Source organism: Candidatus Baltobacteraceae bacterium (genome assembly GCA_036559195.1).
Taxonomy (GTDB): domain Bacteria; phylum Vulcanimicrobiota; class Vulcanimicrobiia; order Vulcanimicrobiales; family Vulcanimicrobiaceae; genus JALYTZ01.
Map to the genome: position 1 here is coordinate 1 of DATBTN010000043.1, position 51,278 is coordinate 51,278.

The window sequence follows — 51,278 nt, forward strand, 5'->3', positions numbered from 1 at the left end:
TCGGCTCGCTGCGGAAATCGCGCTCGAGCGAGAGAATCGCATCGAGTTGATTACCGGCGCTCATGTGCCGCAGTTGGATCAAGGCGGCCACGGCGCTCGCGGCGATCACCACGAACGTTCCCATGGTCGCGATCGTGTTGAAAAGCTCGATCGGCATTAGATCGCTAAACCTTCTTCGATCGCTTGATCTTCGGTCATCGTGGCGCCGTCGGCCATCAGCATCGTCAACTCGTCTTCCGGCACGTGCTCGCGCAGCAGCGCCAGCGTTTGATCGTACGTAATCTGTTCGGTAAGCTCGCGTTTCGCGTTGATCGAAACGTAAAAGGCGCCGACCCGTCCGAGTAAACGCGCACTTCGCTTGTAGTCTCCGTCGCGAGCCGCGACGCCGGCGAGGTGCTGCAGGCAGATGAAGGTTTGGGCCATTATTTGCATATCGCGGGCCATGCGCAAGGATGCGCGGGCGTGGACCCGGGCGTCGTCGGTTTTGCCGAGAAACAATTCGTACGCCGCAATATTCGTGATCAAGCCTGCAACCAAGTGGGACTTTTCGTTTCCGATCGTCCCGGCCTCGAACGCCCGCTTCAACGCTCCCTCTGCATCGCCGCTGGCAAACTCGCTTTCGGCCATATTCATCGCCGCTCGACGCAGTTCGCGATCGTCGCCGAAACTGCGCGCCGCCGAGAGCGCTTGCGCGTACATTTCGCGCGCCTGCGCGACCTCGCCGGTCAGCCATAGCGCGGTTGCGATGTCCGAGAGCGTGCGCCCCGTCCAGCGCTCGTCGCCGACCTCGCGAAAAACGGCCAACGCGTCTTGTAAATACGGAAGCGCCGCCGCGTTCTCGTCTTGACGAATCAAATAGAATCCCATCAGCCGCGTTGCGAGCGCCGATTCGCCGCGCCGGCCGAGGCCATCGTACAGTTCCCGCGCGCGAGAAGCCGATTCGAAGACCCGGGGATCGGCGGTGGTATCGACTTCTCCGAAGGCCCGAAAGAGCCGCGCTTGAACCTCGAGCGGCACGTCGGTCTGGGCGCTCTGGGTGGCGATTCTGATCCAGCGTTCCCCTTCACCGGCCGAGAGATCGCGCCAAAAATTCCCGAGCGAGCCGACGATCGTGCAGCCGAGCGCGATATCGTGACGCTCCACGATCGTCCACGCGAGCGCCGCGCGAATATTGTCGACCTCGGGTTCGATCGTGGTCAGAAACGTCTGAATGGGACGCTTCGCCGAGCCCGCGTCGGCTGCGGTCGCCATCTGCGCGACGAATGACGCGTGCCGAAACGCAAAACGGTCGAATTCGCCGGACGATTCGATCTTTTCGAGCGCGTATTGCCGGGTCGATTCGAGCAGCCGATAGCGTTCGTCGCGTCCGCTCAAATCGACGACGGCAAGCGACTTGTCGACCAGTGCCGAAAGCACGTCGAGAACCTCCCAGTCCTCAACCAGATCGTCGCTGCAAACCGCCGTCGCCGCTTCCAGCGTCCATCCGCCCGCAAAAACTGCAAGGCGTTCGAAGAGCGCCCGCTCTTTCTCCGAAAGGAGATCGTAACTCCAGTCGATGAGCGCGCGCATCGTCTGTTGGCGCGGCAGCGCCGTGCGGCTTCCGCCGGTGAGAATCCGAAATCGCTCGTTGAGCCGATCCGCGAGGCTCGCGACGTTCATTACTTTCACCCGCGAGGCGGCCAACTCGAGCGCCAGCGCGATTCCATCGAGCCGACGCGCGATCCGGACCACGTGCTCCACGTTCTCGTCGGTGAGCGAGAACGATTCGCTCGCCGCTTGCGCCCGATCGACGAACAAGGCGATCGAGCCGTATTCGAGTGCGGCTTCGGTCGTCAAGCGCTGGCCGGCTTCGGGAAGTGTGAGCGACGCCACGCGGTGCACGGTTTCGCCCGCAATATCCAATCCTTGGCGCGAACTCGCAATAACTCTGACGTGCGGGCATCCCCGAATGATCGCGTCGATCATGCGAGCCGCCGCCTCCACCAAATGCTCGCAGTTATCGAAGATCACGAGCGCCTTCTTGCGCTTGAGGTAGTTCACGGACGCCTCGGTGGCCGAGCGCCCCTCGCCGGCGTTGACGTTAAAGACCGAGGCGACGGCGTCGGGAAGCGATTGCGCGTCGCGAATCGGCGCGAGTTCGACGAACCACACGCCGTCTTCGTAGTCGTCGAGCACGTCGGCGCCGACTTGCAAAGAGAGCCGCGTCTTCCCGATTCCGCCCGCACCCACGAGCGTGAGCAGCCGCGCCTTTGCAAGGCGTTCCTTGAGTGCGGCGATCTCGGGCTCGCGGCCGACGAAGCTCGTTACTTGAAGCGGCAGATTGTTCGGCAATTCATCGAGCGAGCGCAGCGGTGGAAATTCAACCGGCAAGTCGGGCGCGCAAAGCTGATAAACTTGCTCGGGGTAGGTGAGATCGCGCAGCCGCTGGAGGCCCAGATCGCGCAGCGAACTCTGCGCCGGCATTTCGTCCTGCGCGAGTTCGGTGGTGACGCCGGAAACCAGCACCTGGCCGCCGTGACCGATCGAGAGCAGGCGCGCGACGCGATTGACCGCCGGCCCGAAGTAATCGCCGTTACGTTCTTCGGAATGGCCGGTATGCAGCGCCACGCGTACCCGCAGCCCGTCGATGTTGCTGAAGTCGCGCGCGGCCAAGCTGCGCTCGGCATCGAGTGCGGCGGCTACCGCATCGGGTGCGCGCGAGAAGACGGCGCAAAACGCGTCGCCGACCGTTTTAAAGACTTGGCCCGCATGGCGTTCGATCGCGGCCTGCACGATTGCGTCGTGCCACGAGAGCGCGTCGCGCATGGCTTCGCGATGCAGTTCCCAACGCTGGGTGCTGCCCTCGATGTCGCTAAAGAAGAACGTTACCGTCCCGGTGGGCAACGGGCGAGTCGGCGTAAGAACGTCGGACAAGCACACCTCCGATGCGCTAAATTACGCTATCCGAAAGGCGGCACCTCGGGCCGTTCGGCTCAGTCGTGGGTCCAATCCAGCATCTCGCGCCATTGGGGTTTGGGATAGCGCTGTTTGCCCTTGATCGTGTCCACGTACTTGCGCTTGCCGCTGCGATTGCCTTTGCCCATGAAGAGGCCGCCGACGAGGCGATCGTCCCAGAAGTAGAGGGCGCGGTACCAGCCCTTCTCGGCGTCGGTCGAGCAGACGGTCTCGATATCCGGCCGATACTCAGGCGAGAGGCCGAACTGCGTGATCGTTTGCCCTTTGAAGAGCATGCTCGAGTACTCGGGCACGTCGTGGTACCGCTCGTCGCCGCCGACCATGTTGATGGCGACCACTTTGCCGTGCGCGCCGGCGTTATTCCAGGTCCCCATGCGGTAGCGCATCTCGAGCGTCGGATCGTAAAAATCTGCAATGTCGCCGGCGGCGAAAATCCCGCCGATATTCGTCTCGAGGCGATCGTTGCACAGAATGCCGTTCTTACTGGTTTGCACGCCGGAGCCGTCGAGCAGTTCGGTGTTCATCGTGAGCCCGAAGCCGATGCCGTAGCACTGCGCTTCGATCTCCGCGCCGCTCTTGAGACGCAGCTTCGTGGCGACGCCGTTGCTGCGCACGAAATCGACGACCTCGTCTTCGTAGTGAAAGTGAACGCCGTCGGCCCGCGCCGCTTTGTCTACGAGGCCGCCGGCGACCTCGTCGAGCATGCGGTGCAGAAAGCGCGGGCCGCGCAGGACCCAGTGCGTTTCGACTTTGCGCGACACGAACGCCTCGGCCAGTTCGTACGCGATGAACGATCCGCCGATCGCAACGGCGGTCTTGGTGTGTTCGAGCTGCTCCGAAATCGCTTTGGTATCGTCGAGATACTGGTAGTTGTACACGTTCGCCGCGTCGGAGCCCGGCGCCGGGTGCGGGTTCGGGCGTCCGCCCGTCGCAACGAGCAGCGCATCGTAGGGATACGATTTACCGTCGGCGATGACCACGCGTTCCTCCGGAATGACGCGATCGACGTGCGTTCGCAGAAGCAGCGCGATCTGATGCTTGTCGTGCCAAGCCTGATCGCGGATGATCACTTTCGCTTCGGTGACTTGCTTGCGCAGCAGCGGCGGTAGCGCGATGCGATTGTAGAGCGTGTAGGGCTCGTCGGCGAACATCGTGATCGAGCACGAGGGGTCGTGCTTGCGCAGCGCTTCGGCGCAGGTCGTTCCGGCAAAGCCGTTCCCAACGATCACGTAACGGCGCGTGTCTCCGACCGAATGCAAGCTCGATCTCCCTATCTAGAGGCGACGAAGAGGCACGCATTCGCCGGGCCCGGAAAGCGCTCCCGTACGAATGGAAGTACGACTGGTCGCGTTGCTGGCCTCATTCATCGGCACGAGTGCCGATTACTCGCTCGCGCGCCTCGAGTTCGCCACTCGCCATCCGGCGCTCGCCGCACCGCCGACGATCGATCGCCTCCCCGACGCCTCCGAAGCGACCTTACGCACGCGCTGGCCGCAGATCGAGGCGCAACTTGAGGCCGCATTGGCGTTTACGAAACAGTTGGAGGCCGCCCCCGGTAGTGTGGGTGCAGACGACACGACTGCCGGCTGGCTGCGACGCACGCTCCAAGAACTCGATCAACACGCGCGCGCTATCCGGTGGGTACTAACGGTGGACGAACGATGAACAACGACTTCATAGAACGCGCGAAGCGCAAAGCCCAAGACCTCGGCAAACAACTCAACGAAACCGTTGAGAAGCAGCGCGAACAGCTCTCACCGCAAGTGCACGACGCGCTCAATCAAACCCAAGCCCAAGCCGAAGACGCCCTAACCGAACTCAAAGGCTTCGTAAAAAAAACCGCCCAATCCATCCGCGACGACATCAACAAACGCCCATAAGACAACCCCCACTTCCACAAGCTCACCATGACAAAGAACACCCCTTGTCATCCTGAGCTTGTCGAAGGACGGAGCCTGTCGAAGGACGTGGTTCGACAAGCTCACCATGACAAGAACGCTTCTTCTTTGTCATCCTGAGCCTGTCGAAGGACGAGCCTGTCGAAGGACGTGGTTCGACAAGCTCACCATGACAAGAACGCTCCGTCTTAGAGAGAGTGCAATCCTAGGGCTACCATCATTCTGAAGCCGACGTCGAGGGCGCCCTCGTCGATATCGTAGCGGGCGCTGTGTTGCGGCTGGGTGCCGAGTTCGGTGCCGCGCGCGCCGACGACGAAATAGGCACCGGGGCGCTCTTCCATCATGTAGGACATGTCCTCAGCCCACATCACGATATCGTGCGGATCGACGACGTTCGCCTCGCCGAGTTCCTCGCGGCCGACTGCGCGCACGATGTCGTTCATCGCCGGATCGTTGACCGTCGGCGGATATCCCATGCGATAGCGCATCTCGTATTCGACGCGCATCGCGATCGAGAGCCCTTTGAGGATGCGCTCCATGCGCTCGGGCATGGACGCGCGCACGTCTTTATCGAACGAGCGAACCGTGCCTTCCATCTCCGCTTCGGTGGGAATCACGTTGAACGTCGAACCGCTTGAGAACTTGCCGACGGTAAAGACCGCGGGATCCTTCGGCGCGATCTCGCGGCTCACGACGGTCTGCAGCATCGTGACGAACTGCGCTCCCGCCACGATCGGGTCGATCGCGCGTTCGGGCATCGCCCCGTGGCCGCCCTTGCCGCGCAGCGTCAGATGGAACTCGTCGGAGGAAGCAAAGAACGCACCGTCGCGCACGCCGATCTTCCCAACTTCCAACCCGCTAAAGACGTGCAATGCGAAGACCCGGTCCACGTGCGGATTCTCGAGCGCGCCGTCTTCGATCATGAGTTTGTTGCCGGCGTAACCTTCTTCGCCGGGTTGAAAACAGAATACGAGCGTGCCGGAGATCTCGTCGCGGCGGCGCGCGAGTTCCTTGGCGGCGCAAAGTAAAATCGCGATGTGTGCGTCGTGTCCGCACGCGTGCATCACGCCGTTTTTGGTCGACTTATATTCGACGTCGGCAACTTCGCTCACGGGCAGCGCATCGATGTCGGCACGCAGCAGCGTCACCGGCCCGGGCCGGCCCCCTTTGAGCGTGCCGAGGATGCCCGTCTTCCCGACCCCGGTACGCAGATCGTCCAAATCGAGCGCGCGCAACTCGCGTTCGATGTACGCGCCCGTTTCAAACTCGACCATCGAGAGTTCGGGATGCATGTGAAAGTGGCGACGTACGCGGACGAGTTCGTCGTGCGGTATCTCGAGCGAGGCGATCATGCAAATCGGGTTTGCCGCGCGCGCGGCGGGGACCTGGCCGCTGCTTAAATCGTGTACTCCATGCGATATCGCAGCTCCGAAACGACCGGAATGCAGCGAAAGATGCTGGGGTTGTATGGCACCGCCGCGAGCTGTTGGCGCGCGTATGCGTCGAACGAGGTACTGCCGCTGGGTTGCAAGAGGTCCACCGCCGCGGCTCGTCCGTCGCTATCGATCGAGATTCGAAACTCGGCCTTTGCGTGGCGTCCGGCCTTCATATCGTAGAAACTCGATTCGTGCGCGATCTGCCCGGCCATACTGGCGTCGCGGTAGGGCACCTTGCAATCCAGCGCCGGCAGATCCAGCTTAAAATCGGCGGCCGTACTCGCAAACGTGCGGTGCTCGCCGCGCTTTAGCGGCGCCGGCGACGCGGTCAACGTACGCCGCTCGTCGTCACCCAACGTCGGAACCTTGTAGGGAAACGTCGGGCAGGATTGCGCTTTGCCCGAAGCGTCCACCACGTCGTCGACCCACGCGTAGCGGATGCGATCGGCGCGAGGCAACGAGATCATCGCGCTGTCGGCTTGAAAATGCATCGGGTCGGTCTCCGACGGCACGAATCGGATATCGCTAAAAGCGACGGTATAGGCTTTGGTGTCGCTAACGACGATGAGGTGACCGCTCACGCGTTGTGCCGAGTCCGATGCGAGCGTGTAGAGGTAGTGCAGGTTCTCGTCTAACGCGTTCGCCGGTCCGTCGGTACCGTAATTCCACGGCGTTAGAAAATCGACGTCGGCGGCGCAGAAGACCGACGCTCGCGCGTTCGCGTGAAGCGCGCCGCAGGCCAGCATGGCGAGGACCAGCATCCATACACCCTTCCTCATACCGTTTTTTTTGCCGCGCCGCCTCGCGGTTACTGCTTCGAGGCGCAGGATTTCCACACAGATTCGGGCGAGTAGCCGGATTGTGGCCGCCAACACAAAAGCGACGCTGTCCTTCGAGCGACACGGGCTTACCGATCTACAACTCATCGAGATGCTGCGCATCATGACGATGCAGCGAACGCTCGAGAATCGCGGATTTCAGCTCAATCGGCAGGGCAAGATTCCGTTTGCGTCGGCAAGCGAAGGCCACGAAGCTGTGCAAGCGGGCGCGGCGCTCGCCTTCGAGCGCGGCAAAGATATCCTCGCTCCCTACTACCGCGATCTCGGCCTCGATATCGGCATCGGGCTAACGCCGTACGAGGTGCTACTCTCGCTCTTCGCGCGGGCCGCCGACCTTTCGGGCGGCCGCCAGTTTCCCCACCACTACGCCAGCCGCAAGCTCAACCTGTTCTCGATCAGTTCGATCATCGCCGCGCAGGTGTGCCACGCCGTCGGCGCGGCGTACGCGATCAAGCTCCGCAAAGAGGCCGGTCGTGCCGTACTCACCACCTTCGGCGACGGGGCGACGAGCGAGGGCGAGTGGCACGAATCGCTAAATTTCGCCGCCGTGCACAAGCTGCCGATCGTGTTCCTCTGTGAGAACAACGAGTGGGCGATCTCGACCCCGATCTCGCGCCAGAGCGGCCAAACCGATATCTATAAGAAAGCGGCGGGCTACGGCATGCCGGGCGCGGTGGTCGACGGGTTCGATCCGATCGCGTGCTACGCGGCCGTCAAAGAGGCGATGGACCGCGCCCGTTCGGGCGGCGGCCCCACCCTGGTCGAGGCTAAGTGCTACCGCTTTCTCTCGCACACGACCGACGACGACGATCGCACCTACCGCAGCCGCGAAGAGGTGGAGGCGCGGCGCAAGGACGATCCGGTACCCAAATTCGAGCGGTTTTTGATCGATCGCGGCGTCCTGACCGCCGAGAAGGTGGCCGCCTTGAAGTCATCCGTCCTGGCCGAGGCGAACGAAGCCACGGACAAGGCCGAAGCGATGCCCTACCCCGAGCCCGGCGACCTCTACACGAATCTCCACGCCGGCCCCTGGGAACCGTGGCAATAACGTAAGCCGAACGGGTCCGTCCGTACTTACCTTCTGAGGATCATCTCGAACATATGGCAAAAACCGATACTCAAGTGCGCAAGACACTCGAGCGGCGCGGGCTGTCCGACGAACAGCTCAAAGCGATCTTCCGCAACATGCTGCTCCAGCGCCAACTCGACAATCGCGGCTTTCAGCTCAACCGGCAAGGCAAGATTCCGTTCGCGCTCGGCAGCGAGGGGCACGAAGCCCTGCAGGCCGGCGCGGCGATGGCGTTCGAGCGCGGCAAGGATATCCTCGCGCCGTACTATCGCGATTTGGGACTTGCCGTCGGCATCGGCTTCTCGGCCTACGAAGTGCTCCTCTCGCTCTTTGCGCGTCAAGCCGACCACAACGGCGGTCGCCAATTCCCCAACCACTATTCGAGCAAAAAAGCCGGCATGATGTCGTTCTCATCGATCCTCGCGGCCCACATCCCGCACGCGGTCGGAGCGGCGTACGCGATGAAACTGCGCAAGGAGACCGGACGCGCGGTGCTCGTCACCTGCGGCGACGGCACGACCAGCGAAGGCGAGTGGCACGAATCGATGAACTTCGCCTCGATTCACAAGCTGCCGATCGTAATGCTCGTCGAAAACAATCAATGGGCGATCTCGACCCCGCTCGACCAGCAGATGGGCCAGCCCGATATCTACAAGCGCGCCGAAGGCTACGGCATGCCGGGCGAACAGTTCGACGGGTTCGATCCGATCGTCACGTACGACGTCGTCAAGCGTGCGATGGATCGTGCGCGCAACGGCGGCGGCCCCTCGCTCGTCGAGGGCGTTTGCTACCGCTTCCTCGCCCACTCAACCGACGACAACGATATGACCTATCGCAGCAAAGACGAGGTCGCCGAACATCGCAAGAACGATCCGGTCCCGCTCTTTGAAGGCGTTTTGCTCGCGGCCGGCGTCATGAACGCGGCCGATGTCGATGCGATGAAAAAAGACGTGCTTCGTGAAACGAACGAAGCCACCGACAAAGCCGAAGAGCAGCCCTATCCGGCCGCCTCGGAACTCTATACGAATCTCTTCGAAGGAGCCTGGGAACCGTGGCTGTGAGTTCGCCGTCGCAAGTAATGAACAACGTCGAAGCCGTGCGCGCGACGCTGTACGAAGCCATGAAGTCCGACGATCGCACCGTCATTCTCGGTGAAGACGTGGGCGCTCGCGGCAACGTCTTTCTCATCACCAAGGATTTCGTGCAAGAGTTCGGCACCGAGCGCGTCATCGATACGCCGATCGCCGAAGCTTCGATCGTCGGCATCGCCGTCGGCATGGCGATGGAAGGCCTGCGCCCGATCGCCGAGATTCAGTTTGCCGATTTCATCTATCCGGCGTTCAATCAGATCGTTGGCGAGGCCGCGAAGACGCGCTATCGCAGCAACGGCGAGTACACCTGTCCGCTCGTGATCCGCACGCCGTACGGCGGCGGCGTGCGCGGCGCGCTCTCACACTCCGTTTCGATCGAAGCGCTCTTCTATCACGTACCCGGTTTGAAGATCGTCGCGCCGTCGTTCCCGGCCGACGTCAAGGGGCTGCTCAACGCCGCGATCGACGATCCCGATCCGGTTCTGTTTCTCGAGCATAAGAAGACCTATCGCCTGATCAAAGGCGAGGTTCCCGAAGGGCATTACACGATTCCGATCGGTAAGGCCGACATCAAGAAGGCCGGCGAGAAACTCACCGTGGTTTCGTACGGACTGTACGTGCACTGGGCGCTCGACGCCGCCAACCAACTGGAGAAAGAGGGCATGTCGGTCGAGGTGATCGACCTGCGTTCGATTCGTCCGATGGACAAGCAGACGATCTTGGAAAGCGTGCGCAAAACGCGCAAACTTTTAATCGTACACGAAGACAACAAATTCGGCGGCATCGGCGCGGAAATCTCCGCGATGGTCGCCGAAGAAGCGCTCTTCGATCTGGATGCGCCGATCCGCCGCCACTGCGCGCCGGACGTTCCCGCGATGGGCTACGCGCTTCCGCTCGAGGAAGAGTACATGAGTTCGCCGGGCGAGATGGCCGAGGCGATGCGAGAGATGGTGCGTTTCTAATTATGGCTACCACGATTACGATGCCGCAGCTCGGCGAGACCGTTACCGAAGGCACGGTCGAACGCTGGTTGAAAAAGGCCGGCGACACCGTCGAGAAGTACGAGGCGTTTCTCGAAGTTTCGACCGACAAAGTGAACTCCGAGGTTCCCTCGCCCGTGACGGGAACGATTCGCGAACTGCTCGTCGCCGAAGGCACGACCGTGCCCACCGGAACCCCGATCGCGATTCTCGATGAAGTCGGCGCGGCAACGGGCGCGGCCGCTGCCGCTGCATCGCCCGATGCGATGGCCGAAAGCGCCAACGCCGAACCCGTTCCGGGATTCAACATTCCGCAAACCCCGGTGCCGAGCGCCGCCGAAGCGGTCGCCGCCAAACCGGCGCCCGCGCTTTCGAACGGCCATTCGACCAACGGACATTCGGCCGCCGCCCAAGGCACGCCCGAACATGCCTTGCGCGGCGCTTCGCCCGCAGTGCGAAAACTCGCGCGCGAACATCACGTGGACGTTCGCGCGCTCAACGGCTCGGGTGCGAAGGGCCGCGTTACCGCCGACGACGTGCTCGCGGCCGCGCGCACGGCACCGGCACCGAGCGCTCCGGCGAAACCGAACGCGCCGGCGACGGCTCCCGGACCCGGCGGTACGAGCAGCTACGGTCAACCGATTCCGGGCACGACGATCGCGCTCAATAGTTCGCGGCGCATCATCGCCGAACGCATGGTCGAGAGCAAGCACACGGCGCCGCACGCGTGGTCGATGGTGGAAGTCGACGTTACCAACGTCTGGAAGTGGCGCACCCGCGAAAAGGATCGCTTCGAACGCGACACGGGGTACAAGCTGACGCTGCTGCCCTTCTTCATCCGCGCCGTCGTCGAGTCGCTCGCAGCGTTTCCGCTGATGAACGCCAAGTTCGTGACCGCCGATGCCGCTCCGGCGTCGATCTACGTGCACGGCGACGTGAATATCGGGATTGCGATCGGTCTGCCGACGAATCTGGTCGTACCGGTAATCAAGAAGGCCGATTCACTCTCGATCAAGGGATTGGCGATCGCCTCCGGCGACTTGGTCGACCGCGCGCGCAAGAACAAACTCTCGGCCGACGATCTTCAAGGCGGCACGTTCACGGTCAACAACAACGGTGCGAATGGATCGTACGCTTCGGCGCCGATCATCAACGGCGGCCAAGCCGGCATCGTGACGATGGAGACGGTCGTAAAGAAACCGGTCGTCACCAAGGACGATGCAATCGCGATCCGCCAGATCATGAACGTCTGCCTCTCGCTCGATCACCGCGTCGTCGACGGCTACGTCGCAAGCGGCTTCCTCGCCGATCTCAAAAAACGCCTAGAAGCAATGGGCCCCGAAGGCGCTCTCTGATCCCCCTTTGCCACACGCACGGTTCGACAAGCTTGTCGAAGGACGAGCTTATCGAAGGACCAAACCGCTCAAAGCAATACCGCGTGTCATTCGTCGTGCTTCGACAAGCTCAGCATGACAAGCCATTGTCATCCTGAGCCTGTCGAAGAACGGAGCCTGTCGAAGGACGTCGTCCGTTTTGTCGCGATGACCGGTAGAGTGACGGCGATTCGCCCGTGCATTTCTTGAAGAATCGTGAAAAGTGCGCCAGATCTTTGAAGGCCACTTTCTCCGCGATTGAAGCTATCGAATCCTCAGTACGTTCGAGCAGCTCCCGGGCGCGCGCGAGCCGCAGCTCCAGAAGATAGCCGTACGGCGTTTTTCCGGTTGCGGATCGAAATTGGCGAAGCGCGGTAAATGGCGAGAGCCCGAGTTCGCGAGCCACGTCGGAAAGTCCGATCGACTCGAAGGCGTGCATTTCGATGAAGCGTTTCGCCCGCTGCATTCGCAGCTTCGGCGCGGCGATATTCGAGTCGCGCCTCGAAATAGCGGACGCCTCATCGAAGAGCGTAAACACCGCCGAATCGAAACTGTCGTCGTCCAACAAGTGCGGCAGGTTCCCGATGAGTCTCACCAGCAGTGCTTGCGCGGGTACGACCTGGGTCAAGAAGAGTCGTCGGCAATCCGGATCGATCGCATCGTCGCGTAGGCCGACGACCAGGTTGCCGTCTTCGCAGCCGCGGTAATGTCTGCAACTATAGCCGTCGCCCGCCGACCCAACCATCATGGAGCGCGCGTCGATGTCGGCCCTACCCGCGGCTCCGTGAAACTCCCAGTGCTCTTTCGTGGTCAGGACGATGCAATTAAACGCAAACATCTTGTTATCGGCGCGTTCCGGACCGCGAAGCGCATCGTGCGTGTAATCGAAAATCGCGGCAAATCGCGTGGAGCGTATCGGTAACAGCGCACCGCATCCGATGTTCACCGGTGCGCTGAGATCCTGGGCGGGATCGGGTCGAGATGAAACCATCTACAACGTGTCCTAAACGCCTCGACCCAAGCGCGACTTTTAGCAAACACAGATCTTTCCGTAACGCTTTTAGGTCGATCGTTGTGACATGGCATTAACGTCGCAAAAGACGAGCAATATTATTCAAATGTAGATCTGCACGTCGTCAGAAATGGCGCTCTCGTTAAGGCACGAGGCGCGACAGTGCAGCCCGTGCCGTCTAAAGGAGACTACGATGTTCATGCCACGATACCGCGCCAAACGCGCGATTGTGGCCGTCGCATTGCTCATCGGAATGCTCAGCCAGGGAACATGGACACTGGCTGGGACCACCGGTCGCATGAACGGCACGGTCGTGCAAGCAGATAACGGCGCACCCATCGCTAACGCCAAGGTAACGGCGGTAAGCCCAACGCAAACGTCGGCAACCGTTACCGACGGATCGGGTCACTTCGGGTTCATTTCCCTCTCTCCCGACACGTACAGCGTGTCGGTTGAAAAAGACGGATTTATCGCGACGAGCGAGGCGGGCATCAGCGTGTTCGCCGATGCAACGCAATCCGTGGCCATTCGCATGCAATCGTCGCTAAAGACGATCGCCAGAGTCCGATCGCTTTCAACGGCCAGCCTCGTTCGGTCGGGAACGACGGCCGACGTCTACTCGATCAATGCAGCTACGCAAGATAAGATGTCGGGATTGGGCGGCGGCGGCGGGCTCAACAGCGCGTATTCCGCGATTGCCTCCGTGCCCGGTGCGTTTGTCCCGCTCAATCAAACCGGCTACTTCCAGACGGTTCACATTCGCGGCGGCGACTACGACCAGGTCGGATACGAGTTGGACGGCGTGCCGGTAAACCGCTCGTTCGACAACTATCCGTCGGGTGCGGCGTCCTCGCTCGGACAGCAAGAGGTTCAAGTCTACACCGGCGCCTCGCCGGCAAACTCCGAAGGTCAGGGACTGGCCGGCTACATCAATCAGGTCATCAAGGCCGGCACCTATCCGGGTTTCGGTTCCGCGAATCTCGGCATCGGCGCGCCCTCCTTCTACCACAAGGCCTCGGTTGAGGCCGGCGGTTCGCAGCCGGATCGTCTCTTTTCGTACTACGCCGGTATCGGCGGTTACGATCAAGACTTCCGCTACGTAGACCAGAATAACGCCGCCGGACGCAGCGAGCTTGCCGGCCCGCTCGCGCCGGTGGCCGCGGGCACCGGAACCTGCCCGGCCGCACTCGCGCCTACCGGATGCTATCTGCTGCTGCCGTACCAATATACGTTTCAGTCGGGCATTGCCGACCGCGACGTCGTTGCAAATCTACACTTCGGCATCCCCCACCACCACGACGGCGGCCGCGACGATATCCAACTGCTGTGGGATAGCGGCAACCTCACCAACCCCTTCTACAATTCGACCAACGACGAAGGCGGGTTCGCCGCATTCGGCGGTGCGGCAAACGCGCCTGCGTTCGCCGACGGTTATCAATGGACGTGCGGCGGCGTCGGCAGCACGACGAACGTGTTAAATAGCGCGTGCGTCACCCACTACGCCTACCCGGGAACTCCACCGCACGTCTTCGGCGGCACGATTCCGCCCGATCTGCGCGACGTACTCCGAAACAGCCAGGAGATCGTGAAGCTGCAGTATCAGAAGAATTTCGGCAGCGATGCGTTCTTCCGAATCTACGGCTACACGTACTACAGCAGCTGGACCCACAACGGTCCGAACAGCGCTTCCTCGAACTTCTTAGCGTGCTGCGCCTCGGACTACGAACTGAGTTCGCACACGCGCGGCGTGAGCGCCACCTTGAGCAAGCAGTTCAATGCGAAAAACCTCCTGAGCCTGCAGGGCGCTTATACAACCGCGTCGTCGGTGCGCGACAACAACACGCAAATGTTTAACACCGGCGGAGCCCGCTCCAGAGGCATCGTTATGGTCAACGCCAACGATCCGCTCAGCGGAAACTGTTTCGATGCAAGCGGTACGAACATCACCTGCAATCCGGCCGGCGATGCCAACGGCAATCGCGCCAACTTCGCTACGTGGGGCGGCGTCTCCAGAGGCACGGTCCCGGCGCTCGCAGCGTCGTGCAACATTCCCGGCGGCAGCGCCGGCCCGTGCACCTGGCTCATTGCGGAAAACTCGCTCTGGGCGACCTATAACGCGGTCACCCCGAAATTTACAGCCCTTTCCCTCACCGATGAATTCCGTCCGACCGACAAGCTGCTGCTCAACCTTGGGTTGCGGTACGATCGGTTCCAATTCGTCGGTGGAGATACGCACGTGAACGATCCCGCGCGCGCGTTTTGGTTTAAGGCGTGGAACCTCGACAACTGCATCAACGCGGCCGGCGTTCCCGTCGACAAGTCGGCGATCGGCGCGGGCTTGCTGCCGAACAATCCGTGTCCGGCGGGTTACACCGCCGCAGACATGCGCAACGTCTCGGGAACGACCACCTACGGCGTCTTCCAGCCGCGGCTGGGCGGAACGTACACGCTCAATCCAGATACGGTCGTTCGCTTCTCGGCGGGCAAATATGCCGAACCACCGAACGCGGCGTTCGAGCAATACGATACGCTTCAGGAAAATACGCCGTTCGAACTTCCGGGATCGAACGCGTTTTATTCGCTCGGCTTCACCACGCCGGGCCAACACGCCGTTCGTCCCCCGACCTCGCTGAACTTCGATCTCTCGCTAGAAAAACACCTCAAAGGCACGGATTGGTCCTTTAAACTCACCCCGTTCCTGCGCGAAACGAAGGACCAGATTCAACAGTTCTTCCTGGATCAGAAGACGGCGTTTTCCTCCGGGATCAACGTCGGCCGTCAGACCAGCAAAGGCGTCGAATTCCAGTTGAGCAAAGGAGACTTCAGCCGCAACGGGCTTTCCGGGCAACTCTCGTTTGCCTACACGCATTCGGGAATTCGCTACGACACGCTCAGCAACGGCTCGACGGTCGTAAGCGGCGTCAATACCGATATTCAACGATACAACGCGCTGACCAAGAGTGGCGGCGGATCGCCGTGCTATCTCGCGGGCGCGGCTTCCGGGTGCGCCGTCGCGGGCGCGATCGCCAACCCGTACTACAACGCGCCGGTGCAAGCCCTCATCGACCCGACCCAGTCGTTCGCGACCTACACGATCTTCCCGGGGCCGACCCAGTCGTCGGCCGTTGCGTACGGCGCGCCGTACGTCGCGACCGCGATCCTGAACTACAAACACGATCGGATGACGATCACGCCGTCCCTGCAATTCCAAGGCGGCGCCCGGTATGGCGCACCGGAAACCACCAACGGTATCGATCCGGCCACCTGCGGTGCGCCGCTCGGCGGCGGCACGGCCAACGACCCGCGCTATCCGTACGGCGCTGCCGGCGGCAATCCGTACGATGCCACGAATTGCGGCGGAACGGTTGCAATTCCAGACCCCTACACCAACGCGTTCGACAACCTCGGCTCGTTCGTACAGCCGAATCAACTCGCCGCGAACCTCCAACTGAGTTACGAAATATCGCCGAAAATAACGGTGGTTGGCACGTTTGCGAATCTCGTCGGTACGTGTTGGGGCGGCACGAAGGCTGCGTGGACGCTTGCGAGCGACCACAACGTCTGCTCGTACAATATCCTCAATACCGGCGGCGCGATCGGCCCGGTCGGCAATCTCTACAATCCGCCCGCAACGGTTGGCGACTTTCAGCGATTGATCCGCTATCCATACGCCGCCTACCTCGGCGGAGCCAACACGAACACCGCCGCCGGAAACTTCAACCAAACCAAACAACCCTTCCAGTTCTTCCTAGAGGCTCGCATCAAGCTCTAACACAACGAGGTCCGGGAATCTGTGGAAGCAGCAAGGAGCACCGTTGCGACGGTGCTCCTTACGTTTTCAGCGCAGTTTTAAGATCGACGCGAGGTTTGCCGTATCGTCGATGACCGGTTCGATTTTGCCGGTGGAGGAGGTGAGCAGCGACGTGACGCCCGGGCCGTGTCCGGAGACGAACGAGCGGCCGTGCACGACGACGCCGACCGAAATCGCTCCCGTTCGATAGATGCGTCCGAACGAGTGGTCGGCGTTGACGATCGCGACGATATCGCCCAGACGAAGCTCGCGCAGGCCGTACTGCTCGGCCACGGCATCGTCGAAGGTTTGAATATCGTAGTCGCCGCGTACCACCGTCGAGCGTCCGAGCCCCGATCCCATCACCGCGGCGGGAACGATTCGCGCGACGCGCGCGCGGACGTACGACTCGTCGAACTCGAGCCCCCACGCGTCGACGAACTCGGGGTCGGCGTTGAAAATCTTCACGTCGGGCGTGTCGAGCAATCGCATCCCAAGCCCGCGCGACCAAATTTGGATCTTATCGCCGATCGCCATCTCGCGCATGATCTCGGGCGTAAAATCCACGAGCACGTGTTCGATGCCGCCGTGCTTGCCGGTAACGCGGCCGCGCTTGCCCTTCGCATCGCCCGTGAGGATCACGGCCTCGTTGCCGATGCACGAAAAGGTGTTGAAAGCGACGTTGATGCGATCGTCCGGATTGCGCGCGCTGACGGCCGGCTCGATGTGATCGGCCGCGAAGGCAAAGGCCGAGTCGCCGACCCGCACGTTGGGATTGATTCCTCCGACGCTCGGAAGGATCAGCGGCTGACCGTCAAAACTGACGTCGTAAAGCCCCGTATTGAGTAAGGCGGGCGCAACTTCGCCGACTACGGCGGTCGTGACGAGTTCGGCGTGGTTGATACGGACGCTCACGGGGGCTCCTTGGCGAGAACGGGGTACGCTCGACCGTGCACCGAACGGTAAGCGCGCACCCATGCAGATTGTTAAGCATTTCCGGTTCGAGGCCGCGCACGTTCTCCCTTATCACGACGGCAAGTGCTCGCGGCTGCACGGTCACTCGTACCGCCTCGAGGTGGCAATCGCCGGGCCGCTGCGGCAGGATGGCCCTGCCCGCGGGATGATCGAAGATTTCGACACGATCAAGGCCGTCGTGCATCGGCACGTTATCGACGTGCTGGACCACCAGAACCTCAACGACGTCCTCGAGAATCCGACCTGCGAGCGAATCGTCGCCTGGGTTTGGGAGCGCCTGGCCGCGCACTTGCCCGGCCTCGACACACTCGTGCTCTGGGAGACCGCCACGTCGTGCGCGGTTCTTCGTAAGGCCGATGCTGCAGCTCGCTGAGATTTTCTACAGCATTCAAGGCGAAGGCACGTACAGCGGAACGCCGGCGGTCTTCGTGCGGCTCGCCGGCTGCAATTTAGCCTGCGATTTCTGCGATACCGACTACTCGCTGAAGTTCTTCGCATCGGTCTCCGAGGTCGTCGCTCGGGTGCGCGCGATCGGCGGCGCGTGCCCGATGGTGATCCTCACGGGGGGCGAACCGCTCGCGCAGTCCGAGACTCTCGATCTGATCGGCGCGCTGCGCGACGACGGGCGGCGCGTGCACATCGAATCGAACGGAACGCTCGCGACCGAACTGCCCGACGACGTGTGGCTTTGCGTTTCGCCGAAGGAGCGCGTCGATCCGCGCATGGCGGAGCGTGCGAACGAGGTGAAGCTGATCGTCGACGAGCGCGTACCCGAAGAACATCTCGCGCTCTTCGCGCGACAGCCGACGATTCTGCTGCAGCCCGAAGGCAACAAGCCGCGGAATATCGAGATCGCGCTCGAGTACGCCAAGGCGCATCCCGTGCGCTTCCGTCTCTCGCTCCAAACGCACAAATTCATCGGCGTCCGATGATTCTCGTTACGTGCGCGGTGGGTAAAGAGCTGGCATTCTTCGCGCCGCAGCCGCACGTGGAGATGCTCGTCACCGGCGTCGGCCCGGTCGAGGCGGCGGCCGCCGTGTCGCGCGCGCTCGCGCAGGGCCCATATGACTTGGTGATCAGCGCGGGCATCGCCGGCGCGTTCGCCGGCGCGGCCGATGTCGGCGACGGCGTGGTCGTCTCCGACGAGTTACTCGAACTCGATATCGAGACCGGCGAGCGAATCCCCTTACCGGGCGACGCACGTATCGTCGATCGAGCGAACTCCGATCTCACGCTCGTCGATCGCCTCGTCGAACTCGGCTTCGCGCGCGTTCGCGGTATCACGGTCGGGCGCGTGACCGCGACCGGCGCAACGGCGGCGCGGCTCGCCGCGCACGATGTCGGCGTCGAGTCGATGGAAGGGTTTGCGGTATTGCGCGCGGCCGAGATCGCCGGCGTCCCGGCGGTTGAAGTGCGCGGTATCTCCAACATCGTCGGCGACCGCGCGGAAAGCCGATGGAACTTTGCCGCGGGCGCGGCGGGTTTAGAACGTGTATTAAACGCTTTGCTCGGTTCGATTGGAACGGTAGATGGATAAACCCCTGACCCTCGCGTACTCGCCCTGTCCCAACGACACGTATATTTTCGCCGCCCTCACCAACGGGTTGATCGACGACGTGCCCGAGGTTCGCGTCGCGCTCGAGGACGTCGAGAATCTTAACAACTCCGCTGCCAAAGGCGATTACGAACTTACGAAAGTGAGTTACGGTGCGATCCCATCGCTGATGGACAAGTACCGCATCCTACGCGCGGGCGGTGCGCTCGGGCGCGGCTGCGGGCCGCTGCTGGTAGCGCGTAAGGGCACCTTCACGACGCTCGAGTCGCTCGGGGACAAGCTCATCGCCATCCCGGGCGAGCGCACGACCGCCTTCATGCTGCTGCGTCTGGCGATGGGGCTGACTCCGCCAATCATCGGTATGCGCTTCGATAAAATCGTCGAGGCCGTCTCTAAGGGAACCGTCGATGCGGGCCTGATCATTCACGAATCGCGCTTCACCTATCAAAACGACGGCCTCGTCGAAATCGTGGACTTGGGCGACTGGTGGGAATCGGTCTCGGGCATGCCGATTCCGCTGGGTGCCATCCTCGTTCGCAACGATCTCGACGATACGCGGGCAGCCGAGATCGACGATGCGATCCGGCGCAGTTTGAAGTTCGCACGCGAGAACGACGATACGATTATCGGCTACGTGCGCGAACACGCTTTCGAGATGGACGATGCGGTCATGCGCAAGCACATCGACCTCTACGTTAACGAGTTCAGCGACGACGTCGGCGACGAAGGCATCGCGGCGGTTCGCGAACTCTTCAAGCGCGCGCACGCAGCCGGGATTCTTCCCGATCCGATGGAGCCGAAGTTTGTTTAAATCACTTCGACGGGCCCTGGCCGCCTTTGCCGTGCTCGCTTTTGCCGCAAGTGCGTTTGCGGGTGCGGGCGAGCTGCCGCGAGCGAAGATCGCGCTCGGCGACGAGGTCTTTCTGCAATCGGCCTGGCACGATCTGCACGGGCGCTGCGTCGGGGTCATTACGAATCAGACGGGCGTCACGTCGCGGCTGGTCAACATCGTAGACGCCATTAAAGCCAACCCGCGGATTTGCATCAAGGCAATCTACTCTCCCGAGCACGGCCTGCGCGGCGATCGCCCCGCCGGCAGCTATGTTTCGTCATACACCGACTCGCGCACGGGCCTGCCGGTCTATAGTCTCTACGGCAAGCAAAAACATCCCACCGCAAAAATGCTCGCGGGCGTCGACGTGCTGCTCTTCGATATTCAGGATGTCGGCGATCGCCCGTACACCTACGTTTCGACGATGGCCTACGCGATGGAAGCTGCCAAGGCGTACGGTAAGCAGATCTGGGTTCTGGACCGTCCGAACCCGCTGGGCGGCGAAGCGGTTGAAGGTCCCGTGCTCGATTCGCGCTTTAAATCGTTTATCGGCCTCTATCCCATAGCGATGCGCCATGCGATGACCGTCGGCGAACTCGCGTCGCTCTTCAATACGGAGTACGGCATCGGCGCGAACCTGCGCGTCGTTCGCATGCAGGGCTGGCACCGCAGTATGCTTTGGCCCGAGACTGGGCTGCAGTGGGTTCAGACTTCACCGAACATCCCGGAGTGGAGCACCGCGGTCGTCTATCCGTGTACCGGATTGCTCGATAATATCGGTCTTAACGGCGGCATCGGCACGACCAAACCCTTCAAATATGCAGGCGCGGTCGGCCTCGATGCCTACCGGCTCGCAGCGGCGATGAATGCGAAGGATCTGCCGGGCGTCTATTTTCGGCCGGCGTATTGGTCGCCGTTCTTCGGCGCGCTCAAGGACCGGCAGGTCGGCGGTGTGGAGTTAGTCGTTTACGATCCGCGCGCGTTCCCATCGGTACGCACCGCCCTCGATCTCGCGACCGCCGTGCGCGACATCGCGCCCGCGTTCCTAAAGATCGACGCGAAAGCACTCGATATCGATTGGGGCACCGACTCCCTGCGACGCGGCCTGCAAGCCGGCCGCTCCGCCGACGCAATCTGGTCGTCCTGGCAGCCCGCAGTCGACCGATTCAAAACGATCCGCGCCAAATATTTGCTTTACGACTAATTCGAGCGTCGTCAAGACAAAGACGGGAAGCGTGGCGCGACAAGGGCGGCGAAGCGTTGTTGCGACAAACGGCTTGCGCAACTGTTTGTCATGCTGAGCTTGTCGAAGCACGACGCTTGTCATGCTGAGCTTGTCGAAGCACGACGCTTGTCATGCTGAGCTTGTCGAAGCACGGCGCTTGTCATGCTGAGCTTGTCGAAGCACGGCGCTTGTCATGCTGAGCTTGTCGAAGCACGACGGAGTTCGTCCTTCGACAGGCTCAGGATGACAAAGCGAAAGTTGGCGTCAGAGCGTTGTAATTGCTGATGACAAGCGCAGGTTGGCGGGGGAGCGTTGTCATGCTGACAAGGGGGGGATGGTTATTCGCCGTGGCGGGTGCGTAGGTAGTTGATCTGCCAGAGATGGATGAAGCGTTGGAGTTCTTCTTCCGTTTTGGGATCGATACGCTCGAAGGAAATGCCGTGCGCGAATTTGCGCGTTTCGACATCGAGAAACGAGGTGTGCACCTTCGCGTCGATATGAACCGGAGCGAAGCCGGGCGGTGCGACCTTGACCGTTTCCGGGCGCAGTCCGAACGGACTCTGCTCGTACATCTCTTTTTCAACGGTCATCGCCGCCAAGAACTCGTCGGGCAGGTTGAAATCGAGCGTGAGGATCGAATCCTTGATAAAGTCTTCGTCGCACGCCAAACGCAGGCCACCGGCGCTCAGATCGTTCGCGCGCGCGCTGCGGCGCCCCGGGCGTCCGGCGAGCGTGTAGAACACGTCGAACTCCACCGGCATGCGAAACGCGGAGCGCTTCTGATCGGCGCTCGGGACCATGTGACGGACGGATCGCCGCTGCTCGTGTCTCTTCTTGCGGCCTCCGAAAAGGAATGAAAACATCGCTCGTCAAGCCGTTAAAAACTGCAGGCCTCGCCTCCTGCTCGAACGTACCTCAACCTCGGTGCTAGAGCAACGCTTGATCGACGCGATCGGTCCCGACGCCGTGAAGACGGCCCCGGAAGATCTTGCCGTGTATGCCTTCGATGCGTACTCGGAGGGCCCGCCGCCGGCGGCAGTCGTACTGCCTGCATCGACGCGCGATGTGGCCGCGGTCGTGAAAATCGCGCGCGATTGCGGCGAGCCGATCGTCGCGCGCGGCGCCGGAACCGGTCTCTGCGGCGCGGCGGTCCCGACGCAGGGCGGCATCGTCGTTTCGTTCGCTCGAATGAACCGCGTACTCGAGATCGATGCACGCAATCGGCGCGCCCGCGTCCAACCCGGGCTCATCAATCTCGAACTCTCGAAACGGGTCGCCGCGAACGGGCTCTTTTACGCGCCCGATCCGTCGTCGCAAAAGATCTCGACGATCGGCGGAAATATCGGAACCAACGCCGGCGGCCCGCATTGCCTTTCGTACGGCACCACCGTCAACCACATTCTCGGTCTCGAGATTATCGACGATTCGGGCGAGGTGTTTACGACCTCGCTCGACGATCCCGGCTACGATCTCACCGGCACGCTCGTCGGGAGTGAAGGGACGCTCGGAATCGTCGGCTCCGCGTGGGTTCGTCTGCTGCGCGCTCCCGAGTCGACACGCGTTTGGCTCGCCGCATTCGGCGACGTCGAATCCGCCTCCGAAGCCGTTTCGGCGATCGTCGGCGCCGGCATCGTGCCGACGGCGCTCGAAATCATGGATGCCGTCATAACCCAAGCCGTCGAAACCGCCTTTCACGCCGGCTATCCCACCGACGCCGGCGCCGTACTCCTGATCGAAAACGCCGGCTTTGAAGACGACATGGCCTATGCGGAACGCGAGATCGAACGCATCGTAAAAAGCCACGGCGCAATCTCGTGGCGCAGCGCGCGTAACGCCGCCGAGCGCGAAGCGCTGTGGGCCGGCCGCAAAGGGGCGGCGGGCGCGGTCGGCCAGATCGCCCCCAATTACTACATTCAAGACGTCTGCGTGCCGCGCACGAAGCTCCCACAAGCGCTGCGCGCGGTAACGCACGCCGCCCGCAGCAACGGGATCGAAGTAGGCAACGTATTCCACGCCGGCGACGGAAACTTACACCCGCTGCTGATGTACGACAAACGCGACGCGCGCCAAGTCGGTGCGGTAATCGAGGCCGGAAACGAGATACTCGGAGCCGCGATCGACTTGGGCGGTACGATCAGCGGCGAGCACGGTATCGGTTTCGAAAAGCGCGAGACGCTCACGCGCGTCTTCACGACCGACGATCTCGCGACGATGGCGCGCGTTCGCGACGTCTTCGATCCACGCCGCATGCTCAACCCAGAGAAGATCTTTCCCAGCGGTGCGTCTTGCGCGGAGGTGCGATGACGCTCGAGCGCGTGGTGCCGGCGAGCGTTGCGGAACTTCGCGAAACGATTGCCGCCTGCGATCGGCGCGGCGCGGCCATCGTCGTGCAAGGCGGCAACACATTGCGCGGGATGGGGTTTCCGCCGACGCGCGCCGACGTTGAATTGGTAACGACCGGTCTCGACCGCGTCGTCGCGCACGAGGTTCGCGATCTCACGTGCGCCGTGCAGGCGGGAGTGACGATCGCGGCGCTGGGCGAGGCGCTAGCGGCGGCGGGCCAGTTCGTTCCGCTCGACGCGCCGGCGCGGCGCACGGCAACCGTCGGCGGAACGATGGCAGCGGGATGGCTTGGCCCGCGCCGACACCGCTACGGACGCGTTCGCGATTACGCGATCGGTTCGGAAGTCGTGCTCGCCGACGGCACGGTCGCGCACGCGGGCGGTATGGTCGTTAAAAACGTGACCGGCTACGACATGAGCAAGCTCTATATCGGCTCGTTTGGAACGCTCGGCGTTCTCACGCAGCTCAACTTCAAAACGCTGCCGCTTCCCGCGACGGCGCGCGTCGTGCTCGCTCGCCTTCCCGAAGGCTCTCGTACGCGGGCGATCGCCCATCTCACGAACCTTGCGATCGCGCCTGCGGCGTTGCTCTGCGTCGAAGGGTACCGCAAGGCGATCGATGGCGAGGACGGCGTCGACGGCCGCCTCTGCATCTTTTTCGAGGGTTCCGAAGCGCTCGTGGAGCGCGCGACCCGCGATCTGCGCTCGGCACTCGGTCGGGCCGGCGTACCGGAGGCAACCATCGTCGACGCGGGCGCGCGCGAGACGTTCCAACGCGCGCTCGATGCGACGATTGCCAACGTCGCCGAACGTTCGGTTACGTACCGATCCCTGGGCACACCCGAAAGCGCCGAAACCCGGTCGCTTGCGATGCGCGACCTGGCGAACCGGCACGAACTCTTTACCGACGTGCTGATCGATCCGCTCAACGGCGACGCCATCGTGCGCGTGAGCGAGCGCGACACGCTGGCGTTCGCCGCGCGCATCGAGCGCTTCGACGACGTCCTGCACGAGATCGTTCCAAACGCCGTGGTGATCGCCGGCGCCGCCCCGATGCGCGCCTCTCTGCGCGTGTGGGGCGAAGATCCGCCGGCGCTGGCACGGATGCGCGCGATCAAAACGCGATTCGATCCGCACAACACGCTCAATCCGGGCCGCTTTCTCGCGGGTCTGTAACGCCGATGCTCGATAGAGAGATCCGGTTCGCCATCGGCATGGTGGTGCGGCGCCCGGCCCGCTTGCGTTTCCTGCTCCAGGGCGGCCCGCTCGGCGCCCTCGATCTCCTGCATTTTTTGCGTCGCATCGTGCCGGTTGCGAAAGCCGAACTCGCTCGAATCGAACGAATAGCCGATCGCATTCCCGACGATCGGCTCCGGCACGAAGCCCTGCAGAGCATCGGCACGAAGGCCTATCACGTTGCGGGCGCCGCGATACTCGCAACGTTTTTGCCCCGCGGCGCCCGCGAGCATTACATCAAAATCGTAACGCCGCTCGAATCCATCTACGACTTCCTCGACAACCTGTGCGACCGCCATCCCGACGTGCCGATCGAAGCGTACCCGATCCTTCACCAAGCGCTCGCCGACGCGCTCGATCCCGAGGCGCCGCTGCACGAGTATTACGCGCGCGGCCCGCTCGGCGACGACGGCGACTATCTACGCTCGCTCGTCGAGCGCACGCGCTCCGCTCTCAAGCGATTGGAAGGACACCAACTGCTCCTTCCCTATTTTCGCGAGGCGGCAACGCTCTATACGGATCTGCAAACCTTCAAACACTACCCAAAAGAGCGGCGCGAGGACGCCTGCATCGCGTGGTACGAGCGTCAGGGCGGCCGCTTCGGGGATCTCTCCTGGTGGGAGTTCGCTAGCGCGGCGGGCTCTCAGTTCCAGGTGTACGCTCCGCTCTACGTCGCCTTCTGCAGCGACTTCCGTCAGCTCGACCGAACGTTTAACGCCTATTTTCCGGCCTTTTCGGCGCTTCACGTGTTGCTCGACTACTTTATCGATCAGCGCGAAGATCGCGAGCACGGCGAGTTGAATTTCGTGGCGTGTTACGAAGACTTCGCGACGTTCGCTCTCCGCGCGCAGTCGCTCGCCGGCCGCGCGCGAGAGCGATTCGCACGACTTACCCGCCCGCGCGCGCACGATTTCGCGCTTCGCATCATGTGTCTGTTCTATCTCACGCATCCGAAGGTTTTCGAGCAAGGGCTCGACGCACAGGCACAGACGCTCCTGGCGGCCCTCGCCGGCTAGCCCTCCGGCAAGATCGGTCGCCTTTCCCGCGAAGGCGCCAGCATGCGTATCGCATTGTTCGGGGCATCGGGGTTCGTCGGGCGTCATCTCGCGGGCGCGCTGCGCGCGCGCGGGGACGAGGTCCGCACTGGGTCGCTGCGCGACGCCGCGACGGCGGCGGCGCTAGCGGATGGCTGCGACGCGATCGTCAATCTCGCGGGCGAACCGATCGCGCAGAAGTGGAGCGATGAGGTCAAGCTGCGAATCGAGCGGAGCCGCACGGCGCTGCCCCATGCATTCCTCGACGCCGTCGCGACGGTGGCGCAGCGCCCCACGGCATACGTCTCGGCTTCGGCGGTCGGCTATTACGGAACGAGCGAAGAGCGCACGTTCACCGAAGTGAGTGGACCGGGCGACGACTTTCTGGCGCGCGTGTGCGTGGAATGGGAGCGAGAAGCCGAACGGGCTGCCGGTTTGGGCATGCGCGTCGCGCGGATTCGCACGGGGGTTGCGTTGGGGGCCGGAGGCGGCGTACTGGAGCGGCTCGTTCCACCGTTCAAAATGGGCGCCGGCGGTAAAGTCGGCAGCGGCCGTCAATGGTACTCGTGGATCCACGTCGCCGATCTGGTCGGCGTCTACCTGCTCGCGCTCGACGGCGGCGAGGGGGCGCTGAACGCAACGGCTCCCACTCCCGTGCGCAACGAAGAATTCACGCACGAACTCGGCAAGGCGCTGCACCGTCCAACGCTCTTTGCGATTCCCACGTTCGCGATTAAGAACATGCTCGGGGAAGGTGCGGTCGCGGTACTCGAAGGTCAGCGCGTTTTGCCCGAACGCGCGCAGGCAGCCGGCTATACATTCGCCTTTCCGACGATCGACGCGGCCTTTGCAGACATCTTCCGCTGACACGCAGCGCCTGCGCAGCGAGCGTCTCGACCTCGAGCCGGTGCGCGTGGCCCACGCGGACGAGGCGTGGCCGCATCTCGACGACGAGCGCATGTGGACGTACTTCCCGGCGTTGCGCCCGCCGACGCTCGAGCGGCTGCGCGAGATCTACGCGCGGCGCGAGCGAGGATACACGCACGCCGACGGCGCGCAGGTGTGGGGCAATTGGATCGCCCGCGAACGCGCCACCGGTCGGGTCGTCGGCGACGTGCAGGCCACGATCTATCCGCAGCGACGCGTCGCCTACATCGCCTACGGAATCTACGTCGAACACCAGCGTCGCGGTTTGGCGCTCGAGGCGGCTCGCGCGTTAATCGACCACCTGCATGACGCCCATGGCATCCGGCGGGTCTTCGCCGAGATGGATACGCGCAACGCGGCGTCGTATCGTCTGGCGGAATCGCTTGGCTTCGCGCGCATCGAGACGCGCGCGGCGATGGACCGCGGCAACGGCATCATCTCCGCCGAGTACGTCTACGAACTGCTGCTCGACTAAACGATTCGCGAGTTCGGTTTAGGCGACGACTTGCTCGACGGGAAACTCGAGCGCTTCGAGATACTTCTCCGCATCCATCGCCGCACGGCAGCCCGCGGCGGCCGCGGTGATCGCCTGCTTGTAACGGAGGTCGTTCACGTCGCCGGCTACGAACACGCCCTCGATGTTGGTCGAAACGCCGTCGTCCGATGCGATATACCCCATCGCATCGAGATCGAGCTGACCGTCGAAGATCGCGGTGTTGGGGTCGTGCCCGATCGCGATGAAGAGGGCGTCGGCATCGAACTCAAAGCGGCTGCCGTCGTTGAGGTTGTGCAGCTTGAGGGCGCGCAGCTGGCCGTCGCCGATCGCCTCTTCGACCGCCGTATCCCAAATGAAGTCGATCTTATCGTGCGAGCGCGCGCGGTCGGCCATGATCTTGCTCGCGCGCAGACTATTGCGGCGATGAATGACCGTGACGCGCCGGCCGAATCGCGTGAGGAAGAGCGCCTCCTCCATCGCGGAGTCGCCGCCGCCGACGACCACGATGTGTTTGTCGCGGAAGAACGCGCCGTCGCAGGTCGCGCACGTGGAGACGCCGCGGCCGCGCAAGTGCTCCTCGCCTTTTATACCGAGCCACCGGGCGTTCGCTCCGGTCGCCACGATCACGCTCTTCGCGTGATATTCGTCGTCGGACGTGCGGACGACGAGCGGCCGCCCGGCGAGATCGACGCTCGTGACGTCGACGTTTTCGATCCGCGCGCCGAAGTGCTCGGCCTGTTCGCGGAACTTGATCATCAGATCCGGCCCCAGAATGCCTTCGGGAAAGCCCGGGTAGTTCTCTACCTCGGTCGTGAGCATCAATTGGCCGCCGTACATCCCGCCGGCCAGCACGAGCGGCTTGAGGTTTGCCCGAGCGGCATAAATGGCGGCGGTCAAACCCGCCGGTCCCGATCCGATGATAATAACGCGTTCCATACCTGGCTTTTCGACCGCTCCCCCGCGCCCTCCGGTTGCGCCGGGGACCGGAAAGGTCGTAGGGTGAGGCATGGCTCTCGAAGACGAATTCGCGGATATTCTCAAAAAAGCGCTGCGCGGGACCGGCACGAGCGTAACGTCGCTCGCGCGGACGATCGCGATCCCGGCCGACGCGCTCCACGCATGGACGGCCGGAACGGACCGGCCAACCGACGAGCAGGCGCGCGCGGTGGCGGCTGCGCTGCACCTCGATCCCGGCAACCTTGCCGACGCCGCCGCCGAACGCTGGCATCCCGATCCAATCGCGCTTCCCGACGTCCGCCATCATCCGCAGCATCCGCACCCCAGTAACGGATACGTCTTCTTCGTCGACGGCGGGCGCCGCGCGGCGCTCGTCGATCCGGCCGGCGTGCCGGCGAACCTGCTGCGCGTCCTGCGCGATGGTCCCTATCATTTGGAGTACATCCTCGTAACGCACAAGCACGCCGACCACTGCGACGCGACGGCCGAGATTGCGGCAGCGTTCCCGCACGCGAAGATCGTGATGCATCGGGCCGACGCACACGCGATCGGCGAACTTGCCGGGCGCGCGCTACCGATCAAAGACGGCGAGGAGTTGCCGTTCGGCGACGGGGTCGCCGTGCGAATGCTGCATACGCCCGGTCATACCGACGGGTCGTCGTCGTTCGTTTTTCGCTCGACGGTCTTTACGGGCGACACGCTATTTGCGGGCAGCATCGGCGGCGCTTACGGCGACGCGAGTACGTATGCGGACATCTTAAAGAGCGTCCGCACGCGACTCTTCACGTTGCCCGACGAAACGGTCGTGATGCCGGGACACGGTCCGCCAACGCGAATCGGGTGGGAGCGAGCCCACAACCCGTTCTTTCCGAACGAATCCGCTTAGCGTTTGACGTCGAGCGTCGCCAGGCCGCCGGAATCGCTGCTCACGATGACGTGCGTCCGGTGCGGCGCGGCATCGTCGTCGCGGATGACCTGAAATTCGATCGTTCCGCTGCCCGCCGCCGAGAGCGGCAGCACCACGCGTGACGGCGAGCAAACGCGAGCCGTACAGAACGACGCGATCCATCCGGGCGCCAGACCCGACGCGTGCAGATGCATTACGGCGTTCGGCGCGCCGCGCACGCTCAAACGATATGCGACCGCATCGGGATTTGCAGCCGCCGGAACTTTTCCGTGCCACGGCGAGAGCGCGAGCAAATCCGCCTGCGAGGCGACCGCGACCGCGGTCGTGAGTACGAGCGCCCCAAACAACAACATGCGTACCATGCTCCTAGAACGCCCCAACCTCGCCCGCCGGATGCATTCACCCCTTGTCATGGTGAGCTTGTCGAACCGTGGGGGCTAGGTTCGGAGTTTGTAGCCGGCGACGGTCATGCGTAGGGCGATCGCCAGAGAGATGACCGATAGGACGGCGATCACGGTGAGCGAGAGCCAGAGCGGCAGATAACTTTGGCCCGTGTAGCTGAACCGGAACGCGTCGATCGTGTAGAACATCGGGTTGATGAGTTCGAAGTTGCGGATCATCGGCGGTAGGAGCTGCGCCGAAGTGAACGTTCCGCCCACGAAAACGAGCGGCGTGATCGCGAAGGTCGTGAGCACGGCGAGGTGATCGAACTTCTCCGCCATGAGGCCGAAGACGATCCCGAGGGTCGAGAAGAGCATCGAGACCACGATCATGACGGCGAAGTACAAGAACCAGTTGCTCGGCAGCGTATGCACGAGCATGAACCCGAGCACCATGATGATGTTCGCGATGATGAACGCGCGCGCGATGCTGCCGAGGATGTAGCCGAAGACCATCTCGTAGGCCGACATCGGCGCGATGAGCATCTCCTGAATCGAGTTCATGAAGCGCCCTTGGAAGACCGAGCTGCTGCACTCGCCGTACGACGAATCGATGACCTGCAGCATGATGAGTCCCGGAATCAGAAACTCGGCGTACGAAACGCCCTGCACGCTCTTGATACGGCTGCCCAACGCCAAACCGAAGACGAAAACGTAGAGCAGCGTCGTGATGATCGGCGGCCAGATCACCTGATTGATGATCTTGAGGCTGCGCACCATCTCGCGCTTCATGAGCGTCATCATCGCGACGCCGTTGAACCGGCTTACGGCGATCACGAACGCGTCAATTCCAAGAAAATATCCTGCAGATTCCCCTCGCGGCTCGCGAGCAGATCGCTGGTCGATTCCAGCGCCACGATGCGGCCCGCACGGATGATGCCGATGTTGCGGCAGAGCGCTTCGGCCTCTTCCAGGTAGTGCGTCGTAAGCACGACCGTGGTCCCTTCGGCGTTGAGGCGGCGCAGCAGCGCCCACAGCTCGAGACGCAACTCCACGTCGACGCCGGCGGTCGGCTCGTCGAGAATCACGAGTTTCGGTGAGTGAATGAGCGCGCGGGCGAGCGTGAGGCGCCGTTTCATGCCGCCCGAGAGCTTCATGTAGTCTTGCTTGGCCTTCGAGGCGAGGCCGAATTGTTCGAGCAACTGGTCGGCGCGCTCGCGCACCTCGTTTGGTTTCAGTCCGAAGTATCCGGCTTGGTAGATCAAGATATCGCGAATCGAAAGATAGCGATCGAAATTGTACTCTTGCGGAGCCAGACCCACGAGCGCGCGAGCTTGGCGCCAGTCGCGCAGCGTGTCGTGACCGAAGATGTTGATCGACCCCGAGTTCAGGCGCGCCAACCCGACGATCGCGTTGATCGTGGTGGTTTTCCCGGCGCCGTTCGGGCCGAGAAATCCGAAGAAATCGCCCGCTTCCACCCGCAGCGAAACATCGTCGACGGCGGTAAAATCACCGTAGCGTTTGACGATATGATTGAGTTCGATTGCAGCGGGCCGGTCGTGCGTACCGTTTCGAAGCCCGGCGTCTATCAAGGTATGAGTGCCTTCAACCGCTTGTAGCGGTGCCTTCGCAGAATGGAGATGAGTTCGCCACTCTCCGGAATCCCGCAATCGGCCAATTGGGTTGCAACGCGTTTGATATCGAAGGCGACGCGCCGATGGCGCACTTCCCAGCCGCCCGAACGCTCCGTCAGGATCGCGTAGCCCGCTCGCGGATCGCCGTCCTTCGGCAATCCCGCCGACGCCACGTTGACGAGCAGCTTTCCGCGCCACGCGCGAACGTACGGCAAGTGCAGGTGCCCGAACGCAATCGTCTGGGCTGTCTCCGCACCGATGAGCCGCTCGAGGGTGGCGTCGTCGGCATCGGGCCACAGATGCTCGTCGTCGCTGGTCGGGTTGGCGTGACAGATCAGCAGTTGATTCTCCGGCGGTCCAAAGCGCAATTCCGTCGGCAGTTCTCGCAACCATTTGATCGATTTTTCGCCGAGTTCGTTGCGCTGCCAGACGAGCTGCTTGCCGTCGGTCTCGGCGCTGCCCGTAGTTTCGCCGGTATCGGCAATGTAACGGTCGGTATTGCCGCGCACGCACTGCGCGCCGACCTCCACGAGCCGCTGCACGACCTTCTTCGGCTTGGGGCCGTCCATGCAGAGATCGCCGGCCGCGACGAGCACGTCGGCGCCGCCCTGGCTTTGAAGATCGGCTAAACAGGCATCGAGGCCGACGAGATTACCGTGAATATCCGAAAAGATCGCTACGCGCATAGATTGTAAAATCAGATTCGTTTGAGCGGAATTGCGAGCATCGCCGGCGTGATGCCGATTTTGCCGAAATCGTAGAGGTCGATCGCTTCGACGTGGATACCGCTGCGGCGCAGGAGATTGACCGAACGCGAATAGCGAACGTCGGCGAGCACGTGGTGCTCCCCGATTGCGAGTACGCCGGCACCGAGATCTTCACCGTGCTCCAGCACGATCGTTTTGAATCCGGCTTTCGCGAACGGCGCACGATCGACGTGCTGTGCCGCGAGTACGACCGCGTCGCTCGCGACCGCGCTTGCGACCGCGCGCAGCGCGGGGACGCTCTCCGAAACGCGAACCTCGACGGGCGCAAAGCCGTGCGCGCGCGCGATTTGCGCGAAGCCCGCTCGGCCGAGCGCGTTGCTGCGTTTGCTCACCGCGACAAAGGCGGTGTTTCCCGCCAGCAAAACGTCGTTGCCGCCGAGCACGCCCGGCGCAACCAAGTGGCCGGCCATCGGGATGTCGAGCCGGCCGAATTCGTGCTCCATGCGCTCGATCTCGGGACGCCGCGAAAGGGCGGCGGGACGCATCAGCGCGACGCCGTCTTCGAACGTCACCGCGACGTCGCCGGCGGCGCTCGCGAACGCCTCGTCGCCGTGCGGCGCGAGCACGGTGACCTCGCAGCCGTAAAACTTGAGCGTCTTGGTTAGGATTTCGAGCTGGAGCTTGGCGCGCTCGTAGTTCGCACTAGGCTCGCCCTGGAGCGGCCGGGCGGTGGCGATCGCCGGGGCCGGGGCAACGAGCAGCGCCGCGCGCAAAGCGCCGGTCGGGTGCGCGCAAAGGCGCGGGCCGTAGTGTACCTTATCCTCAGTCATTTTCCGATTTCGTCGAGTGCAGCGCGCGAAGCGCCGCTTGGTAAAGGGTCCGTTGGGCCGCGGCGTAGGCGTGCGGCTCCATCGTCGCCTCGCGCTTCGCCAGCCGGTCGGCCTGACGCGAGAGCGCGACGATTCGAGCGCTACGTTCGACATCGGCGTCCGGTCCACTTTGATCGGTCTGCGCGAGCAGCGCGGCGATTCGGCGCCCCTCGACGCTCGCCGTCTGGGTCGCCACCGGCAGTGCGGTGAACGGCGCCATATTCGGGGTCGGCGTGAAGAAATCCGAGAGGTCGGTCGCTACCAGATCGTTGAGGGCCAACGGCGGCAGGCCGAGCAGTTCCTCTTCGGTCTTGAGAATGCTGACCGTCGAGGTGTGCCGATTTCCAACGTAATGCCGCTTCGCGTACGGAGAGACGACGATCGCGTACGTACGATGCTCGTTCACGTGATCGCGCGAGGACTGCGCGTCGTCCGGCGTAATGAAAATGGCCGTCGACGCCCATTCGGGCTGGTGGCTTAAATAGTCGACGATCCTGCCGAGGGCGCGGTCGCCGTCGGCGACTTCCTCCGGCAGCGGCGGAATGTTGGGGCCGAAACCGCCGTGATCGTCCGGCAGCCAAATATAGGTGAAATCCGGTGCCGGATTGCGCGACTTGTACGTGCCGTAGTCTTTGACGAATTCGGTCGCGCGCCGAACGTCGCGAATCCGCAGATTCCATCCCGGATAGTTCGTATCGATGTGCCCGCCAAGGGCCGCGAGAGCCGGCACGTCGAGCGAATATGTTCCGCCCAGGCCGCTCGTTGGCGCGTTTTGATCGTTCGCTCCGCGGAAATTCGGATCGTCCGTCTTCGGGTTCTCGGCCGCACCCTCATCGTACCCCGAGAGGCGGATTAAATCGCCGTAATCGCGATAGGTCATTCCGGCGCGCTGCGTGCTGTTGAAAATGTAGCCCGCGCGCGGGTAATCTTCGGGATCTTCGTTTTTGTTCACGTTCGGCGAGCGACCGCCCTTGACGAGCAGCGTCTTCTCGGAGTACGCCGTCGCCACGCCGCCGGCTGCGAACTGATGCCCCGCGTCCGACTCTTCGGCGTCGGCATAGAGGTTGGCAGCCAATCCAAATTCGCGAGCGAGCGCGTGCAGATTGGGTGTGATCGTCTCCCCGTAAGAGACCAGCGACGGATCGCCGTTACCGTGCGGCGCACCGTTGCCGTCGGTAAGATCGCCGAGCATCGCATCGTACGTCTTATTCTCTTCGAGAATGAAGACCACGTGTTTGATCGCGCTGCTGCGCTCGCCCGATCGCATCGGCGGCACGAGCGCGTCGGGTTTGGCGATCCGCGCGCGCCGCGTGTATTTGAGCGCCGCTATCGTCGTCTTCGGAAGCGGAAGCTTACGCAAGTCGATGCGCTGCAGCGTGGCCCACACCGTGTTGCTATCCTGCTCGGCTTGATAGATGTGCCCGTCGGCGGCTTTCTTGTAGGGCGGCCCGCCTTCGAAGCGCGGCTCTTGATTGAACCCCTTCGCATTAGCAACGTAGAGGTAGCGCCCCGTTGCCGAGAGCGCGAGCGCCGTCGGATACCACCCGGTCGGAATCAGTCCCAAGCGATGCAGGTGTACCGGGTCGCGCGAATCGAGTACGGCAACCGCATTCATCCCGGCAAGCGCCACGTACAGTCGCTTACCGTCGGGGCTGCCGACGATGGCATCAGGCTGCGTGCCGTACGGTGCCTTGTCGAAGAGCCGTAACTGGATGCCGCCGACCACGCGCGGAATGCCGCTCAACCGCACCACCGCGATACGATCGACGTTGGTCATCGCGACGAAGGCGTACCGTCCGTCCTTCGAAACGGCGATCGCCGTCGGCGCGGCGCCGCCGACGAGATCGCTCCCGTCGGGCATCTTATCCATCGCGAGCGATGCGGTCGAGGCGTCGCTCACGTCGCCGTCGCTCGCGAGCGCGATGCTGCTCAGCGCGGAGGCGTTCGCCGGCGAGGCCGGGGCGTTCGCGAATGCGGGCGCGCTCGCGGGTTGAGGCAAAAAGGCGTATCGCATCAAACCGGGATCGGTGACGTACAAGCGCTTGCCGGCCACCGCCGCGCCGTAGGGGAAGTACCCCACCGCCACGTCGTGCATGGCGCGGCGCGTCGCCAGATCGATCGCGGTTACGCTATTTGCAAGGTTGTTGACCACGTACGCGATGCGGTGGTCGGGCGAGAGCGCGATCGTTCCCGGAAATGCGCGATTTTTATTTGCGAAGCGCGGATCGGTCGGCCCTGGAATCGCCAAAACGTTCGGCTCTTCCAGGAGTTTACCGGCAGCCGTGAGGTGAAAAAAATGCATGAGGTTCGTGGGACCGCCGGAGGCCAAAACGAGCGTCTGCGACGGATTTTTCGGATCCTTCACTGCGGCGACGCCGACCCACAGACCCCAATGCCGATCGGCTTTGAAGACGTCGGTCACGCGCATCGTCGCCGCGTTCACCACCGTCAGCGTGTAACCGCCCACAACCTTCGGATCGATCGTGCTGCGCGCGTCGCCTTCACGCTCGTCGTCGTTGGTGACGATCGCGTACTTTCCATCGGGCGAGAGTGCGACGCCGAGCGCATTCATGCCGACGACGACGCTCTTGCCGACGGGCGCAACGGTGCGCCCGTTCGGCAGGATCACATCGTAGGGATTTGCTCCCCGAGGGGTTCCTGCGGGGCGGTCGCCGGCGGGCGCGGAGTAGGTGGTCAATCGGGCAGAACTCGCCTGGCTCGCACCCATCAAGGCGCAGGCCAAAGCGGCCGCTAAAAGGCGTCGCAGCATCACATCGTAGGGGGTACGGACGGCCGCCGAGGGTTACCTTCTCGAGATTAAGCCCGTCTTATGCAGCGCCGAGTCGAGGCGTGCGATGCCTTCGCGCGCCCGATCTTGCGGTAGATGACCGAACGACAAACGGATTGCAGGCGGCCCCTGACGCGTGGGATACGACGTCTCGGCCGGCATCACCAGAACGCCTTCGCGCGCGCATTCCTCGAATGCGGCTTGAGTCGAAACGCGCGGGGGCAACGGAAGCCAGACGTTCATGCCGGCGGCCGGCGATCGAACCTCGGTCCACGATACCGTCTGCGCCAGCGCATCGATAAACGCGTCGCGCCGATCGCGATAGAGCCCCCGCGCTTGGCGCAAATGGCGCGCGTATCCGGGACCGCTCATAAAGCGCCACAGCGCGCGCTGGGTGAGCGTCGACGTAAACACGTCGGTTCGCGCCTTCGCGAGTTCGAGCGCGTCGGCGAGCGCGCCCTTACAGTAGAGATACCCGATGCGCAACGCCGGAAAGATCGACTTCGAGAGGCTCTCCATCGCAATGACGCGGCCGTCGGTATCGTATGACGCTAGCGGCGGCGGCGCGGCGGCGTCGTACGTCAATTGCCAGCCCGTTTGGTCCTCTAGGACGACGACGTCGTAGCGCCGCGCGAGCGCTACGATTTGTTTGGCACGCCGCGGGGGCAGGACCGCACCGGTCGGATTCTGCGCGATCGGATTGACGTAGAGCAAACGCGGACGATACTCGCTAAAGACGCGTTCGACGTCGTCGGGGCGCACGCCGTCGACGTCGCTTGCCACTTCCACGTACGTAACGCCGCGCGCATCGAAGACGCCGAGCGTGCCGGAATAGGTCGGGCTCTCGGCGGCGACGACGCTGCGCGCTTCGAGCAGCACGGTCGCGACCAAATCGGCGGCCTGCTGCGCGCCCGAGCACACCAGGATGTCCTCGGGTTCCGCCGCGCATCCACGCGCGCGTAAGTGCGACGCCAACGTCTCGCAAAGATCTCGATCGCCGGTGGTCGCCCGGTACTGCATCAATTCGGCGGGATCGTCGAGCAGCGTTCGGTGAAAAGCGCGGCCGAAATCGTGTAGTGGAAACGTCTCGGGCGCCGGGTGACCGGTCGCGAGGGTGATCGCACCGGGAACCGTCGCTCGCGTGAGCTGCTCCATCACGCCTTCCATCCGCTCCGCGCGCGCGAAGCGGCCAACGTCGGGCTCCCAACGCCGCGCGAAGGGCTGAGTCTGATCGGGCAGCTGCGCCACGAACGTGCCCTTCCCGACGCGCGACGTGACCCGGCTGCGCGCGGTCAGCAGTTCGTAGGCTTGCGAGACGGTCACGAGCGCGCAGTCGAGTGCGCGCGCAAGCTCGCGCATCGCCGGCAATCGATCCCCCGGATGTAGCCGCTGCGATTCGATCGCATCGACGAGTTGATCGGCAATTTGAACGTAGAGCGGTCGCGGGTCGTTCGGCTCGAGGACGACGCCCAGCTGCGCCGGGGTCGGGCTACTTCGAGTCGAGTCGATAGCCAATTCCGCGCACGCTCGCGATCTCGACCGGCGCGTCGATCTCGCTTAACTTCTTGCGCAGCGCCGCGATGTGCACGTCGACCACGCGGGTCGGCACGCCCGACGTATCGTTCCACACGTGTTCGAGGATCTGCGCGCGCGTCAGCAGCCGGCCCTCGGCCTCCGCCAAGAACCACACCAGTCGAAATTCGAGCGCCGTGAGCGTGACCTGCTGGCCGTCGTTGTTGAGCGTGTGAAAATCGCGAACGAGGCGTGCGGATCCGATTTGCAGGACCCCGTCTTCATCTTTCTTTTGCAGCAACTTGTCGCGCCGCCGTAGAAACGACGCGATGCGCGCCACCAGTTCGTTGCCCGAAAACGGCTTCGTAATGTAGTCGTCGGCGCCGAGCCCGAGCCCGAGCAGCACGTCTTGCTCGCGCGAGTGCCCGCTGACCATCAGCACGAATGCGTTGGTCGTGGTCGCGAGCGACGTGCACACGTCGAGGCCGGAGATATCGGGCAGGCCCACGTCGAGAATGACGATATCCGGCTTGTAGCTCTCCGCAAGCTCCAGCCCTTCGGCTCCCGTGCCGGTCACTTTTACTTCGTAGTCCGAGCGCTCGAGGACGGTCTTTTCGAGCAATTGGATATCTTCGTCGTCCTCGATTACCAGAATGCGAGCCAACGCCATAGGGACTCCTTACGCTGAGGTCGTGATGTCTTCCCCTTCGGACAGGACCAGCGTTCGGCGCGCGACCCCCTCATCGACCGCGGCCTGCGCGACGGCTCTGGCCACCGCATCCACGACCCGCGTATCGAAGACGCTCGGAATGATATACTCGGCATTGCGTTCGTCGTCGGTGACGATCGACGCGATCGCGTGAGCCGCAGCGAGTTTCATCTTCTCGGTGATGCGGCTCGCGCGCGCGTCGAGCGCGCCGCGAAAGATTCCCGGAAACGCCAGCAGGTTGTTGACTTGATTGGGGAAATCGGAGCGGCCGGTCGCGATCACCGCAACGTACGGCGCGGCCACGTCGGGCATGATCTCCGGCGTTGGGTTCGCCATCGCGAACACGATCGGATCGCGCGCCATCTGCTCGATATCTTGCGCCTGCAAGATGCCCGGTGCCGAGACGCCGATGAAAACGTCGGTCCCCTTCAGGACGTCGTGCAGCGATCCGCGCCGGTTTTCGCGGTTGGTGTTCTCTGCCAGCCAGCGCCAGTGCGAGTTCTCGTAGCGATCGTCGCGATTGAGGGCGCCCGCGCGATCGACCGGAATCACGTCGCGGACGCCGGCCTCAAGCAGCATCTTGATCGTCGCGGTACCCGCGGCGCCGCTCCCGGAGACGACGACCTGCAGATCTTCGAGCCGCTTACCGACAACGGCCGCCGCATTGATGAGCGCCGCCATGATCACCACGGCCGTGCCGTGCTGATCGTCGTGCATCACGGGAATGTCGAGCGCCTCGATCAGCCGCCGTTCGACCTCGAAGCAGCGCGGTGCCGAGATATCTTCGAGGTTGATGCCGCCGAAAACCGGTGCGATTCGAATGACGGTCTCGACGATTTCGTCGACGTCCTTCGTGTCCAAGCAGATCGGAAAGGCGTCGATGCCCGCAAACTGTTTGAAGAGCATCGCCTTGCCCTCCATAACCGGCAACGCCCCGAGCGGACCGATATCGCCCAACCCAAGCACCGCCGTGCCGTCGGAGATAACCGCGACGGTGTTGCGTTTGATGGAGAGCTGGAACGCCTTGCTCGGGTCGGCGGCGATCGCCATCGAAACGCGCGCGACGCCGGGTGTGTACACGGTCGAGAGATCCTGCCGCGTCTTGACCGGGATCTTCGGTTCGATCCGAATCTTGCCCCCGAGATGAGCGAGAAACGTGCTGTCGGAGACGCTGATGACGCGTACGCCCTCGATCGATTCCACGGCCTCGCGGACGCTCTTTCCGACGACGTCGGATGTAACGTTTACCGTGAAGTCGCGCACGACGTGGGTCTTCGTGACCGAGCGCATGTCGACCGCGGCGATCACGCCGCCGGCATCGCCGATGGCCGACGCCAGCTGCCCGAAGGCTCCGGGACTATTCGACATCTCGATGCGCATGATGAGCGTGAAACTAATAGAAACCTGTGGCACCGCTAGTAGGTTCAAGGGCGCCCGAACCGAGCCTCCCTCGTCAAAAGGGCTTAGCTGCCGCTGATCGTCATTTCGGCTACGCGGAACGACGGGGAGACGACGGGGCCATCGAAGCGGAGGTCGTCGGCGACGGCGTCGATGCCGGCCAGCATCTCCGTGAAGGTGCTCGCGATCGTGAACTCGTCGATCGGGTAAGCGAGTTCGCCATTCTCGATCGCGAAGCCGCGCGCGCCGCGGCTGTAAATGCCGCTCGCGTGCTCGGTTGCAAAGCCGATCGTATCGAGCACGAGCACGCCGCGTTTGGTGCGGGCGATCACTTGATCGAGCGCCCAGGTTCCCGATTCCAAATAGAAGTTGTTCGGGCCGATGCTTCCGCCGCTCGCGTTGCCCGTACTCGCGGCGCCGAGTTTGCGGGCGTAGTACGTGTCGTACAGCAGCGTGCGCAAGGTTCCGCGTTCGAACACCGAGGTGCGCCGCGTCGGGACGCCTTCGCCGTCGAACGGCGAGCTTCCGAGCAATCCCGGGAGCGTGCCGTCGTCGACGATGGTGACGAACGGGCTGCCGATCGTCTCGCCCACGCGCTCGCCGAGCCACGAATTTCCAATCGCGACGTTCGAGGCGCAGAGTGCGGCGAAGAGATCGGAGAGCACCGCCGCCGCGACGTCGCGTTCGAAGATCACCGGCATCCGCCCGGTCTGCGGTTTGCGGGCGCCGAAGAGTTCCACCGTACGGCGCACGGCCATTCGCGCGACGTCCTCGAGCGATTCCAGCTCGCGCAGTCCGCGCCCGGCGGTGCCGTAGGCGCCGGTCCGTTTTGCTTCGCCATCGCGCGCGACCGGACTGCTCGAACGCGAGACGCGCGTCGAACGATAGGCGCCGGCAAAGCCGAACGAGTTGGCGAGCGCCGTCGTCGTGACGCCGTCGCCGTAGTGCGACCCGTTACTATTTTCTATCCGCGGATCGGCCTCGCGAATCAGTCGCTCGAGCTGCAGCGCCTCATCGACCTTGCTCTGCGCGTCGCGGCCGACGATATCGTCGGCGTACAACTCCAGATCCACGCGTCCGTATGGATCCAAATCGCCGGGCTGCGGGAGACCGCCGAACTCGTCGTTCGCAACGTGGCGCGCCTGGGCGACCGTTTCCGCGATCGCCGCTCGCAGATGCTCGGAATCGAAATCGGTGGTACCGAGCGTCGCTTTGCGCCCGTCGACAAACACGCGCACCTGCAGCGATTTCCCGGTCGACTGCTCGAGTTTGGTAATCGTTCGATCGCGCGCCTCGGTCGAGAAGCGATCGCCGATCGAGAGCGTTGCGTCGGCTTGCGAAGCCCCTGCGGCAATCGCAATCCGCACCGCGTCGCGCGCGTAGTCGACGGCGCCGGCGGCATCGAGGCTACTCGACATTCGAGCCTCCGATCGTCACCGCCGAGATCTTGACCGTCGGCATGCCGACGCCGACGGGAACGTATTGGCCGCCCTTACCGCACGTATAGTGGCGGTTCGCGAGGCGGCTGTCGTTGCCGACGGCCACAACCTTCGTCATGACTTCGGGTCCGTTCCCCACGATGGTTGCGTTTTTAAGCGGTGCGGTAATCTTGCCGTTTTCGATGAGGTACCCTTCGGCAACCATGAAGACGAAATCGCCCTTGCTGATCTCCACTTGACCGCCGGCAAAGGACTTCGCATAGATACCGCGCTTCGTCGAGGCGAGAATTTCCTCGACGGTCGATTCGCCGCTGGGCATGTAGGTGTTGCACATGCGCGGCTGCGGCATGACGCGAAACGATTGGCGCCGTCCGCTCCCCGTCGATCCGGTCCCCATCAACACGCCGTTGAGATGGTCTTGCATGTACCCCCGCAAGATGCCGTTCTCCACGAGCACCTTGTGCGCGCCGGGCGTGCCCTCGTCGTCGACCGCCAAACTTCCGCGCTCTTCGGGCAGATTGCCGTCGTCGTAAATGGTTACCAGTTCGCTCGCGACACGTTCGCCCACGCGGCCGCTGTAAAGTGACACGCCCTGACGGTTGAAATCCGACTCGAGGCCGTGGCCGACAGCTTCGTGCAGCAGCACGCCGCCGCCGCCCGATCCCACGACCATCGCCATCTCGCCGGCCGGCGCGGGAATCGCCTCCAGATTGGTCGTGGAGATGCGTGCGGCGTCGAGCGCTAGCGACTCCGGCGTTCGATCGTCGTAGTACGCGATCGACGTGCGGCCGCCGTCGCCGACGTACCCGTAGCCGCGCTCGCCGTTCTTGTTCGATACCACCTGCACGCCGAGCGAGATGAGCGGCCGGTGATCGTGCACGAAGCGACCGTCGCTGGTCGCGATCCAGACGTCCTGCAACTCGTCGCTGATCGTCGCGTTCACTGCCGAAACGTGCGGATCGAACCCGCGTGCCGCGATATCGGCCCGCTCCAACAGCTTAACGTAGGCCTCCGACGGCGCGTGCGTGACGCGTAGCGCGTCGTAAAGGGGAGCAACGCTTTGCGCGGCGATGCGAACGCTGCGCGTACGCGCGGAAGGATCGCGGGCGATCAGCGATGCAACTTCGGCGGCCTTCACGAGAGCGTCGAAGGAGAGATCGTCGGAATATCCGTAGCCGGCCGACTCGCCGACGATCACGCGAATGCCCACGCCTTGCGTGATCGACAAACCGCTTTCATGAATCGAGCCCGATTGCAATCGAAATGACGTCGCGGTGCGGCGTTCGCAGAAAACGTCGGCGTAATCGCCGCCGCGCCCTAGCGCCGTAGCAAGCAGACGCTCCAAAATCTCAGGTTCGAGCATACGGCTCCCGAGTTTGGTTCAAAACTCCGAAAGCCTGTCGATGGCCGCGACGATCGCTGCGTCCGGATCGCCCGGCGAGCCGTTGACGATGAAGGCGAAGCTCAGTCGCCCATGGTGACGCGTGTTGACGTAGCCCGCAAGCGAGGAGGCGCCGAAGATATGCCCGCTCTTCGCACGCACCCGGCCGAGCGCGGTCGTGAACCCGTAGTGTTTGAGGGTACCGTCGAAACCGCCGCGCGGAAGCAGCAGGTAGAGCGGGTTGCCGAGCGGATCTTGCTGCTCGTATGACAGAATCGTCGCGAGCGTTAGCGCGGCCACCCGATTGGCGTGAGCGAGTCCGCTGCCGTCGACGAGATGCAGGCCGGGCGTCGGTACGCCGCTAGCGTGAAGGAAGTTGCGCTCCGCCGCCAGACCGTTCGCGTCGGTCGCCGCGGCGCCGTCGAGTCCGCCGGCCACGCGCATCAACTGTTCCGCATAGTGATTGTCGGAATGGAACAGCATGTCGGCAACCAAATCGCGCAGCGGGGCCGATCGATGGTCCCACAAAACGAGCGTACGCAGCGGAGCCGTTCCCGTATGCGGGCGCGCGCCGACGGAGATGCCGCGTGCCTCGAACAGTTGCGATACGACGGAGCCGACGTACTGCGGTATCCCGTGAACGGGCACCCAGAACTTTTCGGTTACGCCCGGCGGGATCGCACCGCTTGCGATAAACTGATTCGGCGTCTGGGTCGCCGCAATGATGACGTCGTCGGCGCCCGAGTTGCTGGTGACGATCGATCCGCTGTAGTGCACGGAAGCGCTGTGGGGGTCGATCGCAATGCGCGCCGCGCCTCCCGGCGCGGTTCCGGTGATATCGAATTCAACGGTGTCTTCGTCGAGCGAGATTCCGCTGGTAGCGGCTTCGAAGTCTTCGTTCGCGTCGTCGGCGTTCCACAGCGGGTTGATCTCCTCACCGGCGATCGCACTGCCGTCGACGACGATCGAGCCCTCGATATGGCGCAGACCTTGCTGCGCTAAGAGTTTCACCCCGCCGCGCAGGTCGGGGCTGCGCAGCGACGGGTCGCCCGAGCCGACGACCCAGAGGTCGCCCTCGAGCCGGCCGTTAGCCGGCCGGCCGCTCGCGGCATAGAGCGTGTGAAAGCGATACTCCGGCCCCAAATCGTCGAGCGCCGTCGCCGCGACGACGAGCTTGAGCACCGACGCGGGCATCGCGGCCGCGCGCGCCCGATCGTCGTAGAGCGTCTTGCCGCCCTGCGATAGCACGGCGCAGCTCCACGCCGCCGCACCGTTGGTACCGCGGTCGAGCGCGCCGCGCAGCGCGCGATGCAACGCGTCGCGCTGCGTCCGCGTCCAGGCGGGTGCCGCCGTGACGGTGACTCGCGCCGGCGTCGCCACCGCAACGCGAGGTGCTCGCGCTGCCCCGCCGCCGCGTCGGTGAAGCAGCAGTACGGCGACGATTGCGAGTACGGCGACGAGGAGGGCGAGAACCGTTAGGCGTTTACGTCCGCGCGAGCGTCTCGATCTGTTCCTGAATCTTGCGCTGTTCTTCACGTAATGTATCGAGATCGCTCCGTAGTCCGGTTACTTGTGCTGGAACGTGCTGCGCTTCACGCACGCGAATCGCGGCTTCGGTAGCGCTTCTGCGGATACGCCCGTCGAACGCGCTTTGCGCGAGCCGATCGAGCGGCCCGAGCAGGCGTTTGTCGCCCGTATGCTCCGCGGCGGCGATCGCCGAAATCGCGACTAAGAACATCGGGTCGTCGAGCAGCTGCGCGATCGCCTCAACGGCGCGCGCGCGTTCGCCATCCTGCAGTTCCGCCACGCGTCCGAGCGCGGCGATCGCCGCGCGTCGCAGCGCCTCTTCGCGACCCAGAGCGGTCGCATCGATCAGCGCGCCGGTCGCGCGCGGATCGGCGAGATCGCCGAGCCCGCGAGCCGCCCCCGATTCGATGACGCCGTTCCAGCTCGACGTTTGGAGCGCGTCGCGCAGAACGTCGTACGCCCTTGCATCGCGCGTCCTACCGAGCGCGTGCAGCGCGGAGGCCTGCACGAAGTACGATTCGTCGTCGCGGGCGAGCGGTAGGAGCGCGGTCGCTGCGTCCGCATCTTTAAACGTACCGAGCGCCGCGGCGGCGGCGCGGCGCACCTTCGGGTGCCGATGCGCGAGCGCGCCGATCAGCATCGCGCGAGCCCAGGGCGCGTGCGTCCCGGCGAGAGCGCTTGCAATTTCGTCCAAGACGCCCCAAAACGGTTCGCGTTCGAACGCCGCCGCAAGCGCCGCTCGCGCCGGCTGCGAAGCGTCTTTGGCGAGTTCCCGGGCCGCGCGGATGCGCGCCACGATATCGGCGTCGCCCTGCAGCGTTGCGGCCGCGTAGTCCACACCCAGTTTGTAGGTTACGCTCCCGAGAATGTAGGCTCCGGGGTCGATGCGTACGAGTTTTGGTTCGCGATCGAGCGGAACGGTAAACGTCTCGTGCGCGCGCTCGACACGCACCCGAACGCGTTTCTCGCCGGCGAGCGGCTCGCCGCCGAAATCGGTTGCGGGCCGTTCGGGCAAATCGAACGCAAAGCCGAGATCGAGATCGAAGCGATAGGCGGGGTTTTCCTCGTCGACCTTCTGAACCTGATCGATAGTGATAGTTGCCGCCCGGCGTTTGGCGTCCCATTTTACGCCGTACTCGAGTTCGGGATGACCGCCGCGCATCACCCACTGATCGAAAAATTCGCGCAGGTTGCGGCCCGTCGAATTCTCGATCGCGCGGATCAGATCGATCGTCTCGACGTTGCGCTCCGCGTTGTCCTTTACGTAGCGCGCGATCGCGCGCCAGAAACGTGCCTGGCCGAGCTCGCCGCGAAGCATGTGCAGGACGGCACCGCCCTTCTCGTAGAGGTGGCGGTCGAAGAGTTCGATCGGATCGCGGAACCGATTGCAGACGATCGGGCGGCGATAACGATCGCCGTCTTCGTGCAAATAGCGAGCGACGCAGCCGAAGATGTCGTAAAGGTATTCGTCGTAGCCGAGATCCGCTTCGCGAAAGACGGCCTCGAAATAGGTCGCGAACCCTTCGTTGAGCCACGCCTGCGACCAGTCGCGGCACGTCAGCAGATCGCCGAACCATTGATGCGCGAGTTCGTGCGAGACCAGCGGGTCGCTCGAGAAATCGAGGTGCGCTTTTGCGTCGTGCAGCGTGCGGTCGGTCTGCGTGGTCGCCGAGGTGTTCTCCATGCCGCCAAAGATGAAGTCGCCGACCGCGATCTGCGAATACCGTTCGTAGGGATACGGCGTGCCGATCTTACGTTCGAAGACTTCGATCATCTTAGGCGTCTTGCCGAAGGCGCGCTCGCCGTCGCCCTCGCGCCCGGGCAGCACGTAATAGTAGACCGGTTTTGGCGCCTGCGTCTGCAGCACTTCGACAAACGGTCCGACCACGAGGGTCACCAGATACGTCGAATGCGGAACGTTCTGCTCGTAGCGAAAGATCGTGTTCTCGCCGTCGTCGCGGCGTTCCGCGAGCTTGCCGTTGGAGAGCGCGAACTGGCCCTTGGGAACGACGATCGTCGCCGAGGTCGTTTGTTTTTCGTGCGGGTAATCCAAGCACGGGAACCAGTAGCGCGCGTTCTCGTCTTGGCTCTGCGTCCACGCGTGTTTGACTTTATTCGGGTACGCCTCGCTCGGCGCGACGAAAAAGAGGCCGTGGCGCGGTTTGTCGGCTTCGTAGGCGATTGCGAACGTCGCTCGTTCTCCCGCGCGAATCGCCGGGTCGAACGCGATATCGAGCGTACCGTTGCGGCGCGTAAAGGACTGCGGCTTTCCGTCGCGCTCGACCGAAACGATCGTGAGGTCGATTGCGTCGAGCGACAGGCGAGCGACGCTTTCATCCAGCGCGCGCACCGTCGTCGTGCAGGTCCCGGCCAGCCGCCGCGCATCGAGATCGGGCGTCAAATGAAGGTCGATGTGTTCGACATCGACCTGCTTATCGGGACCGTATTGCGCGCGAGCACCCGGCAGCGCGAACGCGCGATGCGCGCTGGTTTCGTCGTTGATCATGGCGGTGGGGCGTTTCGCTCGTAGGGTTCGATCAACCCCCCGGTCACATTGAGCACGGCGCCGTTGACGAAATCGTTCTCGGCGGCGATGAAGAACTGAACGGCCCGCGCGATATCTTCCCACGTCCCGGGGCGGCCGCGCGGGTTCGCCGCGCTTTGCTCTAACGCTTCGGCCCGGCTTAGCGACTTCTCACGAATATCGCCGGGTTCGATGACGTTGACCGTGATGCCGCGGCGGCCTTCCTCCAGAGCGAGGGTCCGGGCGAACGCGACGACGCCTGCCTTGGCGGCCAGATGCAGCGCGAGCCCGCGAGCGGGCCGCGTCGTCTGCGAACCGTTCATACCGAAAAAGACGAGGCGGCCAAAATGCGCCGCGCGCATGTGCGGGAGCACCGCCGCGGCCGCTTGCACCGCGCTGCGCAAATTGCCGTCGATCATCGCGTGGTACTCCGCCATCGTGCTGCGCTCGAATCGAGCGATGCTCATGGGCCCCACCGCGTGGACGAGTGCGTCGAAGCCGCCGCGCCCGGCCACGATCCGCGCGAGCGTCTCCGCGACGAGTTGCTCGCCGGCGAGGAAATCGAGTTCGTAGGCTTCGGCGGCGCCGCCCGCATCGCGAATGAGTTCCAGCGTGCGCTCCGGCGGCGTGCCCCCCGGCCGGAAGGTTAACGTCAGCTCGTGACCGTCGCGCACCAGCGCGACGGCGATGCCCTGCGCCAGTCCGGCGGCGGCGCCCGTCAGTAAGACTCGCATGCGCTCGTCGTTTCACGCACCGCTCGCCTTGGCCTTGAAGCGAAACGGCGCCGGGATTCCCCAGCGCCGTTTCGACCTACGGCTCGGCCGATAGATCGCTTTTACGTGGAATAGAGTACGGGAAGCTCGGCGGCTGCGCCGTCGGGCGATTGCGATTGGATCAGGACGCGCACTTGGCCGCCGCCGAAAGCGTTGACTTGAACCTGCTGGCTGAAGCGCCCGTTCGCATCCGCAGTCGTATCGACTTGGAAGCTGCCGGTTCCGATCGGGATCGGGCCGAGATTGGCGACGCCCGTTGCGATAATGTGCACTTTCGAATTGGGCAGCGTCGTTCCGCGCAGCGTAAAGCTGCTGCCGACCTTCGTTCCGGCGCCGGGGGAGGTTAGGTGAACGAAGTTTTGCGAGACGCCGTTTTGGGTGCTAAAGCTCCATTGACGATCGAAGCCGGCGCCGGCCGCCGTGGTGCCCGTGAGATGCACCGTGTGCGATCCCGAGCTGAGCATATTGCGCGGCGTAAAATAGAACGCCGTGCCGCCGCCGTTGAGGTAGACATCCTGCGTCACCTCGCGATTATCCAGAAATACGTGGAGGGAATCGCGGTTGATCGGCTCGCTGAAATCGGCGCTGATGCGCGGCTGCAGCGTGTTGGAGTGCGTGTTCGGCCGGCGATTCTCGAGCCGGAAGGATGCGTTGCTTACCGGCGCCGGATTTGAAGACGTGCTGCTGTTGCCGTTGCCGTTGATGTAGACCGTGTGCGAACCGTAGTTGTAATTGACCGTCGCTCCGAGCGCCTGTGCGACGAAGCGCAGCGGCACGAGCGTGCGCGCTCCCACGAGAAACGGCGCTTGATCGAGGTAGGCGGTTTGCCCGTTGACCGTCGCCTGGTTGGAACCGATGTGGAGGGCGACGCTGCGCCCGTTGCCTTGCGCGTTGATCTCGCCGTTGGCGTAGACGACGCTCGCTCCCAAGCGTTCGAAAACACCGCGCAGCGGTACGAAGACTCGCCCGGCGCGTTCGATCGGGGGCTGATCGAACGTCACGGTCGATCCGTTAACGACGATTGGAATGGCGGCCGCAGCGGCGGGGCCGATCGCGACGAAACCGATTGCGAGTGCGAACGTAAGCGCACCGCAAATCAGCCGTTTGTATAAATGCATGGTGGTTGATCTCTCCTCCGAGTCCAAGTAGTAGGTGGGGTTCGCAGAAACACTTACCCAAAAATAACGAGCAAGCGGTGTAGCCACCGCTTGCTCGCTTGGAGGCGGCCGAATCGTTAGTGCTGCGCGGCAGGTTCGAGGGGCTGGAGTTCGGCTTTAACCGCTTTGCGATCCGCCCGGCGTTCGAGCGCGCCCATCCACGTGTTGTAAATCATCGGCACGAGAAAGAGTGTGAGAACGAGCGAACTCGTGAGACCGCCGATGATGACCGTGCCGATGGCTTGCCGCCACTCGCCGCCTTCGGCATATCCCAACGCGAGCGGCAGCATGCCGAAGATCATTGCCGCCGTCGTCATGACGATGGGCCGAAAACGTGTTCCGGCCGCTTGCAAGACCGCATCGCGAACCCGTATGCCGCGCTTGCAGAGCGTGTTGGAGTAATCGACGAGCAGGATGCCGTTCTTCGCGACCAATCCGAAGAGCATGACGATTCCAAGCATCGAGATGATGTTGAGCGACTGTGCCTGGCCGCCCGGCAACCGGCCCATCACCGCCAGGAAGATCAGCGCGCCGATGATCGCGAGCGGCACGGAGAACATCACGATGAACGGTTCGAGGAACGATCCGTAGAGAATGACCATGAGCATGTAGATGAGCAAGAACGAGGTGACGAGCGCGATGCCCATGTTTTTAAAGGTCTCGACCATGTACTGCGAGTTGCCTTCGGGCTTGAGGCTGACGCCTTCGGGCAAGAAGCCCGGCTCTGCGAGTTTCTTTTCGAGCGGTCCCGAGACCTGACCGAGCGAGTAGCCGGGTAGAATGTCGCCAAGCACGTTGACGACGCGCTGACGGTTCATGCGTTCGATCTTCGTCGGCGCTTTGGTCCAAACGAAGGTTGCGAGCGTACCCAGCGGCACGAGCGTTCCATCCTGCGCCCGGACGCGCACGTTCTTGAGATCTTCGACCGTGTTGCGATCCGCACTCGGGAACTGCACGCGAACGTCGACTAGACCCGTTGAGGTTCGCACTTTGGTCGCGACCGCACCGTCGACCGCGATGCGCGCCACGTTGGCGACGTCGGCCGGATTCACGCCGAGCACCGCACACTTCGCGCGATCGACATCGACGTTGAGGCGCGGCGCGCCGGCTTCGGCGCTCGTCTGCACGTTGACCGATCCCTTGAGCGTACGCAGATAGCTTGCGACCTTTTCAGCCGCCGGACCGATTTGATCGTCGGGACCGGTGAGCGCGTAAAAGATCGCCGAGCCGTTTCCGCTGTCGCCGGCTACCTCGAATTGCGCGCCCGGAACCAGATACACGAGTTTGCGAATTTGATCGCTGGCTCGATTCGTATCCTTGATGTGGTTGTCGTCCATCTGCGCGTTGAGCGTCGCGTAGTTGCCGCCGGTCACGCTGCCGTGACCCGACTGTTTGCGTCCAACGGTCGAGCTGACCGACTTTATGCCGTCGATCTGCATCGCCGCCTTTTCGAGGCGCACGACGTATTTGTTGGTGGTAGCGATCGGGGTGCCGGGCGGATAGGTCACGGTCATCCCGATGGAGCCGTCTTGCTGCGCGGGAACGAAGTCCGTGCTGATACCGCCGAGCAGCACCATAGCTCCGCAGAGAATCGCCGGCAGAACGAGCGTGACGATCGTGAGCGGGCGTTTCGTGCCGAGCGAGGCGAAGCCGCGTTTCTTGCCGGCGAATCTGCGCAGCGCGAATGCGATCGCATAGGTCAGGACCGTAGCGGCCACGATTCCGATATCGATGCCGATGGTCGTTTGCCCCGCGCCCATGGCAAGCGAAAGGGCATTGAAAAATAGCACGGCGCAAACGAACACGACGAAGGTGCCGTGCTCGAGCGCGAACGGCAGCGCTTTGTGGCGGTACCACCCGAGTACGGCGTCGTAGCGGTGTACGAATGCGTTGAGGACTAGCAGTGCGACGATGAAGACGCCCGCCGTGCTGAGCAGGTACCACCCGGTAACGGTGCCCACGCCGAAGAGCACGACCGACAAGGTGAACAAGATGGCGTCGAGCAGACGGTTGTCGAGTGCCTTGAGCCATTTGGGCGGCGCTTCGGAGCGCTTGATGACGCTCCAGCGCGCGGCGAGCAACGGCGTTAGCGTGAACGAGACGAGCAGCGAAAACAGCGTCGCGATCACGACGACGGCCGCGAACTCCTTGAGGTACGCGCCGACGATTCCAGGCAAGAACGCGATCGGCAGGAACACGATCACATCGACCATCGTAATGGCGATCGCCGCGCTGCCGATCTCGGTGCGCCCCGTAATGGCCGCGTTCATCGGATCTAAGCCTAAGTCTCGATGCCGCGTAATATTTTCCAGGACGACGATCGAGTCGTCGACCAGAATGCCGATGATGAGCGAGAGGCCCATCATCGAGAGCGAATCGATGTGGAAACCGAAGAGCCGCATGAGGATGAACGTGGCGAGAATCGATGTCGGAATCGCCAGGAATACGACGACCGCGTTGCGCCACGCATGCAGGAAAAGCAGCATCACGATCGCCGTGAGGAAGATGCCCTCGAGCAGCGATTGCCCCACGCCCCAGAGACTCTTGGCCGTATAATCGGCCGGCGCGTCGATCTCGTGGAACTTCAGCTGCGGAAATTTCGCCTCGATCGTAGCCATTTGGGCGCGGGCGGTTTGGGTCGACTTGATCTGATCGGCACCGAGCGTGGGATTGATGGCCATATACACGCGCGGCTGCCCGTTGAAGTGCGATATCGAACGCATCTCGACGTGTCCGTCTTCCACGGAGGCGACGTCGCCGACGTGCATGCTCTTGTTCGACGAGCCGGGCACCATCAGCGGGATGCCGAGAATGTCCGTCGCTTGATCGATGTAGGAGTGAATCGCAACGGTGCCTTCTTGCGTAGGCTGGGTCATGATGCCGCCGGGGACGTTGATGTTATTGGCCGCGACGGCGCCGAATACGTCGCCGAGCGTCGCGTTTGCGCCGACCAGCCGCGTGGGATTCGGACGAACGAGAAATTCGCGATCCGCCGTTCCGCGAACGTCCACGGACTGAACGTTGGGAATCTGCTGCACGAGCGGCGTGACCTGGTTGTTCACCATGTCGGCGATTTGGGTTTGACTCAGCGACTTCGAACTTATCGCGACGTCGAGCAACGGCGGTTCCGACTGTCCCTCTTTGGTGACGTCGGGCGGATTGAGGTCGCTCGGCATGTACGTGCGGGCGATGTCGACGCGGCGCTGCACGTCGATCGCGGCGAGATTGAGATCGGTGCCCATCTTGAAGATGACGACGACCGCCGCGCTGCCTTCCTGTGCGGTGGCGTCGAGTTCGTCGAGGTTTTCAAGGCCGGTCATCTGGTCTTCGATCGGCTTGATGACCATGCGCTCCATGTCTTGCGGCGACGCCCCCGGGTAGCCGGCGAAGACGACGACGACCGGAAAATCCGTGCCGGGCGGATTGGAGCTACGGCCGAGCTGCGTAAACGAGATCAGGCCGAAAATCACGAGCGCGGCGAACACCATAGTGGTGATCACCCAACGGTTGATAGCAAAACGGGTCAGCCACACGATATCAAACTCCTGGGG

General features: G+C 63.3%; 42 protein-coding genes. 18 read left to right on the top strand and 24 right to left on the bottom strand.

What is annotated here, in order from left to right:
• Positions 1–156: 156 nt before the first annotated feature.
• The gene (locus VIG32_05345) at positions 157–2,913 is read right to left on the bottom strand and encodes a tetratricopeptide repeat protein (GenBank protein ID HEY8297427.1); all 2,757 of its coding nucleotides are present in this window, start codon (positions 2,911–2,913) and stop codon (positions 157–159) included.
• Positions 2,914–2,972: 59 nt separating this feature from the next.
• Positions 2,973–4,214 carry an FAD-dependent oxidoreductase gene (locus tag VIG32_05350; protein ID HEY8297428.1) on the bottom strand — a complete coding sequence of 414 codons (1,242 nt, stop codon included), beginning with the start codon at positions 4,212–4,214 and terminating at the stop codon, positions 2,973–2,975.
• A gap of 70 nt (positions 4,215–4,284) precedes the next feature.
• Between VIG32_05350 and VIG32_05355 the strand changes: the two genes are divergently transcribed.
• Positions 4,285–4,620 carry a hypothetical protein gene (locus VIG32_05355; GenBank protein ID HEY8297429.1) on the top strand — a complete coding sequence of 112 codons (336 nt, stop codon included), beginning with the start codon at positions 4,285–4,287 and terminating at the stop codon, positions 4,618–4,620.
• Entirely contained in the window at positions 4,617–4,835 is a 219-nt protein-coding gene (locus VIG32_05360) for a hypothetical protein (protein HEY8297430.1), read from the top strand. Before VIG32_05355 ends, VIG32_05360 begins: the two co-directional genes overlap by 4 nt.
• Positions 4,836–5,041: 206 nt before the next feature.
• On the opposite strand, the gene VIG32_05365 is transcribed toward VIG32_05360, so the two are convergent.
• Both VIG32_05365 and VIG32_05370 read right to left on the bottom strand, forming a co-directional pair.
• Positions 5,042–6,205 (bottom strand): amidohydrolase, encoded by a 1,164-nt coding sequence (locus tag VIG32_05365; GenBank protein HEY8297431.1) that lies wholly within the window; start codon positions 6,203–6,205, stop codon positions 5,042–5,044.
• A gap of 44 nt (positions 6,206–6,249) precedes the next feature.
• The gene (locus VIG32_05370) at positions 6,250–7,050 is read right to left on the bottom strand and encodes a hypothetical protein (GenBank protein ID HEY8297432.1); all 801 of its coding nucleotides are present in this window, start codon (positions 7,048–7,050) and stop codon (positions 6,250–6,252) included.
• A 100-nt stretch (positions 7,051–7,150) separates the two neighbouring features.
• Here VIG32_05370 and VIG32_05375 point away from each other — a divergent pair, with 100 nt between their 5' ends.
• From VIG32_05375 to VIG32_05390, 4 genes are read left to right on the top strand one after another with little or no spacing between them, the layout of a single operon-like run.
• Positions 7,151–8,176, top strand: coding sequence for a thiamine pyrophosphate-dependent dehydrogenase E1 component subunit alpha (locus VIG32_05375; GenBank protein ID HEY8297433.1), 1,026 nt, complete (start codon positions 7,151–7,153; stop codon positions 8,174–8,176).
• A gap of 53 nt (positions 8,177–8,229) precedes the next feature.
• Positions 8,230–9,258 (top strand): thiamine pyrophosphate-dependent dehydrogenase E1 component subunit alpha, encoded by a 1,029-nt coding sequence (locus VIG32_05380; protein HEY8297434.1) that lies wholly within the window; start codon positions 8,230–8,232, stop codon positions 9,256–9,258.
• Positions 9,255–10,250, top strand: a complete 996-nt coding sequence (locus VIG32_05385; protein HEY8297435.1) for an alpha-ketoacid dehydrogenase subunit beta — start codon at positions 9,255–9,257, stop codon at positions 10,248–10,250. The genes VIG32_05380 and VIG32_05385 overlap by 4 nt, the downstream gene beginning before the upstream one ends.
• Before the next feature lie 2 nt (positions 10,251–10,252).
• On the top strand, positions 10,253–11,623 hold the full coding sequence (locus VIG32_05390) for a dihydrolipoamide acetyltransferase family protein (protein ID HEY8297436.1): 1,371 nt from the start codon (positions 10,253–10,255) through the stop codon (positions 11,621–11,623).
• A 109-nt stretch (positions 11,624–11,732) separates the two neighbouring features.
• Here VIG32_05390 and VIG32_05395 read toward each other — a convergent pair whose 3' ends face one another.
• Positions 11,733–12,632, bottom strand: a complete 900-nt coding sequence (locus VIG32_05395) for an AraC family transcriptional regulator (GenBank protein HEY8297437.1) — start codon at positions 12,630–12,632, stop codon at positions 11,733–11,735.
• A 214-nt stretch (positions 12,633–12,846) separates the two neighbouring features.
• Here VIG32_05395 and VIG32_05400 point away from each other — a divergent pair, with 214 nt between their 5' ends.
• Positions 12,847–16,425 carry a TonB-dependent receptor gene (locus VIG32_05400; protein ID HEY8297438.1) on the top strand — a complete coding sequence of 1,193 codons (3,579 nt, stop codon included), beginning with the start codon at positions 12,847–12,849 and terminating at the stop codon, positions 16,423–16,425.
• Between the two features lie 66 nt (positions 16,426–16,491).
• On the opposite strand, the gene VIG32_05405 is transcribed toward VIG32_05400, so the two are convergent.
• The gene (locus VIG32_05405; GenBank protein ID HEY8297439.1) at positions 16,492–17,358 is read right to left on the bottom strand and encodes a DUF4438 domain-containing protein; all 867 of its coding nucleotides are present in this window, start codon (positions 17,356–17,358) and stop codon (positions 16,492–16,494) included.
• Positions 17,359–17,419: 61 nt separating this feature from the next.
• Here VIG32_05405 and queD point away from each other — a divergent pair, with 61 nt between their 5' ends.
• Genes queD through VIG32_05430 form a run of 5 tightly spaced genes read left to right on the top strand, consistent with a single transcriptional unit; the run spans position 17,420 to position 21,009 of the window.
• Complete coding sequence (queD, locus tag VIG32_05410; GenBank protein ID HEY8297440.1) at positions 17,420–17,791, top strand: 6-carboxytetrahydropterin synthase QueD; 372 nt, start codon at positions 17,420–17,422, stop codon at positions 17,789–17,791.
• Positions 17,775–18,350: a 7-carboxy-7-deazaguanine synthase QueE gene (locus VIG32_05415; GenBank protein HEY8297441.1), complete on the top strand. Its 576-nt coding sequence runs from the start codon at positions 17,775–17,777 to the stop codon at positions 18,348–18,350. The genes queD and VIG32_05415 overlap by 17 nt, the downstream gene beginning before the upstream one ends.
• Positions 18,347–18,955: a futalosine hydrolase gene (mqnB, locus tag VIG32_05420; protein HEY8297442.1), complete on the top strand. Its 609-nt coding sequence runs from the start codon at positions 18,347–18,349 to the stop codon at positions 18,953–18,955. The genes VIG32_05415 and mqnB overlap by 4 nt, the downstream gene beginning before the upstream one ends.
• Positions 18,948–19,784 (top strand): 1,4-dihydroxy-6-naphthoate synthase, encoded by an 837-nt coding sequence (locus tag VIG32_05425; GenBank protein ID HEY8297443.1) that lies wholly within the window; start codon positions 18,948–18,950, stop codon positions 19,782–19,784. The genes mqnB and VIG32_05425 overlap by 8 nt, the downstream gene beginning before the upstream one ends.
• Positions 19,777–21,009 (top strand): DUF1343 domain-containing protein, encoded by a 1,233-nt coding sequence (locus VIG32_05430; GenBank protein ID HEY8297444.1) that lies wholly within the window; start codon positions 19,777–19,779, stop codon positions 21,007–21,009. Before VIG32_05425 ends, VIG32_05430 begins: the two co-directional genes overlap by 8 nt.
• Before the next feature lie 359 nt (positions 21,010–21,368).
• Here VIG32_05430 and VIG32_05435 read toward each other — a convergent pair whose 3' ends face one another.
• Positions 21,369–21,830, bottom strand: coding sequence for a PilZ domain-containing protein (locus tag VIG32_05435; GenBank protein HEY8297445.1), 462 nt, complete (start codon positions 21,828–21,830; stop codon positions 21,369–21,371).
• A 124-nt stretch (positions 21,831–21,954) separates the two neighbouring features.
• On the opposite strand from VIG32_05435, the gene VIG32_05440 reads away from it, so the two are divergent.
• The 5 genes from VIG32_05440 to VIG32_05460 are packed head-to-tail and all read left to right on the top strand — an operon-like array spanning position 21,955 to position 27,044.
• Entirely contained in the window at positions 21,955–23,334 is a 1,380-nt protein-coding gene (locus tag VIG32_05440; GenBank protein HEY8297446.1) for an FAD-linked oxidase C-terminal domain-containing protein, read from the top strand.
• On the top strand, positions 23,331–24,548 hold the full coding sequence (locus VIG32_05445; GenBank protein ID HEY8297447.1) for an FAD-binding oxidoreductase: 1,218 nt from the start codon (positions 23,331–23,333) through the stop codon (positions 24,546–24,548). The genes VIG32_05440 and VIG32_05445 overlap by 4 nt, the downstream gene beginning before the upstream one ends.
• Positions 24,549–24,553: 5 nt before the next feature.
• On the top strand, positions 24,554–25,624 hold the full coding sequence (locus tag VIG32_05450) for a DUF2600 family protein (GenBank protein HEY8297448.1): 1,071 nt from the start codon (positions 24,554–24,556) through the stop codon (positions 25,622–25,624).
• Between the two features lie 42 nt (positions 25,625–25,666).
• On the top strand, positions 25,667–26,509 hold the full coding sequence (locus VIG32_05455; protein HEY8297449.1) for a TIGR01777 family oxidoreductase: 843 nt from the start codon (positions 25,667–25,669) through the stop codon (positions 26,507–26,509).
• On the top strand, positions 26,397–27,044 hold the full coding sequence (locus tag VIG32_05460) for a GNAT family N-acetyltransferase (protein HEY8297450.1): 648 nt from the start codon (positions 26,397–26,399) through the stop codon (positions 27,042–27,044). Before VIG32_05455 ends, VIG32_05460 begins: the two co-directional genes overlap by 113 nt.
• Before the next feature lie 18 nt (positions 27,045–27,062).
• Here VIG32_05460 and trxB read toward each other — a convergent pair whose 3' ends face one another.
• Positions 27,063–28,001 (bottom strand): thioredoxin-disulfide reductase, encoded by a 939-nt coding sequence (gene trxB / locus VIG32_05465; GenBank protein ID HEY8297451.1) that lies wholly within the window; start codon positions 27,999–28,001, stop codon positions 27,063–27,065.
• Positions 28,002–28,071: 70 nt separating this feature from the next.
• Between trxB and VIG32_05470 the strand changes: the two genes are divergently transcribed.
• Positions 28,072–28,908 (top strand): MBL fold metallo-hydrolase, encoded by an 837-nt coding sequence (locus VIG32_05470; protein HEY8297452.1) that lies wholly within the window; start codon positions 28,072–28,074, stop codon positions 28,906–28,908.
• Here VIG32_05470 and VIG32_05475 read toward each other — a convergent pair.
• The 16 genes from VIG32_05475 to VIG32_05550 all read right to left on the bottom strand — a co-directional run bounded on the left by VIG32_05475 (position 28,905) and on the right by VIG32_05550 (position 51,260).
• Positions 28,905–29,282, bottom strand: a complete 378-nt coding sequence (locus tag VIG32_05475) for a hypothetical protein (protein HEY8297453.1) — start codon at positions 29,280–29,282, stop codon at positions 28,905–28,907. The genes VIG32_05470 and VIG32_05475 overlap by 4 nt on opposite strands.
• Positions 29,283–29,366: 84 nt before the next feature.
• Positions 29,367–30,146, bottom strand: a complete 780-nt coding sequence (locus tag VIG32_05480) for an ABC transporter permease (protein ID HEY8297454.1) — start codon at positions 30,144–30,146, stop codon at positions 29,367–29,369.
• A complete protein-coding gene (locus tag VIG32_05485; GenBank protein HEY8297455.1) occupies positions 30,143–30,901 on the bottom strand; it encodes an ABC transporter ATP-binding protein in 759 nt (252 codons plus the stop codon). The genes VIG32_05480 and VIG32_05485 overlap by 4 nt, the downstream gene beginning before the upstream one ends.
• The gene (locus VIG32_05490) at positions 30,898–31,629 is read right to left on the bottom strand and encodes a metallophosphoesterase family protein (protein ID HEY8297456.1); all 732 of its coding nucleotides are present in this window, start codon (positions 31,627–31,629) and stop codon (positions 30,898–30,900) included. The genes VIG32_05485 and VIG32_05490 overlap by 4 nt, the downstream gene beginning before the upstream one ends.
• A gap of 11 nt (positions 31,630–31,640) precedes the next feature.
• The gene (locus VIG32_05495; protein HEY8297457.1) at positions 31,641–32,480 is read right to left on the bottom strand and encodes a hypothetical protein; all 840 of its coding nucleotides are present in this window, start codon (positions 32,478–32,480) and stop codon (positions 31,641–31,643) included.
• A complete protein-coding gene (locus VIG32_05500) occupies positions 32,473–35,148 on the bottom strand; it encodes a bifunctional YncE family protein/alkaline phosphatase family protein (protein ID HEY8297458.1) in 2,676 nt (891 codons plus the stop codon). Before VIG32_05500 ends, VIG32_05495 begins: the two co-directional genes overlap by 8 nt.
• 174 nt (positions 35,149–35,322) lie before the next feature.
• Positions 35,323–36,822 (bottom strand): PLP-dependent aminotransferase family protein, encoded by a 1,500-nt coding sequence (locus tag VIG32_05505; protein ID HEY8297459.1) that lies wholly within the window; start codon positions 36,820–36,822, stop codon positions 35,323–35,325.
• Entirely contained in the window at positions 36,797–37,489 is a 693-nt protein-coding gene (locus VIG32_05510) for a response regulator transcription factor (GenBank protein HEY8297460.1), read from the bottom strand. The genes VIG32_05505 and VIG32_05510 overlap by 26 nt, the downstream gene beginning before the upstream one ends.
• Before the next feature lie 9 nt (positions 37,490–37,498).
• Positions 37,499–38,941, bottom strand: a complete 1,443-nt coding sequence (locus VIG32_05515; protein HEY8297461.1) for an NAD-dependent malic enzyme — start codon at positions 38,939–38,941, stop codon at positions 37,499–37,501.
• A gap of 50 nt (positions 38,942–38,991) precedes the next feature.
• The gene (locus VIG32_05520; protein ID HEY8297462.1) at positions 38,992–40,344 is read right to left on the bottom strand and encodes a TldD/PmbA family protein; all 1,353 of its coding nucleotides are present in this window, start codon (positions 40,342–40,344) and stop codon (positions 38,992–38,994) included.
• A complete protein-coding gene (locus tag VIG32_05525) occupies positions 40,334–41,728 on the bottom strand; it encodes a metallopeptidase TldD-related protein (protein HEY8297463.1) in 1,395 nt (464 codons plus the stop codon). Before VIG32_05525 ends, VIG32_05520 begins: the two co-directional genes overlap by 11 nt.
• An 18-nt stretch (positions 41,729–41,746) precedes the next feature.
• Complete coding sequence (dacB, locus tag VIG32_05530; protein HEY8297464.1) at positions 41,747–43,126, bottom strand: D-alanyl-D-alanine carboxypeptidase/D-alanyl-D-alanine-endopeptidase; 1,380 nt, start codon at positions 43,124–43,126, stop codon at positions 41,747–41,749.
• A gap of 103 nt (positions 43,127–43,229) precedes the next feature.
• Entirely contained in the window at positions 43,230–45,779 is a 2,550-nt protein-coding gene (locus tag VIG32_05535; protein HEY8297465.1) for a M1 family metallopeptidase, read from the bottom strand.
• The gene (locus tag VIG32_05540; GenBank protein ID HEY8297466.1) at positions 45,776–46,531 is read right to left on the bottom strand and encodes an SDR family oxidoreductase; all 756 of its coding nucleotides are present in this window, start codon (positions 46,529–46,531) and stop codon (positions 45,776–45,778) included. Before VIG32_05540 ends, VIG32_05535 begins: the two co-directional genes overlap by 4 nt.
• 101 nt (positions 46,532–46,632) lie before the next feature.
• Positions 46,633–47,688, bottom strand: coding sequence for a copper amine oxidase N-terminal domain-containing protein (locus VIG32_05545; GenBank protein ID HEY8297467.1), 1,056 nt, complete (start codon positions 47,686–47,688; stop codon positions 46,633–46,635).
• Between the two features lie 116 nt (positions 47,689–47,804).
• Complete coding sequence (locus tag VIG32_05550; protein ID HEY8297468.1) at positions 47,805–51,260, bottom strand: efflux RND transporter permease subunit; 3,456 nt, start codon at positions 51,258–51,260, stop codon at positions 47,805–47,807.
• Between the last annotated feature and the right edge of the window lie 18 nt (positions 51,261–51,278).

Excerpts from the sequence above, each read along its gene's own strand:
- VIG32_05520 (HEY8297462.1), bottom strand. The coding sequence starts at position 40,344 with ATGTCGAGTAGCCTCGATGCCGCCGGCGCCGTCGACTACGCGCGCGAC.
- VIG32_05360 (HEY8297430.1), top strand. The coding sequence starts at position 4,617 with ATGAACAACGACTTCATAGAACGCGCGAAGCGCAAAGCCCAAGACCTC.
- trxB (HEY8297451.1), bottom strand. The coding sequence starts at position 28,001 with ATGGAACGCGTTATTATCATCGGATCGGGACCGGCGGGTTTGACCGCC.
- VIG32_05450 (HEY8297448.1), top strand. The coding sequence starts at position 24,554 with ATGCTCGATAGAGAGATCCGGTTCGCCATCGGCATGGTGGTGCGGCGC.
- VIG32_05390 (HEY8297436.1), top strand. The coding sequence starts at position 10,253 with ATGGCTACCACGATTACGATGCCGCAGCTCGGCGAGACCGTTACCGAA.
- VIG32_05490 (HEY8297456.1), bottom strand. The coding sequence starts at position 31,629 with ATGCGCGTAGCGATCTTTTCGGATATTCACGGTAATCTCGTCGGCCTC.
- VIG32_05475 (HEY8297453.1), bottom strand. The coding sequence starts at position 29,282 with ATGTTGTTGTTTGGGGCGCTCGTACTCACGACCGCGGTCGCGGTCGCC.
- VIG32_05510 (HEY8297460.1), bottom strand. The coding sequence starts at position 37,489 with ATGGCGTTGGCTCGCATTCTGGTAATCGAGGACGACGAAGATATCCAA.
- VIG32_05445 (HEY8297447.1), top strand. The coding sequence starts at position 23,331 with ATGACGCTCGAGCGCGTGGTGCCGGCGAGCGTTGCGGAACTTCGCGAA.
- VIG32_05525 (HEY8297463.1), bottom strand. The coding sequence starts at position 41,728 with ATGCTCGAACCTGAGATTTTGGAGCGTCTGCTTGCTACGGCGCTAGGG.
- VIG32_05425 (HEY8297443.1), top strand. The coding sequence starts at position 18,948 with ATGGATAAACCCCTGACCCTCGCGTACTCGCCCTGTCCCAACGACACG.
- queD (HEY8297440.1), top strand. The coding sequence starts at position 17,420 with ATGCAGATTGTTAAGCATTTCCGGTTCGAGGCCGCGCACGTTCTCCCT.
- VIG32_05545 (HEY8297467.1), bottom strand. The coding sequence starts at position 47,688 with ATGCATTTATACAAACGGCTGATTTGCGGTGCGCTTACGTTCGCACTC.
- VIG32_05395 (HEY8297437.1), bottom strand. The coding sequence starts at position 12,632 with ATGGTTTCATCTCGACCCGATCCCGCCCAGGATCTCAGCGCACCGGTG.
- VIG32_05470 (HEY8297452.1), top strand. The coding sequence starts at position 28,072 with ATGGCTCTCGAAGACGAATTCGCGGATATTCTCAAAAAAGCGCTGCGC.
- VIG32_05435 (HEY8297445.1), bottom strand. The coding sequence starts at position 21,830 with ATGGTCCCGAGCGCCGATCAGAAGCGCTCCGCGTTTCGCATGCCGGTG.
- VIG32_05370 (HEY8297432.1), bottom strand. The coding sequence starts at position 7,050 with ATGCTGGTCCTCGCCATGCTGGCCTGCGGCGCGCTTCACGCGAACGCG.
- VIG32_05400 (HEY8297438.1), top strand. The coding sequence starts at position 12,847 with ATGTTCATGCCACGATACCGCGCCAAACGCGCGATTGTGGCCGTCGCA.
- VIG32_05355 (HEY8297429.1), top strand. The coding sequence starts at position 4,285 with ATGGAAGTACGACTGGTCGCGTTGCTGGCCTCATTCATCGGCACGAGT.
- mqnB (HEY8297442.1), top strand. The coding sequence starts at position 18,347 with ATGATTCTCGTTACGTGCGCGGTGGGTAAAGAGCTGGCATTCTTCGCG.
- VIG32_05380 (HEY8297434.1), top strand. The coding sequence starts at position 8,230 with ATGGCAAAAACCGATACTCAAGTGCGCAAGACACTCGAGCGGCGCGGG.
- VIG32_05455 (HEY8297449.1), top strand. The coding sequence starts at position 25,667 with ATGCGTATCGCATTGTTCGGGGCATCGGGGTTCGTCGGGCGTCATCTC.
- VIG32_05535 (HEY8297465.1), bottom strand. The coding sequence starts at position 45,779 with ATGATCAACGACGAAACCAGCGCGCATCGCGCGTTCGCGCTGCCGGGT.
- VIG32_05365 (HEY8297431.1), bottom strand. The coding sequence starts at position 6,205 with ATGATCGCCTCGCTCGAGATACCGCACGACGAACTCGTCCGCGTACGT.
- VIG32_05415 (HEY8297441.1), top strand. The coding sequence starts at position 17,775 with ATGCTGCAGCTCGCTGAGATTTTCTACAGCATTCAAGGCGAAGGCACG.
- VIG32_05495 (HEY8297457.1), bottom strand. The coding sequence starts at position 32,480 with ATGACTGAGGATAAGGTACACTACGGCCCGCGCCTTTGCGCGCACCCG.
- VIG32_05540 (HEY8297466.1), bottom strand. The coding sequence starts at position 46,531 with ATGCGAGTCTTACTGACGGGCGCCGCCGCCGGACTGGCGCAGGGCATC.